At 71.2% G+C, this 55,807-nt stretch carries 53 protein-coding genes and 3 pseudogenes (2 of these 56 cut by a window edge); 31 read left to right on the top strand and 25 right to left on the bottom strand.

Going from position 1 to position 55,807, the window contains the following annotated elements; all coding sequences use genetic code 11:
• From ACZ45E_RS12835 to ACZ45E_RS12825, 3 genes are all read right to left on the bottom strand, one after another.
• On the bottom strand, positions 1–920 hold the 5' portion of the coding sequence (locus tag ACZ45E_RS12835; protein ID WP_468219874.1) for a serine hydrolase domain-containing protein. 265 nt of this gene lie to the left of the window's left edge; 920 of the gene's 1,185 nt are visible here — the first part of the coding sequence; its start codon is at positions 918–920; the stop codon falls past the left edge of the window.
• 162 nt (positions 921–1,082) lie between these two features.
• Positions 1,083–1,700, bottom strand: a complete 618-nt coding sequence (locus tag ACZ45E_RS12830) for a TOPRIM nucleotidyl transferase/hydrolase domain-containing protein (protein WP_468219872.1) — start codon at positions 1,698–1,700, stop codon at positions 1,083–1,085.
• 400 nt (positions 1,701–2,100) lie between these two features.
• A complete protein-coding gene (locus ACZ45E_RS12825) occupies positions 2,101–2,556 on the bottom strand; it encodes an Lrp/AsnC family transcriptional regulator (protein WP_468219869.1) in 456 nt (151 codons plus the stop codon).
• Positions 2,557–2,678: 122 nt separating this feature from the next.
• Between ACZ45E_RS12825 and ACZ45E_RS12820 the strand changes: the two genes are divergently transcribed.
• On the top strand, positions 2,679–3,230 hold the full coding sequence (locus ACZ45E_RS12820) for an RBBP9/YdeN family alpha/beta hydrolase (RefSeq protein WP_468219867.1): 552 nt from the start codon (positions 2,679–2,681) through the stop codon (positions 3,228–3,230).
• 117 nt (positions 3,231–3,347) lie between these two features.
• On the opposite strand, the gene ACZ45E_RS12815 is transcribed toward ACZ45E_RS12820, so the two are convergent.
• Positions 3,348–4,013, bottom strand: a complete 666-nt coding sequence (locus ACZ45E_RS12815; RefSeq protein WP_468219865.1) for a type III effector protein — start codon at positions 4,011–4,013, stop codon at positions 3,348–3,350.
• Positions 4,014–4,136: 123 nt separating this feature from the next.
• Between ACZ45E_RS12815 and ACZ45E_RS12810 the strand changes: the two genes are divergently transcribed.
• Positions 4,137–4,583: an Hsp20/alpha crystallin family protein gene (locus ACZ45E_RS12810; protein ID WP_468219862.1), complete on the top strand. Its 447-nt coding sequence runs from the start codon at positions 4,137–4,139 to the stop codon at positions 4,581–4,583.
• 126 nt (positions 4,584–4,709) lie between these two features.
• Positions 4,710–5,168 carry a DUF2267 domain-containing protein gene (locus tag ACZ45E_RS12805; protein ID WP_468219861.1) on the top strand — a complete coding sequence of 153 codons (459 nt, stop codon included), beginning with the start codon at positions 4,710–4,712 and terminating at the stop codon, positions 5,166–5,168.
• A 137-nt stretch (positions 5,169–5,305) separates the two neighbouring features.
• Here the strand turns inward: ACZ45E_RS12805 and ACZ45E_RS12800 are convergent, their stop codons facing one another.
• Positions 5,306–5,509: a cold-shock protein gene (locus ACZ45E_RS12800; RefSeq protein WP_468219858.1), complete on the bottom strand. Its 204-nt coding sequence runs from the start codon at positions 5,507–5,509 to the stop codon at positions 5,306–5,308.
• 863 nt (positions 5,510–6,372) lie between these two features.
• Here ACZ45E_RS12800 and ACZ45E_RS12795 point away from each other — a divergent pair.
• A complete protein-coding gene (locus ACZ45E_RS12795) occupies positions 6,373–7,731 on the top strand; it encodes a cellulase family glycosylhydrolase (RefSeq protein ID WP_468219856.1) in 1,359 nt (452 codons plus the stop codon).
• A gap of 170 nt (positions 7,732–7,901) precedes the next feature.
• On the opposite strand, the gene ACZ45E_RS12790 is transcribed toward ACZ45E_RS12795, so the two are convergent.
• Complete coding sequence (locus tag ACZ45E_RS12790; RefSeq protein WP_468219854.1) at positions 7,902–8,129, bottom strand: DUF5133 domain-containing protein; 228 nt, start codon at positions 8,127–8,129, stop codon at positions 7,902–7,904.
• Between the two features lie 321 nt (positions 8,130–8,450).
• On the opposite strand from ACZ45E_RS12790, the gene ACZ45E_RS12785 reads away from it, so the two are divergent.
• From ACZ45E_RS12785 to ACZ45E_RS12760, 6 genes and pseudogenes are all read left to right on the top strand, one after another.
• Positions 8,451–9,521, top strand: a complete 1,071-nt coding sequence (locus ACZ45E_RS12785; RefSeq protein ID WP_468219851.1) for a PHP domain-containing protein — start codon at positions 8,451–8,453, stop codon at positions 9,519–9,521.
• A 122-nt stretch (positions 9,522–9,643) separates the two neighbouring features.
• Positions 9,644–9,913 (top strand): annotated as a pseudogene (gene gvpJ / locus ACZ45E_RS12780) (gas vesicle protein GvpJ); the annotation flags it as partial.
• A gap of 121 nt (positions 9,914–10,034) precedes the next feature.
• Positions 10,035–10,679, top strand: a complete 645-nt coding sequence (locus ACZ45E_RS12775; RefSeq protein ID WP_468219850.1) for a dihydrofolate reductase family protein — start codon at positions 10,035–10,037, stop codon at positions 10,677–10,679.
• Positions 10,680–10,794: 115 nt separating this feature from the next.
• Positions 10,795–10,998 carry a hypothetical protein gene (locus ACZ45E_RS12770; protein ID WP_468219847.1) on the top strand — a complete coding sequence of 68 codons (204 nt, stop codon included), beginning with the start codon at positions 10,795–10,797 and terminating at the stop codon, positions 10,996–10,998.
• A gap of 442 nt (positions 10,999–11,440) precedes the next feature.
• Positions 11,441–12,493, top strand: a complete 1,053-nt coding sequence (locus ACZ45E_RS12765; protein ID WP_468219845.1) for a glycoside hydrolase family 11 protein — start codon at positions 11,441–11,443, stop codon at positions 12,491–12,493.
• 34 nt (positions 12,494–12,527) lie between these two features.
• Positions 12,528–13,523, top strand: coding sequence for a polysaccharide deacetylase family protein (locus ACZ45E_RS12760; RefSeq protein ID WP_468219843.1), 996 nt, complete (start codon positions 12,528–12,530; stop codon positions 13,521–13,523).
• A gap of 237 nt (positions 13,524–13,760) precedes the next feature.
• On the opposite strand, the gene ACZ45E_RS12755 is transcribed toward ACZ45E_RS12760, so the two are convergent.
• The 4 genes from ACZ45E_RS12755 to ACZ45E_RS12740 all read right to left on the bottom strand — a co-directional run bounded on the left by ACZ45E_RS12755 (position 13,761) and on the right by ACZ45E_RS12740 (position 16,192).
• A complete protein-coding gene (locus tag ACZ45E_RS12755) occupies positions 13,761–14,324 on the bottom strand; it encodes a nucleoside deaminase (protein WP_468219840.1) in 564 nt (187 codons plus the stop codon).
• A gap of 234 nt (positions 14,325–14,558) precedes the next feature.
• Positions 14,559–14,822 carry a hypothetical protein gene (locus ACZ45E_RS12750; protein WP_468219838.1) on the bottom strand — a complete coding sequence of 88 codons (264 nt, stop codon included), beginning with the start codon at positions 14,820–14,822 and terminating at the stop codon, positions 14,559–14,561.
• Positions 14,823–15,242: 420 nt separating this feature from the next.
• A complete protein-coding gene (locus ACZ45E_RS12745) occupies positions 15,243–15,854 on the bottom strand; it encodes an RNA polymerase sigma factor (RefSeq protein ID WP_468219836.1) in 612 nt (203 codons plus the stop codon).
• Between the two features lie 113 nt (positions 15,855–15,967).
• Positions 15,968–16,192: an anti-sigma factor gene (locus ACZ45E_RS12740; protein WP_468219833.1), complete on the bottom strand. Its 225-nt coding sequence runs from the start codon at positions 16,190–16,192 to the stop codon at positions 15,968–15,970.
• A gap of 171 nt (positions 16,193–16,363) precedes the next feature.
• Between ACZ45E_RS12740 and ACZ45E_RS12735 the strand changes: the two genes are divergently transcribed.
• A complete protein-coding gene (locus ACZ45E_RS12735; protein WP_468219831.1) occupies positions 16,364–17,416 on the top strand; it encodes a MerR family transcriptional regulator in 1,053 nt (350 codons plus the stop codon).
• 416 nt (positions 17,417–17,832) lie between these two features.
• Here ACZ45E_RS12735 and ACZ45E_RS12730 read toward each other — a convergent pair whose 3' ends face one another.
• Positions 17,833–19,158 (bottom strand): beta-propeller fold lactonase family protein, encoded by a 1,326-nt coding sequence (locus ACZ45E_RS12730; protein ID WP_468219829.1) that lies wholly within the window; start codon positions 19,156–19,158, stop codon positions 17,833–17,835.
• A 648-nt stretch (positions 19,159–19,806) separates the two neighbouring features.
• Here ACZ45E_RS12730 and ACZ45E_RS12725 point away from each other — a divergent pair.
• Positions 19,807–20,313: a DinB family protein gene (locus ACZ45E_RS12725; RefSeq protein ID WP_468219826.1), complete on the top strand. Its 507-nt coding sequence runs from the start codon at positions 19,807–19,809 to the stop codon at positions 20,311–20,313.
• A gap of 203 nt (positions 20,314–20,516) precedes the next feature.
• On the opposite strand, the gene ACZ45E_RS12720 is transcribed toward ACZ45E_RS12725, so the two are convergent.
• Positions 20,517–21,455 (bottom strand): hypothetical protein, encoded by a 939-nt coding sequence (locus ACZ45E_RS12720; RefSeq protein ID WP_468219824.1) that lies wholly within the window; start codon positions 21,453–21,455, stop codon positions 20,517–20,519.
• 484 nt (positions 21,456–21,939) lie between these two features.
• Between ACZ45E_RS12720 and ACZ45E_RS12715 the strand changes: the two genes are divergently transcribed.
• Complete coding sequence (locus tag ACZ45E_RS12715; RefSeq protein ID WP_468219821.1) at positions 21,940–22,374, top strand: subtilase-type protease inhibitor; 435 nt, start codon at positions 21,940–21,942, stop codon at positions 22,372–22,374.
• Positions 22,375–22,489: 115 nt separating this feature from the next.
• Here ACZ45E_RS12715 and ACZ45E_RS12710 read toward each other — a convergent pair whose 3' ends face one another.
• Positions 22,490–24,025 carry an APC family permease gene (locus tag ACZ45E_RS12710; protein WP_468220064.1) on the bottom strand — a complete coding sequence of 512 codons (1,536 nt, stop codon included), beginning with the start codon at positions 24,023–24,025 and terminating at the stop codon, positions 22,490–22,492.
• Positions 24,026–24,252: 227 nt separating this feature from the next.
• Here ACZ45E_RS12710 and ACZ45E_RS12705 point away from each other — a divergent pair, with 227 nt between their 5' ends.
• Positions 24,253–25,365: a hypothetical protein gene (locus ACZ45E_RS12705; protein ID WP_468219819.1), complete on the top strand. Its 1,113-nt coding sequence runs from the start codon at positions 24,253–24,255 to the stop codon at positions 25,363–25,365.
• A gap of 105 nt (positions 25,366–25,470) precedes the next feature.
• Positions 25,471–26,712, top strand: coding sequence for a glycosyltransferase (locus ACZ45E_RS12700; protein ID WP_468219816.1), 1,242 nt, complete (start codon positions 25,471–25,473; stop codon positions 26,710–26,712).
• Positions 26,713–26,802: 90 nt separating this feature from the next.
• On the opposite strand, the gene ACZ45E_RS12695 is transcribed toward ACZ45E_RS12700, so the two are convergent.
• Positions 26,803–28,872 (bottom strand): alpha-galactosidase, encoded by a 2,070-nt coding sequence (locus ACZ45E_RS12695; RefSeq protein ID WP_468219814.1) that lies wholly within the window; start codon positions 28,870–28,872, stop codon positions 26,803–26,805.
• 38 nt (positions 28,873–28,910) lie between these two features.
• Here ACZ45E_RS12695 and ACZ45E_RS12690 point away from each other — a divergent pair.
• Positions 28,911–29,150, top strand: a pseudogene (locus ACZ45E_RS12690) (glycoside hydrolase family 95-like protein); the annotation flags it as partial.
• A gap of 176 nt (positions 29,151–29,326) precedes the next feature.
• On the opposite strand, the gene ACZ45E_RS12685 reads toward ACZ45E_RS12690, so the two are convergent.
• The gene (locus ACZ45E_RS12685) at positions 29,327–30,196 is read right to left on the bottom strand and encodes a LysR family transcriptional regulator (protein WP_468219812.1); all 870 of its coding nucleotides are present in this window, start codon (positions 30,194–30,196) and stop codon (positions 29,327–29,329) included.
• A gap of 147 nt (positions 30,197–30,343) precedes the next feature.
• Between ACZ45E_RS12685 and ACZ45E_RS12680 the strand changes: the two genes are divergently transcribed.
• Positions 30,344–30,841: a hypothetical protein gene (locus ACZ45E_RS12680; protein ID WP_468219809.1), complete on the top strand. Its 498-nt coding sequence runs from the start codon at positions 30,344–30,346 to the stop codon at positions 30,839–30,841.
• On the top strand, positions 30,834–32,561 hold the full coding sequence (locus ACZ45E_RS12675) for a multicopper oxidase family protein (RefSeq protein WP_468219807.1): 1,728 nt from the start codon (positions 30,834–30,836) through the stop codon (positions 32,559–32,561). The genes ACZ45E_RS12680 and ACZ45E_RS12675 overlap by 8 nt, the downstream gene beginning before the upstream one ends.
• A 168-nt stretch (positions 32,562–32,729) precedes the next feature.
• Here the strand turns inward: ACZ45E_RS12675 and ACZ45E_RS12670 are convergent, their stop codons facing one another.
• The 3 genes from ACZ45E_RS12670 to ACZ45E_RS12660 form a co-directional block, all read right to left on the bottom strand.
• Positions 32,730–33,935: a cytochrome P450 family protein gene (locus ACZ45E_RS12670; RefSeq protein WP_468219804.1), complete on the bottom strand. Its 1,206-nt coding sequence runs from the start codon at positions 33,933–33,935 to the stop codon at positions 32,730–32,732.
• A gap of 211 nt (positions 33,936–34,146) precedes the next feature.
• Positions 34,147–34,695 (bottom strand): EF-hand domain-containing protein, encoded by a 549-nt coding sequence (locus ACZ45E_RS12665; protein WP_468219802.1) that lies wholly within the window; start codon positions 34,693–34,695, stop codon positions 34,147–34,149.
• Between the two features lie 176 nt (positions 34,696–34,871).
• The gene (locus ACZ45E_RS12660; RefSeq protein ID WP_468219799.1) at positions 34,872–35,264 is read right to left on the bottom strand and encodes a tautomerase family protein; all 393 of its coding nucleotides are present in this window, start codon (positions 35,262–35,264) and stop codon (positions 34,872–34,874) included.
• 249 nt (positions 35,265–35,513) lie between these two features.
• Between ACZ45E_RS12660 and ACZ45E_RS12655 the strand changes: the two genes are divergently transcribed.
• Positions 35,514–35,903, top strand: a complete 390-nt coding sequence (locus ACZ45E_RS12655; protein ID WP_468219797.1) for a hypothetical protein — start codon at positions 35,514–35,516, stop codon at positions 35,901–35,903.
• A 411-nt stretch (positions 35,904–36,314) separates the two neighbouring features.
• On the opposite strand, the gene ACZ45E_RS12650 is transcribed toward ACZ45E_RS12655, so the two are convergent.
• The 3 genes from ACZ45E_RS12650 to ACZ45E_RS12640 form a co-directional block, all read right to left on the bottom strand.
• Complete coding sequence (locus ACZ45E_RS12650; RefSeq protein ID WP_468219795.1) at positions 36,315–37,235, bottom strand: phosphatase PAP2 family protein; 921 nt, start codon at positions 37,233–37,235, stop codon at positions 36,315–36,317.
• A gap of 96 nt (positions 37,236–37,331) precedes the next feature.
• Complete coding sequence (locus ACZ45E_RS12645; RefSeq protein ID WP_468219792.1) at positions 37,332–38,288, bottom strand: hypothetical protein; 957 nt, start codon at positions 38,286–38,288, stop codon at positions 37,332–37,334.
• On the bottom strand, positions 38,285–38,626 hold the full coding sequence (locus ACZ45E_RS12640; RefSeq protein WP_468219790.1) for a PadR family transcriptional regulator: 342 nt from the start codon (positions 38,624–38,626) through the stop codon (positions 38,285–38,287). The genes ACZ45E_RS12645 and ACZ45E_RS12640 overlap by 4 nt, the downstream gene beginning before the upstream one ends.
• Positions 38,627–38,812: 186 nt before the next feature.
• Between ACZ45E_RS12640 and ACZ45E_RS12635 the strand changes: the two are divergent.
• Positions 38,813–38,911, top strand: a pseudogene (locus ACZ45E_RS12635) (transposase); the annotation flags it as partial.
• A 247-nt stretch (positions 38,912–39,158) separates the two neighbouring features.
• Here the strand turns inward: ACZ45E_RS12635 and ACZ45E_RS12630 are convergent.
• The 3 genes from ACZ45E_RS12630 to ACZ45E_RS12620 all read right to left on the bottom strand — a co-directional run bounded on the left by ACZ45E_RS12630 (position 39,159) and on the right by ACZ45E_RS12620 (position 43,667).
• On the bottom strand, positions 39,159–40,634 hold the full coding sequence (locus ACZ45E_RS12630; protein ID WP_468219788.1) for an FG-GAP repeat protein: 1,476 nt from the start codon (positions 40,632–40,634) through the stop codon (positions 39,159–39,161).
• Between the two features lie 238 nt (positions 40,635–40,872).
• Positions 40,873–42,090, bottom strand: coding sequence for a PP2C family protein-serine/threonine phosphatase (locus tag ACZ45E_RS12625; protein WP_468219785.1), 1,218 nt, complete (start codon positions 42,088–42,090; stop codon positions 40,873–40,875).
• The gene (locus ACZ45E_RS12620; protein WP_468219784.1) at positions 42,087–43,667 is read right to left on the bottom strand and encodes a sensor histidine kinase; all 1,581 of its coding nucleotides are present in this window, start codon (positions 43,665–43,667) and stop codon (positions 42,087–42,089) included. The genes ACZ45E_RS12625 and ACZ45E_RS12620 overlap by 4 nt, the downstream gene beginning before the upstream one ends.
• A gap of 116 nt (positions 43,668–43,783) precedes the next feature.
• Here ACZ45E_RS12620 and ACZ45E_RS12615 point away from each other — a divergent pair, with 116 nt between their 5' ends.
• From ACZ45E_RS12615 to ACZ45E_RS12570, 10 genes are all read left to right on the top strand, one after another.
• Positions 43,784–44,152 carry a hypothetical protein gene (locus ACZ45E_RS12615; protein ID WP_468219782.1) on the top strand — a complete coding sequence of 123 codons (369 nt, stop codon included), beginning with the start codon at positions 43,784–43,786 and terminating at the stop codon, positions 44,150–44,152.
• Positions 44,149–44,577, top strand: coding sequence for a response regulator (locus tag ACZ45E_RS12610; RefSeq protein ID WP_468219779.1), 429 nt, complete (start codon positions 44,149–44,151; stop codon positions 44,575–44,577). The genes ACZ45E_RS12615 and ACZ45E_RS12610 overlap by 4 nt, the downstream gene beginning before the upstream one ends.
• A 189-nt stretch (positions 44,578–44,766) precedes the next feature.
• Positions 44,767–45,423, top strand: a complete 657-nt coding sequence (locus tag ACZ45E_RS12605) for a DUF5701 family protein (protein ID WP_468219777.1) — start codon at positions 44,767–44,769, stop codon at positions 45,421–45,423.
• Positions 45,424–45,710: 287 nt separating this feature from the next.
• Positions 45,711–47,444 carry a hypothetical protein gene (locus ACZ45E_RS12600; RefSeq protein ID WP_468219775.1) on the top strand — a complete coding sequence of 578 codons (1,734 nt, stop codon included), beginning with the start codon at positions 45,711–45,713 and terminating at the stop codon, positions 47,442–47,444.
• 102 nt (positions 47,445–47,546) lie between these two features.
• Entirely contained in the window at positions 47,547–49,220 is a 1,674-nt protein-coding gene (locus ACZ45E_RS12595) for an AMP-binding protein (protein WP_468219773.1), read from the top strand.
• Entirely contained in the window at positions 49,217–49,816 is a 600-nt protein-coding gene (locus ACZ45E_RS12590; RefSeq protein ID WP_468219771.1) for a GNAT family N-acetyltransferase, read from the top strand. The genes ACZ45E_RS12595 and ACZ45E_RS12590 overlap by 4 nt, the downstream gene beginning before the upstream one ends.
• Before the next feature lie 50 nt (positions 49,817–49,866).
• On the top strand, positions 49,867–50,559 hold the full coding sequence (locus ACZ45E_RS12585) for an alpha/beta hydrolase (protein WP_468219768.1): 693 nt from the start codon (positions 49,867–49,869) through the stop codon (positions 50,557–50,559).
• 32 nt (positions 50,560–50,591) lie between these two features.
• Complete coding sequence (locus ACZ45E_RS12580) at positions 50,592–51,548, top strand: cupin-like domain-containing protein (RefSeq protein ID WP_468219766.1); 957 nt, start codon at positions 50,592–50,594, stop codon at positions 51,546–51,548.
• 14 nt (positions 51,549–51,562) lie between these two features.
• The gene (locus tag ACZ45E_RS12575) at positions 51,563–52,786 is read left to right on the top strand and encodes an ATP-grasp domain-containing protein (RefSeq protein WP_468219764.1); all 1,224 of its coding nucleotides are present in this window, start codon (positions 51,563–51,565) and stop codon (positions 52,784–52,786) included.
• A gap of 62 nt (positions 52,787–52,848) precedes the next feature.
• Positions 52,849–54,075 (top strand): ATP-grasp domain-containing protein, encoded by a 1,227-nt coding sequence (locus ACZ45E_RS12570; RefSeq protein WP_468219761.1) that lies wholly within the window; start codon positions 52,849–52,851, stop codon positions 54,073–54,075.
• 53 nt (positions 54,076–54,128) lie between these two features.
• On the opposite strand, the gene ACZ45E_RS12565 is transcribed toward ACZ45E_RS12570, so the two are convergent.
• The gene (locus ACZ45E_RS12565; protein ID WP_468219758.1) at positions 54,129–54,992 is read right to left on the bottom strand and encodes an MmyB family transcriptional regulator; all 864 of its coding nucleotides are present in this window, start codon (positions 54,990–54,992) and stop codon (positions 54,129–54,131) included.
• Between the two features lie 146 nt (positions 54,993–55,138).
• On the opposite strand from ACZ45E_RS12565, the gene ACZ45E_RS12560 reads away from it, so the two are divergent.
• Positions 55,139–55,807, top strand: partial view of an alpha/beta hydrolase gene (locus ACZ45E_RS12560; RefSeq protein ID WP_468219756.1) — the 5' portion only. Its footprint extends 219 nt past the window's final position; 669 of the gene's 888 nt are visible here — the first part of the coding sequence; its start codon is at positions 55,139–55,141; its stop codon lies off the right edge, out of view.

Below are 55,807 nucleotides of genomic sequence, written 5' to 3'. Positions count from 1 at the left end.
CGGCAGCTTCCCTGACCCTCGCGCACGCGTTCCGCGGTCTGCGCCGACAGCAGCTGTGGCCCGGGCGCACGCGCCTTGCCGAGGAACACTCCGTACAGTGCGGCGACTCCGCGGGCGGTCCCGTGGCCACCCGCGGCGGGAAGCTCGGCGGCGCGCCACTCCGGGGTGTTCGCGTCGGCCGCCCCGGTGACCGGGTTGGCCAGGGAGGCCAGCGCGACCGGCGGCAATTGGGCACGGGCGGCGGCCTGTTCACTGCCCGGGGCGGGCGCCCGGTGTACCAGCTCGGCCGCGCGCCCGGCCTCCTTCTCCGGCAGGCGGATGGCGAAGTCGATGCCGAGCGGCTCGGTGACCTCCTGCCGCAGGAACGCGGACGGCAGCTGCCCGCTGATGCGCCGTACGACCTCGCCGACCAGGAATCCGTAGGTCAGCGCGTGGTACCCGGAGCGGGTGCCGGGCTCCCACCAGGGTTCGGTGGCGGCGAGGCGCGCGGTGGTCGACTCCCAGTCGTAGAGGTCCGCCAACGTGTGCGTCTCGCGCAGCCCGGCCAGCCCCGCGCGGTGCGAGAGCAGATGGTGTACGCGGATGTCCGCCTTGCCCGCCGCGGCGAACTCGGGCCAGTAGGCGGCGACCGGCGCGTCCAGGTCGAGCAACCCCCGCTCGGCCAGCAGATGCGCGCACAGTGCCGTGGCTCCCTTGGTCGTCGACCACACGTTGACGAGGGTCTCCCGCTCCCACGGGCGGCTGCGCGCGGCGTCGGCCCAGCCGCCCCACAGGTCGACGACCGGTTCCCCGTGGAGCAGCACGGTCACGGCGGCGCCCAGTTCGCCGCGCTCGCGGAAGTTCTCCTCGAACGCGGTGCGGACCCCCTCGAAACGCGGGTCGCACACCCCGTTCACCTGCGGCGTCGCCTGCTCGGCCATGGCACCTCCGGCCTCCTCGGACCGGGCGCCCTCCATACGAGTACCCGGCTCCGCCCCCATACCGACTGGTCGGTCTCGCGCAGGAATATACCGACAGATCAATCCGGCGGGAAGGGGTGCGCGGGCCGATCCGCGCAGCCGACGCACGGGGTGGTCCACACGTCACAGAGCGGTGAGAAGGCTGTCGAGCGGGGGAGGGGTCCGGTCCGGGGCGAGCGCCTCGACGAGCAGGCGGGCGTAGTGGATCTTGCGGCCCTTCTTCGTACCGAGGAAGCGCCGCAACTGCTGATGGCACGGTCGGCCGTGCTGGGCGGGCTGGCGCTGGAAGGTCTGCCAGGCACGCACGTCGCCCTCGGCGCGGAGGATCTCCTCGACCCTTGCTGTGCCGAGCGCGCGGATGAGTTCGTCCTCCAGGTCCGCCGCGCACACGCGGATGTCCGCGAGCGACGCCTGAGCCCGCGTCAGGGCGCGCTCGTAGAAGCCTTTCTCGCCCTCGTCGCAGAGCCCTGTCAGGCGCAGACCGAGTCCCGCGGGGCCGAGGAGGTGGGCGTAGCGTCCGACGCTCATCGCCCCGCCCATCGGCACGACCCCTACTCCCTCGGCTGCCAGGTCCCGGCCGCGCCGGGCGGCCAGCGCCTCCACCGCCGCGAGGTCGCTCAGCCCTTCCAGCAGTACCGCGGTCCGCACCCCCAGACTCCCCGCGAGAGCACGCGCCGGTCGTTCGGGGCCGCCCGCCGCCCAGGTGGTGACCGCCTCCTGGAACGCCCTCATGTCCGCCATGGGGTGAGTCTGCACGTCCCCGGGGAGCAGGGCACGGAATTATCCGCCGGGGTCGAAGAGAGCGGTGCGACGGCGGCCGACGCGTGGCGTCCTGGTCGCGGCGGGGCCGCCCGGCGGCACGTCGGAAGAGACAAAGAGGCCCTGGCTGGACGGGGGGGACCAGCCAGGGCCGTACAGGTGTGGCGTGCGGAGGGCGGTCGCCTCGCGGCGAAAGGCTCCATGGGGCTTCAGCCGAACGATCGTCCCCATGGGCTATAGGTGAGGCCCGGGGACACTGTCCCCTCCGCAGCCACATAGAGAAGAACGATGGGCTGTACAAGGATGTTCCGGATCCGCGCCTGATACGAGGGTGAACTGGGACACATCTCACCGGCGATCCTCGGCGCGCTCCGTGGCGCCCTCATGTCGTGGACGCCGGGGCCGTGGGCAGCGGCTTGGGCGGGTAACCGCGCAGGACCAGAGAGGTGGTGACCGGTCCGTATCGGGCGAGGGAGTCCACGACCTGTTCGAGGCGCTCGGCGTGCGTACAGTGCACGTCGAACAGCAGGCAGTCCTCTCCGGTGACACGGAGGGTCGAGACGATCTCGGGTGTCCGGGCGCCGAGGGTGAGCGCCTGGGCCAGCTGTGCGTGCGTGGTGCGGAGCCGGACGACGGCGTGGATGTTCAGGCCCACCGCGGCGGGGGCGACGACCGCGCGGTAGCCCGTGATGACCCCGGCCTTCTCCAGGCGTTGGATGCGGGCGCTCGCGGCCGGCTGGGACAGGCCGACGCGGCGTCCGACCTCGGCTCCGGTGAGCCGGCCGTCGGCCTGGAGCAGTTCGAGGATGGCACGGTCGATCTCGTCGAGTGAATCCATCGTTGTCGCCCCCACATTCTTCGGAACCACTTGCTGAGCCCCTCCGGCGCCGCTGATCCACCGAGAATCGCTCCCTGACGAGCCCGCTCCGGCGCGGGCTACGAGTGGAACGGTGGTATCCGATGGTCGCGTACATCATCATCCCCGGGATCGGCGGCTCGGACGAGAGGCACTGGCAGAGCCGTTGGGAGAGGCGCTGGCGAGCGGCGGCGGTGCGGATAGCGCCCGCCTCCTGGGACAGGCCGGAGCTGGCGGACTGGGTCACCGCCGTCCAGGCGGCCTACGAGAGAGCTTCCCGGCGTGCGCCCCGGGTGGTCCTGGTGGCGCACAGCCTGGGCTGCTGGGCCGCCGCGCAGTGGCTGGACCGGGCGCGGCCGACCGGGGTCGCCGCGCTGCTGGTCGCGCCCCCCGATCCCCGGGGGCCCGTGTTCCCGCGGGAGGAGGCTCCGACCTTCCTGGACCTGGCCGCTCGCCCTCTGCCGTGCCCGGCCCTGGTGGTGGCCGGCGACGACGACCCGTACTGCGATCCGCGGGTGTCCGCCGCGTTCGCGCACGAGTGGCGGGCGCGCCGGCACCTCGTCGAGGGCCACGGGCACCTCAATGCCGACAGCGGGCTCGGGGACTGGGAGACGGGCCTGGGGCTGCTGCGTACGCTCGTCGAGGGTTCGAGCTGACGGCCGGACACCTGTCGGCCCGGCCGCCGGGGCTCGGCTCCGCCGCGTCGGCCGTCAGCTGTCGGCCGTCAGCTGTCTGTCGTCTGCCGTCAGCGGTCTGCCGTCAGCGGTCTGCCGTCAGCTGTCAGCCGGCTTGTCGGCGCTGTGCGGGGCGGCGGAGGTGCGTTGGGCGTCCGCGTGTTCCAACGTGTGCGTGACCTGCCGGGCGAGCGCGGGGTGCGCGGAGAGATGGGTCCGCACATCGGCGAGGGGGCTGAGGAGCTGGGCCGCGTCACTGTCGTCGAGCGCCCGGCGGACCCGGTCGAGCGGGGGCTGGGCGGTTCCGGGGAGATCGGCGAGTGCGGCGGCGACCTGCCCCGCGAGCTGGCGCAGTTCTCCGGCGTGGGACCGGGCCCAGGAGGTGACGTTGCGTTCTGCGGCGCGTTCGTCGCGGACGGCCTGTGCGCGCTGGTCGCCGGTGGTGCCGGGGGCACCGGGCCGCAGGCGCAGGTAACGGCGTTCGGCGGCCTGCCGGCTGTTGACACCCATGGGCTGGGCCAGGCTGGCCCAGCTGGCCCCCGCCTCGCGCGCCGTCTCGATCAGGGAGGCTTCCCAGCCGGCGATCCGCCCGCGGAGCTCGCGCAGCAGGAGCAGCGCGTCCAGGGCGGTGTCGACCTCGGGGGCGGGGACGCCGGGCCGGTCGTCGTGGGCGGCCTGGGCGGAGCGGGTCATGTCCTGCAACGCCGCATAGGCGGCATGGAAGGAATCGGGGGCGTGGGGGTCCGGGTGAGGGGGCTGGGGCACGGTTCTCCTCCTCGTGTCATCAGCGCGCTGACGCTATTGCTTGTCATCGTTACGATGACATGGTACAACCTTGGCAGGTGCAGCGCATGGCACACAAGGCCCTGACCCTGGAGGTGTAACACGATGCTGATGCGCACTGACCCCTTCCGCGAGATCGACCGCCTCGCCCAGCAGTTGTCCACCGGACCCACCGGGACATGGTCGAAGCCTGCACGGATCCCGATGGACGCCTACCGCGACGGCGACACCTATGTCATCGCCCTGGATCTGCCCGGGGTCGATCCCGACGCTCTCGACATCGGCGTGGAGCGCAACATGCTGACCGTGCGGGCCGAGCGGCGCCCCGCAGCGGCGGGCGAGGGCATCCGGACGCAGCTCGCCGAGCGCCCCATGGGGGTCTTCTCCCGCCGACTCCTCCTGGCCGACTCGCTCGACACCGAGCGCATCGAAGCCACCTACGAGAGCGGCGTGCTGAGCCTGCGCATCCCGATCGCCGAACACGCCGAGCCGCGGAAGATCAGCGTCCGCGGCCGCACCGCCACCGGCGAACCCCAGCAGCTCGCTACCTGACCCCACCGCACATCCCACACCCCACACACCCCCACCACGCTGACCGCAGAGGGCGGCTCGCGACGGCACGCGCGAAGAGTCGCCCGCCTCGGCAGCACCTGCGATGCGTGAAAGGCCACCGCTCCCATGCACACCCCGAGCCCGAACCGCTCCGACGCCTACGCGGCACTGCTGGACCGGATCCGCTACCACGGCGCCTACGCCACCGTGGAACAGGCCGAGCGTGTCACCGCCACCGTGCTGAACGCGCTGGGGCAACAGATCACCGGCGACGAACGTGGCGACCTCGCACACCAACTGCCGCCACAGGCCGCCCGGCACTTCGCCCACGCCCTGCCGGGGCGCCGTCCCCTGACCGCCCACGCCTTCGTCAAGGCCCTCGCCGAAACCACCGGCGCGCCCTACGCCATCACGCGCTGGCACGTCGGATCCGTCCTCGGTGCCCTCGCCCGTACGCTGGACAAGCAGCTGCTCAACCGGGTCCTGGCCCAACTGCCCAGCGGCTACGCCCTGTTGTTCGGCCAGGCCGACCTCGCGGTCTCCGCCCGGCACGTGCGGGCGGACGAGGTCGTACAGGCGGCCTGAAAAAATCGTGCGGGCCCACCGGCGTCAGGGCGTACCGGGGAGGACCGACTCCATCAGCCCCGCCGGCCGCCGGGCGCCGTGCCCGGGACGCGACGGTGCGCCGCACCAACGGCGCGGCGCACCATCACGGCATGAGGTCAGGCCGGGACGACGTTCTCGGCCTGCGGGCCCTTCGGGCCCTGCGTGACGTCGTAGGTGACCTGCTGGTTCTCCTGCAGCTCACGGAAGCCGGAGGCGTTGATGGCGGAGTAGTGGACGAACACGTCCGGACCGCCGCCGTCCTGCTGGATGAAGCCGAAGCCCTTTTCGGCGTTGAACCACTTCACTGTTCCGGTGGCCATAAGAATCCCCTTGTCCAGGGTCAGGGGGAACGTCTTGTCAGTTCCCCATGGGTGAGGTGATCGCCCTGGTCCTTGGGTACTGCTGCATGCCACGGCGCCCGCGGCGGGTACCGCGGGCGCGAAGACGTCCGAACCACGACTACTGGGAGGGAAGTTAGCCGATCGGGCCGCGCCCTGGCGAGCGGACACGGGCCGGACGGGGCATCCGGTCTGCTCGTCCCGGTCCACGGGCCCGCCGCGAGGGGCCCGACGACCGCCCTCCGGCTGCTCCTCCTCGGGCCCTCCTTTGGTCCTCTTCGGGTGGCCGGGCGCTCTGCCGCTCCGCTCCCGGGGCGGTCCCTACCGCGCGCAGGCGGCTCGGCTGTTCGCCCCTGATGGAAGTCGCTGACCGGTGGCTCCGCGGTCAGCGGATCGACCTCACTAGCCCGGTTTAGTCGCAGGGCGTATCAAGCGGCGACGAAGTCTGATGATCCCCCAGGCGCTCCACTGGTGACGGCTCAAATCCCGGCGGATTACCAGTCTCCCCGGCGGGGAGCGCGTCGATACGGAAACTTAACCGGTTCCGCTAGAACCATTGTCTTCCGGTATCCCGGCCCTTAATGTCGTGGCCGTCGCCGGGCGGAAGCGCCGGGGGCCCGGGTCGCCGGCACCGCACCATGTCGCCCGGAACACGAGCCGTACCGACCGGGCCACGGCGGGCCGGGCGGCGTGCGAGCCCGTGCCCGTACGCCCTCGTGAACGAGTCCTGACGCCGGCCCTGACGCGAAGTCCCGACGACCAGCCCCTGATGACAAGCCGAGCCGTTCCCGAGCCCACCGCCCTGCCCGGGATCCGGCGCGCCCCGACCGAGCCAGGAGCAGTTGATGAGAAGAACACGAGCCGCCGCCGCGACGGGCCTCCTTTTCGCCGTCTGTGCCTCCCTCCTGACCGCCGCCCCCTCCGCCCGGGCCGTCGAGACGCCGGGCTTTCACGTCAAGGACGGGCGTCTGCTGGACGCCACCGACCAGGACTTCGTTCTGCGTGGCGTCAATCACGCCCACGCCTGGTACCCCGACAAGACCGACCAGGCGCTCAAGGACATCAAGGCCAAGGGCGCCAACTCCGTACGCGTGGTGCTCGCCACGGGCGACCAATGGACGAAGAACGACACCGCCGACGTCGCCCACGTCGTGGACGAGTGCAAGCGCAACCGGCTCGTCTGCGTCCTGGAGGCCCACGACACCACCGGGTACGGCGAGTCGGGCGCGGCGGTCCCGCTCTCCAAGGCCGTGGACTACTGGCTGGACGTCAAGGACGCGCTCGTCGGACAGGAGAAGTACGTCCTGGTCAACATCGGCAACGAGCCGTTCGGCAACGCCGGTCACGCCGCCTGGACCGATGCCACCAAGACCGCCATCGGGCGGCTCAGGAACGCCGGTCTCGACCACACCCTGGTGGTCGACGCCCTCAATTGGGGCCAGGACTGGTCCTTCACCATGCGTGACAACGCGGCCGGTGTCTTCGCCGCGGACCCCGACCGCAACACCGTCTTCGACATCCACATGTACGGCGTCTACGACACGCCCGCGGAGGTCAAGGAGTACCTCGGCCGATTCGTGGCGGCCGGACTCCCGGTGATCGTCGGCGAGTTCGGTGACATGCACTCGGACGGCAACCCCGACGAGGACGCCATCATGTCCACCACCCGAAGCCTGGACATCGGCTACCTCGGCTGGTCCTGGAGCGGTAACGGCGGCGGTGTCGAATACCTCGACCTGGCCCGGAACTTCGACCCGAACCAGCTCTCCGACTGGGGCAGGCGCCTCTTCGACGGCGCCGACGGCATCAAGGCCACCGCCAAGGAAGCCGGGGTCTTCACCGGCGGCGGCGGGGGCACCGACCCGGGCCAGGGCGGCGGGAGCGGCGCGTGCACCGTCACCTACCGGCTCAGCGACTGGGGCAGTTCCTTCAACGCCGACATCACCCTGCGCAACGACTCCGCGCGACAGCTCGACGGCTGGAGCCTGGACTTCGCCTTCCCCGCCCAGCAGCGGATCAACTCGGTCTGGAACGCCAAGGCGGCCCAGAACGGCGCCACCGTGCACGTCACGTCCGAGCCCTGGACCCGGTCCGTCCCTGCCGGGGGTTCGGTGAGCTTCGGCCTCAACGGGTCCTCCACCGCGGGCACCAACGCCGCACCGGCCGGCTTCACCCTCGACGGGAAGACCTGCGCCACCCGCTGAAGCGCGGTCGGCTGCGAGGACGCCGCAGGGGCACAGAGGCGCTGACCGCGGCCGTTCGCGGTCGACCGGGCCACGCCGACCGTGGAGCTCCCAGCACTGTGACGGGCCACCGAGGTTCGGTGGCCCGTCACAGTGGGGGGGGGGTCGGCCGGGTGTACCGCCGTGCGGTGTCAGGCGGCCAGGAGGGAGTCGTCCTCGGGGCGGGCACCGGGGAGTTGGTGCCGGGCGGCGATCAGCGCGGCGTCGATGTCGGCCGTACCGGTCGCGATGCACAGGGTGTAGGCCACGTCGTCCATGCGCTGCTGCACCTCGGCCGGTCCCTCGGCGGCGTTGAGGGCGCGCAGTGTCTCGTACTGCTGGACCAGGTCGTTCAGGACCGCGGGGTGAGCCATCAGCATGTTGTGGACTCCTTCGTGCACACGGTGGGGCGGTACGAGACCCCGACTGCCCCGGTCCGCCTCACCCACACCTGTCACACCTGACACATGTGTAACGAACCACCGCCCCCATGCCGGGCAGTTGTCGTCGCCCCTCGGCAGCTAGGTCATCCTGCCTCCGGAGCCGTCCGCCCGATCGGTCCACCACCTCCGAGGTGGGTCGCCCCCGGGTGCCGAACGAGGTCCCCCGGCCCATCCTGTTGTGGACGGGCCGGTCGCGTTCGTCGAGCCGACCCGCGCGCGCAGCCGCCGCCGCGGGGTGACCCTGTGGGAGCACGACTGATGACGGCGTCCAGAGCGCACAGCGAGCCGGCGAGGGAGCCGGTGCGGGCCTTGGAGCGGATCGCGTTCCTGCTGGAGCGTGGTCGCGCGCCGACCTATCGGGTGCGCGCCTTTCGGACCGCCGCCGCCGTGATCACCGGGCTGACGGAGTCCGAGATGACCGAGCGGGTGACCACCGGTTCCCTGGAATCGCTCAAGGGGATCGGCCCCAAGACCGCCGCGGTGATCCGCGAGGCGTGGGCAGGTGACGTACCCGCGTACCTGGAACGCCTGGAGGCCGAGGCACGCACGACGCCGCTGGTGGCCGACGAGGCGGGCGCCGGGCTGCGGGCGCTGCTGCGTGGCGACTGCCACCTGCACTCCGACTGGTCGGACGGCGGCAGCCCGATCGAGGAGATGGGCCGGGCGGCCCAGGAGGTCGGGCACGAGTGGGCCGTCCTGACGGACCACTCCCCACGCCTGACGGTGGCCCGCGGCCTCTCCCCGCAGCGGCTGCGCGAGCAACTGGCGGCGGTGGCCGAACTGAACGCGCGCTGGGCACCCTTCCGGCTGCTCACCGGCATCGAGTGCGACATCCTCGACGACGGTTCCCTGGACCAGGAACCCGAGCTGCTCGACCAGCTCGACGTCGTGGTCGTCTCGGTCCACTCCAAACTGCGGATGGACGCCGACGCGATGACCCGGCGGATGATCGCTGCGGTCAGTGATCCGCGCGCCGATGTGCTCGGCCACTGCACCGGTCGGCTGGTCACCGGGCGCGGCAGGCCCGAGTCGCAGTTCGACGCCGACGCGGTGTTCGCGGCGTGCGCGGCCGCGGGCACGGCGGTGGAGATCAACAGCCGCCCGGAGCGCCTCGATCCGCCGCGCCGTCTGCTGCGCCGGGCCGTGGCGGCGGGGACCCTGTTCTCGGTGGACACCGACGCGCACGCGCCGGGCCAGCTGGACTGGCAGGTGATCGGCTGCGCGCGGGCAGAGGAGTGCGGGGTGCCGGCCGAGCGGGTGGTCACGACCTGGCCCGTGGACAGACTGCTGGAGTGGACCCGGGCGAAGCGGGCGGGGGAGTCGCCCTGAACGAGTGCTCCGGGCCGACTCGCTGACCCTCGCCGGGTGTGTGGGGGAAGAGGAGGGGCAGGCGCCCGTATACGGAGAACACGGGCTCGGCTCATCCAGCAGCGACAAGAAAGGAGCGGCTCATGTCTGTTCCCGCACAACGGAGCGGCGGATCGGGTGGCACGAGCGGTCTGTACGACGTCCTGGAGCTGATCCTCGACCGGGGTCTGGTCATCGACGCGTTCATCCGTGTCTCCCTGGTCGGCATCGAGATCCTGAAGATCGACATACGGATCGTCATCGCGAGTGTCGACACCTACCTGCGCTTCGCCGAGGCGTGCAACCGCCTCGACCTGGAATCAGGGCCGAACCGGAGCGTGGGGCTGCCCGATCTCGTCGGAGGCAGGACCGAACCGGCGTAACCCGTCCATGGACCGGCGGCGCCCACTGTCGATCCGGGCACGTCCCGTTCGACGTCCTGGTGTGCGGTACTTCGCCGCACGAGATCGGAACCAGGACCGGATGGGGATACACGTGAACCAGCTGCTCAGAGTCATGAACTTCAACGTCTCGAGTGACGGGATCGGGGCCGGGGAGCACCAGAGCCTGGAGAACCCGTTCGGCCTCGACGGCGCCGAGAGGCTGTTCGCCTGGTGCGGTGCCACGGCGAGCTGGCCGATGCGTACCGACGCCGGAGGCAGCCGTGGCCTCGACGACTACTTCACCCGGGACTTCAGCCGTGACATCGGTGCCGAGATCATGGGCCGCAACAAGTTCGGCCCCCAGCGCGGGCCCTGGCAGGACCACGACTGGCGCGGCTGGTGGGGTGACGAGCCCCCGTTCCACACGCCGGTGTTCGTCATGACCCACCACAAGCGTCCCTCGATCACCCTCTCCGACACCGAGTTCCACTTCGTCGACGGCAGTCCGGCCGCGGTGCTCGAACGGGCGCGGGAGGCGGCGTCGGGCCGGGACGTCCGGCTGGGCGGCGGGGTCACCACGATCCGGCAGTTCCTCGATGCCGACCTCGTCGACACCCTGCATGTGGCGGTCTCGCCCGTGAAGTTCGGGTCAGGACTGCGTCTTTGGGAGTCGCCGGACGAACTGCGCGACCGCTTCCACCTGGAGGTCGTGCCCAGCCCGAGCGGTGTGACACACCACCTGTTCTGGCGGAAATGACGCGGGAGCGCGGTGGCGACAGCGCACAGCGCACAGCGGGGGTGCGTCCCCGGCCTTCCACTGACCGGACGAGGTGACTTTTACTGTCGATCAACGTTGATGCGGTATGAAGCCCATGACCACGACCACGGCCCTGTCCAGCCTCTTCTTCGTGCTGCTCCTGGCGGCGCCCGCCACGGCGGCGGGTGCCGCAAGCAGTCCGTCCGACGCGTCGTCCGGTGTGGCGGCGTCCCCCTGCGGCGACCTCTCCACGGAGCTGCGGACGGCCCTGGCCGCCAAGAACAGCTTCGCGGGCCTCTGCGACGTGATGGGGCGGTGACCGCGAGGTGACCGGCCGTCAGCCCGCCGGGACGTAGGCGACGAGCCGGCGCTGCTGGTGCTGGCCGGCCTGCCCCCTGCCCAGGTGCTGCGTGCGGCGACCCGGCCGGTGAACGGGATCGTCCCGAGCGTCGCGGGATGCGCGTGCCACGGCGACAGGTGAACGAGATCATCGAAAGTTTCGAGAAATGACGTCGAGGTAACGGTCACGCGTCTCTGACACCTCTGCCCTCCACTTCTCCGAGTTTGCTGCCATGTGGCGGCTGACCAGCGCAAATGCTGACCCGCGCAAGATTCCAGCTTCGACGAATGTTTCGGGATCATTACCGAAACTCTTGACAGTTGGCAGGGGCAGATCAAAGCTGTCGCCGTCAGTTGCGCTCAACCCCTGTCGCACCCGGGTCGCACGACCCGTCGGCCGAGGACGAGGAGGAAGCACGCACATGAATGACGCACCCGCACCCGCACCCATATCCGCATCCGCGCCCGTACATCGCACGCCCCGCAGAGGTGACCGCTCCGGGTCGCTCAGCCGCTTCAGGCTGTTCATCAGCAGCGTCTGCGCCACCTTGCTGGTCGCCGTGGCCGCGATGGCACTGCCCGGCACCGCCCACGCCGACACGGTCGTCACCACGAACCAGACCGGCACCGACAATGGGCACTACTACTCGTTCTGGACCGACTCACCCGGGTCGGTCTCCATGAAGCTGGCCTCCGGCGGCAACTACAGCACCTCCTGGAGCAACACCGGAAACTTCGTCGCCGGCAAGGGCTGGGCCAACGGCGGGCGCAAGTCCGTCACGTACTCGGGCTCCTTCAACCCGTCCGGCAACGCCTACCTCGCCCTCTACGGCTGGACGTCGAACCCGCTCGTCGAGTACTACATCGTCGACAACTGGGGCACCTACCGGCCCACGGGCACGTTCAAGGGCACCGTCACCACCGACGGCGGCACCTACGACATCTACAAGACGACGCGGTACAACGCCCCGTCCGTCGAGGGCACCAAGACCTTCGACCAGTACTGGAGCGTCCGGCAGTCGAAGCGGACGGGCGGCACCATCACCACCGGCAACCACTTCGACGCGTGGAGCCGGGCCGGCATGCCGATGGGCAGCTTCAACTACTACATGATCATGGCGACCGAGGGCTACCAGAGCAGCGGCAGCTCCAACATCACGGTGGGTGAAGCAGGTTCGGGCGGTGGCGGTGGCGGTGGCGGTGGTGGCGGCGGCTGCTCCGCGACGCTCTCCGCGGGCCAGTCCTGGAGCGATCGCTACAACCTCAACGTGGCCGTCAGCGGTTCCAACAACTGGACCGTCACCATGAACGTGCCCGCACCCGCGAAGATCCTGTCCACCTGGAACACCAGCGCCACCTACCCCAGCGCGCAGGTGCTCACCGCCAAACCCAACGGCAGCGGCAACAACTTCGGCGTCACCGTCCAGCACAACGGCAACACCACCTGGCCGACGGTCTCCTGCAGCACCAGCTGACCTCCGTCCCCGCGATGCCGAAGGAGCACCCAGCATGAGAAGCCGCAGAACCGGTCGCTCGTTTCGCTCCCTGATCAGCAGGTTGGCCGTCGTCGCCATGGCTGCCGCGAGCACCCTCGCCGTCCACGCCGCCACCCCGGCGCAGGCCGCCGCCTGCAACGGATACGTCGGACTCACCTTCGACGACGGCCCGTCCGGCACCACCCCGGCCCTGCTCAACGCGCTCACGCAGAACGGGCTGCGGGCCACCATGTTCAACCAGGGGCAGTACGCCGCCGCCAACGCGTCCCAGGTACGGGCTCAGGTCAGCGCCGGGATGTGGGTCGCCAACCACAGTTACACCCACCCGCACCTGACGACGCTCGGTCAGGCACAGGTCGACTCGGAGATCTCCCGGACCCAGCAGGCCATCGCGAGCGCGGGCGGCGGCACGCCGAAACTGTTCCGGCCGCCCTACGGCGAGACCAACGCGACCGTGCGGGCCGTCGAGGCCAAGTACGGCCTGACCGAGGTCATCTGGGACGTGGACTCCCAGGACTGGAACAACGCCAGTACCGACGCGATCGTAGCGGCCGCGGGCCGCCTCACCAGCGGCCAGGTCATCCTGATGCACGACTGGCCCGCCAACACACTCGCCGCGATCCCGCGGATCGCCCAGGGCCTGGCCGCACGCGGCCTGTGTGCCGGCATGATCTCCCCGACGACCGGCCGCGCCGTCGCTCCGGACGGCGGGTCAGGCGGTGGCGGCGGTGGTGGCGGTGGTGGTTCGTGTTCCGCGACCTTGTCCGCGGGCCAGTCCTGGAGCGATCGCTACAACCTCAACGTGGCCGTCAGCGGTTCCAACAACTGGACCGTCACGATGAACGTGCCCGCGCCCGCGAAGATCCTGTCCACCTGGAACATCAGCGCCGCCTACCCCAGCGCGCAGGTGCTCACCGCCAAACCCAACGGCAGCGGCAACACCTTCGGCGTCACCATTCAGCACAACGGCAACACCACCTGGCCGACGGTCTCCTGCAGCACGAGCTGAGCCCGGCAGGAGTGATCCCTCGCCTGTCCGCGGGGACGCGATCACGCATCGGGTGACCAGGCGCTACGCGGAAGGCCGAGGCCGCCCGCGTAGCGCCTGGGTCTGCGTGCGGGTCTCCGCGAGGGCGGGCCGATGACCTACGCGATCCCGTCCCGGGCGAAGGGCGCGACCTCGGCGGCCGGGAGTCCCAGGACGGGATCGCCTTGGCAGGCCAGTCGGTTGTGGGGCCGAACGACGTCAGCCGCCGGAGCCGTGGGACGCGTCGGAGTCGCCGGGGTTGTCGGGGCTGTTGGGGTTGTCGGGGGCGCTGGCGGGTGCGCCGGGCACCCGGCGGTCTCCACCGTTGCGGTCCTGCCACAGCCGGAAGACGTCGACGCCGTCCTCGCGCGGCTCGTGGCGCGTCGGCAGCCGCCGTTCCTGCCAGGGCTTGGCGAACTCGTCGTAGAAGGTGCTCAGTTCGAAGTACTTGCGGTCGTCGACGTAGTGCGGTTCGTAGGCATCACGGGTCGTGACGAAGACGACCTCGTCCGGCGAGCAGTAATAGAGAGCTCCGAGGCACATCGGACACGGCTGGGCGAGGACATAGATCGTGGCGCCGGTCAGGTGTTCGGTGCCGAGCCGGGTGCAGGCGTCGCGCACGGCGAGGATCTCCGCATGGGCGGTCGGGTCGTGCGTCTGCGCCACCTGGTTGCCGCGTTCGGCGATGATCTCACCGTCCTTCACGATGACGGTGGCGAAGGGTCGGCCGCCGTCCTCGACGTTCCGACGGGCCAGGTCGATGGTGCGTTGCACGAAATCCATGGCTGCTGCTGCCTCCGGTGATCCGCAGGAACTGATCGGGCGCTCCCTCGGTGTGGATGAGTGGATGATCTGCTGCTGCCCGGGTCAGGAGGCACTCACACCGAGCGGGGTTCCCGCGGAGCAGGGGGGACGCCGAGCAGCCCGGCCCGGCGGTCTTCGTACGGTCGAGACCGACCGCCTCCCGCCGAACGCGGGGGGCCGCGGCTCCTCGTCGTCCTCCCTGCCTTCCTGGCGTCAGCCGAGGAGCGCTCCCAGGATGGGGATTCCGCCCAGGAGCTGCTGGAGAGGACTCTTGGCCGGAGGGGGAGCGGGGTCCGAGACAGGTGCACTCTGCTCGGGCGCGTCCTTGGGCGCGTCCTTGGGCGCGGGGTCCGAGACGGGTGCACTCTGCTTGGGCGCGTCGTTGGGCGCGGGGTTGTCGGCGACCGCCGTGGCGGCACCGCCGACCGTCGCGGCAGCGGCCAGGGCGAGTGCGGCGAGCGTGGTGCGTATACGCATGGGGAGCTCCTTCGAGGCTGTGGGCGGCCGTGTCGGCCTTGACACAAGACACTCGCCAGGTGGGGCGGCCGATGCATACTGGCAAGTCCGATCGGGTGACCGGGCTTGCTCCCGTCGTGTGATCGAGGCGGGGGAGGGGTGACGGACGTACGACGCGGACGGTGATCGCGGGGCCGGCGGCGCCCTCGCCGACGCGGAACGGAAAGAGGCCCCGCCCCGCACACCGGGTGTCTCGCGTCGTCTCAGAGCCTGTCTTTGAACCCCCGTCGTCCGCGCGCAGCGCGGGCGCAGCGGCGGTCGGTGCGTGCAATCGGCGTGCGGCGTCCCAGGACAGGTGGCGGAGCCACCTGTCCTGGGACGCCGTGCGCCGAGGGTGCGTGCCGGGCGTCGGGGCGCAGACGGGGGTTCAAAGACAGGCTCTCAGGTGCGGTCCGTCGCGAGCAGCCGTAGGCGCAGGCGGTTCAGGCCACGGCGAGCGTGACTCTTCACGGTGCCGAGCGGCCAACCCGTCACACCCGCGATCTGGGTGTGCGTCAGATCGTCGAGGAACGCCAGTTCCAGGACCTTCCGCTGAGGCGCGGGCAGCTGTTTCAGCTCGTGGTCGACCAGGACGTGGTCGAGGACCCGGTCGGCGATGTCCTCGCTGGTCTGTGCCGCGTCATCCAGACGGGACCCGGCAGCGGCGGTCGCCAGAGCGGTACGCCGGGTACGCGCGGTGAGAGCGTCGGCGATCTTGCGGCGCGTGATGCCGACGATCCATCCGGCCAGCGTCCCGCGCGCCGGGTCGAACCCCGCGCGGCCCCGCCAGGCGGCGAGGAAGACCTGCTGCGTCACGTCTTCGGCCTCGGGAGAATCCCCCAGCGACCGGTAGGCGAGTGTATGGACGAGTGCTCCCCAGCGGTGATACGCGGCCTCCAGACAGGACACCTGGCCCCGCACCAGTCCTCCGGCGAGCTCCTCGTCGGCCAGCGACTCCTCGACGGGAGTCCACAGGCCGGGGTCGTGCAATGCGAGGTTCCGTTGCGCATTCACGGGCCAGCGCCCCTTCTGCCACCGATTCAGTGATCGTCACTGTGTCGAGCGTGGCCGAAGGAATCCACTCGCATCGAAGCTGCATCGTTTCGCACCAGGACGTCGATCCCGGGTCAGAGCCGGCGTCGGATCTCCTCCCAGAGCGCGGCGGGCGGCGACACCTCCAACGCCGGTCCCGCGCGCCCGGCGTCCACGACACGCAGGAACGAACTGAGCGCCGCCAGACATTCGGAACAGCCCGGGACGTGCCGTTCCACCCCCTCCGGCGCCTCGCCGTCCAGGGCCATGAGCGCGAGGTCCCCGGGTGAAGGATGCTGCTCCACGGTCGGCGCTGGCATGTGGTCACCCCTGGCGGTAGTGCCTGTATGAGCGAGGCGCGTCCACGGGCCGAGCGCCCGTGTCACCGGTGATTCAGTTGCTCGGGGCCCGGTAGATGCAAGGATCCGTCCACTCCGCCCTTTCGTGCCGCGCTGGAAGGTGCATCGATTGCGCGACGTTACAGTGATGCCATGAGTCCTCGCAGCGCAGCCGTCCGGCCGGAGAAGTCGACGGGGTCCGCCGACGCGGCGGGGATCACCTCAGGCGCCCTGGCCCGGCGACTCGGGATCTCACCCACGACGCTGCGGTCGTGGGACCAGCGCTACAGCCTCGGGCCGGCCGACCGAACCCGGGGAAGCCACCGGCGCTGGCTACCGGGCGACGTAGCCATGGCCGAAGACATGTGCAGGCTGACGGCCTCCGGCATCCCGCCGGCCGAGGCCGCCCGCGCGGCCAGGGAACGGGCCCGGGCGGCGCGGGAGAACACGTCCACCACGGGCACGGGGAGCGCCGCACCACCGTCACCGGCGACGGTCGCGGCCGGTCAGCGACCGACCGGTCCCGCCCTGCGGGAGAGCACGGTCCGCGCCGCACACCGGGGCCTCGCCCGAGCCGCCGTCCGGCTCGACTCCCTCGCCATCCAGCACACCCTGAACACCTTCGTGCGGGAGCACGGCGTGATCACCGCATGGGAGCAGATCATGATGCCGACGCTCCACGCGGTCGGCCGCAAATGGGAGACCGCCGGCGATCGCTATGTGGAAGTCGAACACCTGCTGTCCTGGCACGTGTCCACCGCCTTGCGCAGCGCCCCTCTGCTCCTCCCACAGACATCGAAGCACCACGACCTCTTCCCGGTCCTCCTGGCCTGCGCACCCGGGGAACAGCACACGCTCCCCATCGAGGCCGTGCACGCGGCCCTCGCACAGGCCGGCCGCCCGGCGCGCATACTCGGCGCCGCCGTACCGGCCGACGCGCTCATCGCCGCCGTGCGGCGGACCGGACCGGCGGCCGTCGTGCTGTGGGCGCAAACACGTTCCTCGGCCAGCAGCTCGCTCGCCGCACACCTCCTGCGCACTGCGTGGGGTCCCGCAGGGGCACGTCAGCAGCCGACACTGCTGCTCGCGGGGCCAGGATGGAGAGGCACAGTCATCGACGGAGCCGTCCACCCCGGTGGCCTCCGTGAGGCCGTCGGCATGCTCCAGTCGCTTCCCGTACCCGGCAGGACCCCTGCGCTGCCGTGACGACCGACGACCGACGACCCGGCGCGGGCGTGCGCTTGTTCCGTACGGGATCCGGGTCGGCAAGCGGTTCCCGGCCTGCTCGTACAGTCGTACGGCTGGGTGGTAAGGGTCTTTCGGCCCCTTGCCCTTCTGCGTGTCGCCAGCCCAAAATGCCGGTGACGCGGATCCCATGACGTTCTGGGGTCTCGCCGGGTCGCCGCTTGGGCAGTCAGGCGTCGGCCCTTCAAACGGAGAGGAACGGGGCCGCCCGGCGCCCTGGGCACGGGTGTGCACCGAGGCCGAGCCCGGGCCGGTCGGAGCTCCACGGCGTCGTCGCGGTCGTTGTTGTCGCGTTCGCCGTCGTGCCGCTGCCCTCCGACAGCGGACCGTCGGAGGGCAGCGGCAGTCAGTGGCGCGGGTTCACCGCCCGGGCGGTGTCACGGGCACGTGACGAGGATGATGGAGATGGCGGTGCAGGTGGAGGACGCGCTGTCGTTGGCGGCGTTGGAGTCGGTGGGTGCCGACGCGGTGCGCACCCCGGTGACCTTGACCGGGCCGAGGCGCAGCAGGTGCAGCGGGACGCGGAACGTCTTGTTCACGCCGGCGTTCTGCGCGATGGCTCCGTAGGTGCACGTCACCGTGGTGCCGGCGGCGGTGCATCCGGCGGCGAGGTTGGTGGCGGAGGTGCCGGCCGGCAGCTTCGCGGTCAGAGTCGCCGAAGTGACGGCTGCGGGGCCGGTGTTGTGGGCGGTGAGGGTGTAACTCAGGTAGGGCACCAGGAGGCTCAGGTGCGGCTGCGCGGTGAGGTTGACGTCGATGTCCGCCTTCGGCTGCGGTTGCGGCGCGGAGATGAAAGCGGTGCCGTAGGGGCCGTTCAGTCCGCTGATCGTGGCGGTGACGGTGTCGGTGGAGGTGTCGATGACCGAGACGCTGTCGTCGGCCACGTTGGTGGCGTAGGCGGCCGTGCCCGACGGGTCGACCTCGACCTTGGCCGGGCTGTCGCCCACCGGGACCGTCGCGGTCACCGTGTTGGTCGCCGTGTTGATCACCTTGACGTCGTCACTGCCCCGGTCGGCGACGTAGGCCCTCGTGCCGGACGGGTCGAACGAGACGCCGTTCGGACTGGAGCCGACCGCGATGGTGGCGGTCACGGTGTCGGTCGCCGTGTCGATCACGGAGACGGAGTTGTCGCCGCTGTTGTTGGTGACGTAGACGACGTTCCCGGAGGGGCTGACCGCCACGCCGGAGGGGGCGTCCCCGACCGGGACGGTGGCGCTCACCGTGTCGGTCGCGGTGTCGATGACCGAGACCGTGTCCCCGCTGTTGTTGCTCACGTAGACGGTGGTGCCCGAGGGGCTCACCGCGACACCGTTCGGAGAGCCCCCGACCGGGACGGTGGCGCTGACCGTGCTGGTCGCCGTGTTGATGACCGAAACGGTCTCGCCGCCGCTGTTCGCGACATACGCGCGAGTCCCGGACGGGGTGAAGGCCACGCTGAGAGGATTGCTGCCGACCGGGACGGTCGCGGTGACCTCGTCGGCGCTCGTGTCGATCACCGAGACGGTTCCGTCGTCGAAGTTGGTGACGTAGGCGTGCGCGTCGGCCGGGTCGACCGCTACGCCGACGGGGCTGTTGCCGACGCTGATGCTGCCGGAGACGGTGTTCGTCTCCGTGTCGATCACCGTGACGGCGTCACCGTTGAAGTTGGCCACGTACGCCGACGGGCCGGTGACGGCGTGCGCGGGCGCGGAGAGGGCGACCACACCCGTGAGCGCGAGTGCGGCGCCGGCGGCGAGAGAGGTCAGCCGGCGTGCCCGGACAGCGAGGGACGTCCGGCCCGGGCCGGACGAGTGGGACGGGCCGGAGGATCTGGTCGGTCTGGCTGAACTGGACGGCGCAGAAATCAAAGGACTTCCCCCCTATGTGGTTCCGCACGCTGACGGCGGATCCGAAGAACCCCGAGGACCGGCAGCGGAACGGTCGTGCGAGCCCCACCGGCGGCGGTCGCCTCGACCACCGGGCGACAGGGGCCCCGTACAGCGCGTTCCGTGCCACCAGAGGTCGCGTCAGCACCCCGGGGCTCGGCACGTCCTGCGCACCGTCACAGCCCGAACCGGGCCGCAACAGCCTTACTCCTCCCGAACTTTGACAGTGGAGGCACCGCCGTCCGGTGGAGTCACCGGAATGATTCCGCTTTCTGATCGCTTCGCGGGCCAGAAGCTTCACGGTTGTCTGTATTCAGTCAAAAGCTGACCATCCGGCAGCTTGACGCCTCGCGCGGATCGGGAAGCCGGAGCGCGTCGGCGCCGGCCTCCACGGGCCCCGCCACGGCATCTCCTCGGTGCCGGAGAACCGCCCGACACCGGAAATGTGCTCGACATCGGTCGCGGTGATCGGGGACGCTTCGCGCAATGACCAGACTTGACGACACGCCACCCGCGTGGGACGAGCGCACCCAGCTCACCACGTTTCTCGACTACGCACGTGCCACCGCCCACGCCAAGTGCGCGGGCGTCTCCGCGGAGAACGCCCGCAAGGCACTCCTGCCGGGCTCACCGCTGATGACCATGAACGGAGTCATCAACCACCTCCGCTGGGTCGAGTACCACTGGTTCCGGACGGTCTTCCTCGGCGAGGAGGACCGGGGCCCCTGGACCGAGGAGGATCCCGACCGCGAGATGCGTATCGCCGTCGATCTCCCCCTCACGCAGCTGCTCGACGAGTACGCCGAACACAGCGCCCGCCACCGTGAACTGGTCGCCGCGAACGCCCTGGACGAGCAGGCCCGGCGCACCGTCCGCGACGGTGTCCATGTCGACCTGCGCTGGATTCTCCTCCACCTCACCGAAGAGACAGCCCGCCACAACGGCCACCTGGACATCCTGCGCGAGATGCTCGACGGCACGGTCGGCGAGTAGACCCGGCGCCGCTGACCGGCGAGATCACGGAGAGCGGCCGAACCCGTGCGGCCCGTCCCGGGCATCGGACCGTACGCCGCCGGCCAGGGCGCCATCGAGCAACTGCCGGGCACCGTCCCGGCCTGGACGGTTTTCTCCGCGGGGCCCCGCGCCGGAGCGGATGCGGGGCCTCGCGCCGGAGTGGACGCGGGGCCTCGCGCGCGTCAGGCGTGGTAGTGGATCGTGCCGTCGTAGCGGGCCGTGGCGCCTTCGCAGTACTGGCTGAAGCGCGCTGCCAGCGCCTGGATGGTGCCATCGGCCGCCGCGGCGAGCCGGGTGACGGTCAGGGTGCCGCCCGCGGATCCGCACCCGCGCCCGTTGCCCCTCGCCGCCAGGCCGCCGGTCTCGGGGACGACCGTATAGGTGCGGCCCGCTTCAAGCCGGTCGCCCTCGGGCACGCGGAAGGTGACGGACCAGTCCTCGCGCTTGCCCTCGACGCTGTAGTCGAAGCCGCTGGTGACGTTGCCGCTCAGCGAGAAGAGGCTGGTCGCACCGGTGAACGAGCTGGAGGCGCCCTGCCCGATCCAGTCGTCGGCGTCGCTGCTGTACGCGTACGACAGCGGGTACGCGGCGTACTTGACGGTGCCCTTGAGCGCGGGGGCCGCGGCGCTGTCGCAGTTCTGCGTGAAGGTGGCGTCGAGGACGGTGACGTCGCCAGAGGCGTCGGTCTCGATCTGGTTGACCGTGAACCGGCCCCAGATCGTGTTGCATCCGCGCGATTCGCCGCTCACCTCCAGGCCCGGCGCGCGGCCGGTCCGGAACGGCGCGCGCTCGGCGTCGCGGTAGACGCCGGGGCGCAGCTTCTCCCCCTTGGGGGCCGCGAGCTCGATGCTCCAGTCGGCGTCCGGCAACGAGACCCTCACGTTCTCGGCGGTGCCGCTGATCCGCACCGGGGTCTGCGGGGCCTTGAACGAGGCGGACTGCCCCTGCCCCACGTAGTCGCCTGCGGCGCTCGTGTACGAGTACGAACTGGTGGCGACCGGGGCGGTGGGGGAGGCCTGGGCGGGGGCGGCCACGGCGACGAGGCCGCCGGCCATCACCAGGCCGGCCAGGGCGAGCCGGAGTCCGCGCCGTCCGGCAGCGGGCAGCGACAAGGCGTTCATGCGAGATCCCCTCTGTGCAGCTTCGGAACTGTCGGGCGTCCGCCCTCCCCAGGCGGATCAACACCCGACAGCGATCACCCTAGAACCGCTGCTCAGCAACTACGCGCGAAATACCAGGAGTTCACTTACACGTCTCCCGACGCCAGGCCGAGACACCCGAGTCTCCGGCGTCCGACTGTGGCCGTCCCTCCGCGCCGAGCCCGTACAGGCGGGCGGCGGCGGGCTCCGCTCGGCTTCGTCGCAGGTGGGACCCCCGGTTTCCGGCCGATTGCCGAACCCGGGTAAATCGGCCAACCGGCGTCGAACGGACCCCGCGCGTGCCGCAGTTCCGGAGCGCGCGGATGCTGTTTACGCTACTTCGCGCCACTGGTTCAGCACTCAAAGTTACCGAAACGCGTGTGCCGCATGTGTGTTTTCGGGGCCGACTCAGCAGACTCCCGACTGCCGAATCCGGCACTTCGACCGAAGCGGAAGGATGCACAACATGCCGATCACCGCACGCCTGGCCACAGTGGTCTCCCTCACGGCTACCGCCCTGTTCGGATCACTGAGCGGTACCGCGCTCCCAGCCACCGCCCCGTCCACGACCTCCCTGTACGCCCCGTCCGCGCTCGTCCTGACAGTGGCTCACGGCGACTCCGCGGCGAACGCGGCCCCCGAACGCGCGACCACCCTGACCTGCGCCCCCAAGCCGTCGGGGACACACCCGGCCCCCGCACTCGCCTGCTCCCAACTCGCCCTCGCCGGCGGTGACTTCGATCAGCTGCAGAGTGTCGAGGGTGCCGTCTGTACACACGAGTACGACCCCGTCACCGTCACCGCCCAGGGCGTCTGGCGTGGCACCCGCGTCACGTACGAGCGCACCTTCGCCAATGAGTGCGTGAAGAGAACGGAGTCGATGGCCGTCTTCGCCTTCTGACCGATCCCGCTCCAGGACCGGCGCGGCAGACACCCACCGCCGCGCCGACCCCGCCCGGCCCCGGCGACCACCCTCGCCGGGGCCGGGCTTGTGCCCGGCCCTTGCACGGCCTCACTCAGTGCGCGGGGTTCGTGCGCAGGTGGTCGACGCCCGAGCGCACCGCCCAGCCGAAGACCGCGAAAGCGACGACGCCCACCACGACCGAGTCGTACGGTGCCGGCAGGTGTCCGGAGCCGCCGAACGTGCCGAGCCACGACAGCAGGGTCAGCGCCGCGAGATGGAACACGAGCCACGCGCCCTGACGCAGCTCCTCGGCCGGGGTGCTCCCGGTCGTCCCGCGTCGTTGCAGCAGGAACAGCGGGACGCCGACGAGGACGAGAGGCAGGGCGAGCCGCAGATCGTCCCAGCCCGACCAGTAGACGAACTCGGTCGCCACGGCGAAACTCACCGGCGCGATCCAGCGCACCCCCGGCATGTGGCCGTCCGCGAGGGGCACGCCGCGCCTGCGGTCGTGGGCCCGGAAGGAGGCCACCGCCACCGCGGAGGCGGCGTAGATGATCAGGTACATGTCCCCCATCACGGAGACGATGTCCTGCCAGCCGCCGAACGGCAGCATGAACACGATGATGACCGCCAGGTTCAGGACGAGAGCGCGGCGCGCGATGCCGGAGCGGGGATCGATGCGCATGAAGAAGCGGGGCAGCAGGCCGTTCTTCGAGAGGGCGTAGGTGTGGCGGGCGTCGATCGCGACACCCACGTACGCGGAGCCGCCTGGGGAGATCACCGCGTCGGCGTAGAGCAGCGTGGCCAGCCAGTGCAGATTGAGGACGAGGGCGAGCTGACCGAACGGCGACTCGAAGTTGACCCCCTGCCAGCCGTGTGCGAGCAGCGAGTCGGGCACCGTGTAGAGGAAGGCGAGTTGGAGCCCGAGGTAGACCAGTACCGCGAGGCCGATCCCGGCGAGGACGGCGGCGGGTACGTTGCGACGCGGATTGCGGGCTTCCCCGGAGAAGTCCAACGGCGCCTGGAACCCGTTCACGGAGTACACGATGCCGCCGCCGGCCAGCGCCGTGAGGCAGGCCGCGTAACCGTACGGGGCGAACCCGCCATGGTCCGTGAGGCGGCCCGAGTGGGTACCGGAAAGGAAGAGGGCGACGACCGTGAGCACCGGGACGACGACCTTGAACACCGACACCAGGTTGTTCACGCGCGCGAACATCCGCACCGCGAACCAGTTCAGCGCGGTGAGCAGGACGCTCAGCGCGGCGGCGACGCCGAGACCCGACGCGGTGAGGCTGTCACCGTGGTAGAGCCCGGGGACGTAGTGCGCGGCGTACTGCATGATCGCGCTGATCTCGGCCGCGGTGCCGCCCACGGAGAGCAGGACGGACCAGCCGACGACCGTGCCGACCAGCCGGCCGTTCGCGTACAGCGGCCAGCGGACCGTGCCGCCGCCTTCCGGCCTGGTGGCGCCGAGTTCGACCATCACCAGAGCCACCAGCGCGCAGAGCAGCCCGGCCGCGACCCAGGAGAGCAGTGCGGCGGGGCCCGCGGTCTGGGCGGCGTACAGAGCGGCGAACAGCCAGCCCGAGCCGAGGATGTTGGAGAAGCCGATCGCGGTCAGACCCCAGAACCCCAGATCCTTGCGCAGCCGGCTCTCCTCGGCGCGGACGTCCGGGGCACCGGCAGTCTCCGCCGGCTGTTGCTGCGCCACGTGGCAAACCTCCTCGACGATCACGGCCCCCCGGGGCCAGGGTGCCAGGCTCTTACCAGGGGGCCAACTCGCACAACGTTCGACTCACCCTCCCCGTTCGTGCCTGCTTTTCCAGAACTGCCCGCTTTGTAGACAGAGTTCGCGCCTCCCCCGAGACTGTGCGCATGTTTCCACAGGGATCGGACACGACCGCGCGTTCATGCCTGCGCGCCACTGATCTGGCGCAGGCCGCGGCGGCACTGCACCAGCGGTTTCCCGGGCTGAGCATCACGAGCACGCTCACTGCGGGGGACGACGTCTTCTGGGTGTCCCAGGTGAGGCGCGGGGCGGTACCCCTGTCGGTCGTCGATCTCCTCGGCACGCTCCTCGACTGGCTCACCGGGAAGCAGCGCGAGGGCATCGAGGTGGAGTTCCACACCGAGGGGACCGTCGCGCACGGGCAGCCGCGCGCGGGACAGAGCAAGGGCGTACGGCTGCGGGTGCAGACCAAGGCGCCGCTCTCCAAGGACGACAAGCTGCAACGGCCGTTCTCGCTCAACCAGGTCTACCGGCTGGGCGAGGCAGGGCTCGAGCTCTACCTGGAGGGCGTCGTGGCGCCGCAGTACGGACGCCAGGTCACCCAGCAGTTGTTCGCACACGCACAGGAACTCGGCGTCGCCCGGTTCGCCCTGCTCGCCTCCGCGATCGGTGGCAGCCAGGAAGGTGTCTTCGCCTGGGCCAGGTACGGGTTCGTGCCCCTGCAGGAGTCGTGGGACGACATGCGGCGCTGGGGCCTGACGCGGTTGGACGGGGACCCGGTGGAGCTGCGGCCCCACACCGCGGACCTCCGCGCCATCCTGCTCGACCCCTCACCGAAGGCGCTGCGCCGCCTCGTCCACCGCTCCTGGGAATGGCAGGGTGCCACGGTCACCTTCCTGAACACCGTGCTCGTCTCGCACGTGAACTGGCAGGGAGAGCTCCATCTCGCGGACGAGCCGGGCTGCCGGTGGCTCCGGACGTACGCGGGCCTCCCCAAGGCGTCGGATCAGCTGGGGCGTTTCACCGAACTGCTGCCGGCTCCCTCCGCACACCTCGCCGCGCCCCCGCAGGTGGAACCGGTCCTCGCGGCGGAACCCGAGGAGGACGACAACCCCTTCGGACTGGACGAGGACCAGGAGGTGGCCGCACTGGTCGCGAACATCCACTCTGGCGAGGCCACTCTCGCGGAGGTCGAGGAGGAGTACGGCGAGAAGCGGCCCGGGGTCGTGCTGAAAGTGCGCGCCGCACTGGTCACCTGACCGGGTGACAGGCTGACCGGGCACCGCGCAGCGAGGCTGCCACGGGCGGCGATTTGGACCGCCTCCCGCGCTCCCCGGAGTGAGGGTGCGTGACATGCTGTCACCGTGGTGGTGCTGATCGTGACGGCGGGAAGCTGGGGAGACGTCGCCCCCTACACCGGACTTGGCGTACGGCTGCGCGCCGCGGGCCACGAGGTGGCCGTGGCCACCCATGACCGCTTCCGGGACGACGTGACCGCGCACGGGCTGGGCTTTCGGTCGCTGCCCGTCGACCCGCGGCAGGAGCTGGCCTCCGCGGGCGGTCAGGACCTGGCGCGGGCGCTCAGCCCGCCCGTGGCGATGGCGCGGCTGACGCGCCTGGCCCGGGCGTTCATGCCCCGGCTCGCCACGGGGGTCGCCGACGCCGTGCAGCGCGGGGCCGACGTGGTGCTGAGCTCGACCGTCACCGACCCCTTCTGCGCCACGCTCGGAGAAGCCCTGCGCCTGCCGACCATGGGCGTCTACCTCCAGCCGATCCGGCCCACCGCGGCGTTTCCCCCGATGATCACCGGCGTCCGTTCGCTGGGCTCGACCGGCAACCGGCTCGCCGCCCATGCCCTGTGGGCCGGCACCGACCGGCTCTTCGCCCCGGCCGTCAGCCGGCTGCGCCGCGAACTCGGGCTCCCGCCGCGACGGTTCGGCGGACCACTGGGCCTGCCGCGCGGACGCACCGTCCTGCACGGGTTCAGCCCGCGGATCGTCCCCCGCCCCGCCGACTGGCCCGAGGGGCACCAGGTCTGCGGCTACTGGTGGCCCCGGGCCCGGCCCGGCTGGCAGCCCGATCCGCGCCTGCTGGACTTCCTCGCCGCGGGCCCCGCCCCGGTCTTCGCCGGTTTCGGCAGCTTCGTCGCCGCGGACGCCGAACGGCTGAGTGCTCTGCTGGCCGAGGCCTTCCGGCTGGCGAAGGTACGCGGCATCATCCAGTCCGGATGGAGCGGCTTGCGGAGCGAGAGCGACGACCTGATCACCGTGGAAGAAGTCCCGCACGCCTGGCTGTTCCCCAGAACGTCCGCCGTCATCCATCACGCCGGCGCCGGCACCACCGCCGCCGGACTGCTCGCGGGCACGCCCGCCGTCCCGGTCCCGGTCCAGCTCGACCAGCACTTCTGGGCCGCACGCCTGCACAGGCTCGGGGTCTCCCCGTCCCCGCTGCGCTACCAGCGCCTGACCGCCCGGCGACTGGCCGACGCCATTGTCACCGCCACCCGGAACCCCGCCCTGCGCACCCGCTCCCGCCACCTCGCCGCCGACCTCGCCCTGGAGGACGGCGCGGCGCACGTACTCACCGCATTGGAACGGCTTCCGTAGCCTCGCCGGTCTGCACGCTCCGGCCTCGGCCCGGTAGTGGCGGCGGCACTCCCCGCCACCCCGCTCCCGCCTCCGTACCCGGCCGTTGGTCTACGAGGGCTGCTTCCGCGTCAGCCGCACCACCGTGCTGGCCTGGTCCCGCGCCGGCAGCCCCAACGGCAGCCCGTGCGTGAGCAGGGTCGCCGCGTCGTGTTCGGCGCCGGTCGCGTCGTCCACGTAGACCGCGGCGGGGGAGAGCCCCGCCAGGCGCAGCCGGCGGTCCCGCCCCCAGGCGATGACGACGACCCGGTCACCGGCGAGGTAGGCGACGGCGTCGTCGAGCCGGTGCGCCTCGCCGAACTGAACCACCGGCCTGATCTCCTTGTACTGGGCCACCAGGTCACGGGCCTCGGCGAGTTCGGCGTCGGTCCAGCGGGACAGGTCACCTCCGATGCCCAGGGCGCCGGTCATGGCGATGTGGAAGCGGTAGGAGAGGGGCGCGGCGCGTCCGGTGTGCGGGTTGGGGCTGTCGGTGACCCAGGCGGACATGGTGCGCGCCGGGTAGACCTGGCCGTAGCCGTGCTGGATGGCGATCCGGTCGTCGGCGTCGGTGTTGTCCGAGATCCAGATCTGGTCGGTGTGCGCCAGCATCCCGAGGTCGGCACGGCCGCCCCCGCCCGCGCACCCCTCGACGCGCAGGCCGGGATGGGCGCGGCGGAGCCGGTCGAGCAGCGCGTACACCCCGCGGGTGTGCTCGTACCAGAGCCGCTCGCCGTCGGGGTCGCCCGGCCGGCCGGCCTCGGTGAACGGCCGGTTCATGTCCCACTTCAAGAAATCGACCGCGTACGTGGTGACGAGCCGGTCGAGCCAGGTGAACGCCCACTCGACGACGTCGGCGCGGGCGAAGTCGAGGACGAGCTGGTGGCGCAGCTCGGTGCGGCGCCGGTGCGGCATGTGCAGCACCCAGTCGGGGTGCGCCCGGTACAGCTCGCTGTCCGGGTTGGTCATCTCCGGCTCCACCCACAGGCCGAAGCGCATCCCGAGCCGCCGCACCTCCGCGACGAGCGGGCCGAGCCCGTCGGGGAACCGCTCGGGGTCCGGGTACCAGTCGCCGAGCCCGGCGCGGTCGCTGGTGCGCCGCCCGAACCATCCGTCGTCCACCACGAACAGCTCGACGCCCAGTGCGGCGGCCCGCGCCGCCAGGGCGCTCTGGCCCTCCAGGGTGACGTCCCAGCCGGTCGCCTCCCAGCTGTTGTAGACGACGGGGCGCGGCTCCTCGGGCCGCGGCAGCACCCGCGCCGCGACGTACCGGTGCCAGCCCCGGCTCGTCCCGCCGAAGCCGTCCGCCCTGAACTGGCCCGCGAACACCGGCGTCCGGTGGCTCTGTCCGGGCCGCAGCCGCCAGCTCAGACCCTCGTGTCCGGCGCCGCCCGTGACGGTGAACGGGCCGCCCGCGGGGTCGCGGCTCGCGGTGATCCGCCAACTCCCGGACCAGGCGAGCACCATGCTCCACACCTCGCCGGACCCCTCGTCGGCGGCGCCGGCGTCGACCATCACCCACGGGTTCCCGGCGTGCCCCGAGACGCCGCGCCGGCTGGTGAACACGGTCTCGGCGTACGGGGCCTCGGTCCGCCGGAGCTGTGTCTCGCCGCACCACTGACCCACCGCGTGGCTCACGCGGACCCCGGACCGGGCCGGTACGGACCAGGCCGCGGCGTCGCAGCGCAGGACCTCGATCGGCGCGTCGCTCTCGTCCGTGCCCAAGTGCCGCAGGATCAGGGCGCGTTCGATGACGTCGCTGCCCTCGTGGACCGCGTAGTGCAGGACGCAGCCGAGCGGATAGTGCCGGTCGCGCAGCCGCAGACGCAGCTGCCCGTCCTCCATCTCGTGGCCCTCGTGGACCCATTCGACCCCGCGCGTCCCGTCCGCGTACCGCACCAGCAGCGACGGTACGCCGAACCGCGGGCCCGCCTCGACCCCCACCTCCTCGCCGCCGATCGAGGCGAAGCTGCTGGTGACGCCGTCGTACGTGGGCAGCGCGGCGGCCTGTTCGAGGGTGAGCCGCGCACCCCAGTGGACGTGCCGCGGCGTGTCGTCCTCGCCGACGCGCAGGGCGTAGGAGGAGGCCGGGGTCTTGAGGAGGAAAGTACGGCTGGGCGCGTCGAAGGACACCTGAGACATGGCGAGGAGCCTAGGTCCACCTTCCTCGAATTTACGCCCCCGGACACATCGAGCTGCTCCCTGCCCTGCCCGATGCCTGGGCGGCGTCCGGCGCGCTCAGGGGAGCCGGTGCCCGCGGCGGATTCGTGGTGGACCTGTCCTGGCAGAACGGCCGGGTGCGCGCGGCGACGCTGCGCAGTGTGGGAGGGCGCAGCACCACCGTCACGGCGGGCGGACGCAGGACGACGGTGACGCTGAGGCCGGGGGAGACGGTGAGGCTGACCGAACTCGTCGGCTGAGCGGACCGAGCACGCTCACGTGCCCCGACGGACATCGAACCGGCCGGCCGTGCTCACCGGCACGGCGGCATCGGCGAGCACGTCGTCGATCGTCCTCATCACAACCGAGTCGGGCGAAGCCGGACAGCTCCCGCACGGGACCCGCACCCTCCGTGCCCGCCGCGCGTGCGCAACCCTCACCAGTTCCACTCCAGGATGGTGCTGCGCATCAGACGGGCCGCCGTCGACACATGGCTGTCGGTGGCCCAGAAGAGGGTGAGGGCGCGGCGGCAGTCGGGGCTGTCGACGGCGATCCAGCTCAGGGGGGCGTTGGTGGCGGTACGGCGGGCCATGGCGGGGACGAGGCCGATGCCGAGCCCGGCGCTGATCAGATCGGCGATGGTGACGAGTTCGTCGACTTCGCAGACGATCCTCGGCGTGCGACCGCGGGCGGCGAAGAGCCGGTCGAGGAGCCGGCGCTGCCAGTGCCCCTTGCGGGCCGCGACGAACGGCAGTTCGGCGAGTTCGTCGAGGCCCACGGAGCTCCGGCCGGCCAGCGGGTGGTCGAGCGATGTCGCCACCCCCACCGCCTCGTCGAGCAGTTGGACGGATTCCAGCCCCTCGGCGTCGATCGGCTGCGAGGCGACGCACAGGTCCACGTCCTGGGCCCGCAGACGGCGGGCCATGTCCTCGGCGGCCGTCCACTTGAGCTCGACCTCGACGGTGGGATGGGCCCGCTTGTACGCGGCCAGCGGCCCGGTGAGGGTGAGGAAGGTCTCCGAGGCCACGCGCACGGCACCCGCCCCCTCGCTGACGGCCTCGGCGACGGCGCGGCGGCCCGCGTCGAGCTCGCCGAGGGAGCGTTCGACGTAACGGCGGAAGAGTCTTCCCGTGTCGTTCAGTCGGAGCCGTCCCGAGCGGTCGAAGAGCGGCGTGCCGAGTTCGCTCTCCAGCCGGCCGATCGTGCGGCTCAACGACGGTTGGGCGACGCGCAGTTCGTCGGCCGCGCGGCTGAGGTGTTCCAGCTCTGCCACGACCAGGAACTGCCGGAGCGTGTTCAGGTCCACGGCCCCCTCCTCCGGCTCGTGTCATGCCTCAGGCAACATAACTGTATGGCGATATTGGTCTTGGACAAGATAACTCGCCAGTCATAGCTTCGTGATCGACCCCGAACCGAGCAGACGACAACCTGCGCAGACAGTGAGGAGGACGCCGTGGCCACCGCGACCGACACGCCCCGCCCGGCCCCACCGAGCCCCTCCGGAGCCGCCCACCCGAGGAGAGCCGCCGGCTGGGTGCTGCGGGCGCTCGTCAGCGTGCACCTGGTGGCGATCTTCGGCCAACCCGTGTTCGCCGGTGTGTTCTTGAGCGGGGACTACGACGGCCTGCGCCGGCACGCGATCGGCGCCGACGTCACCACGTCCGTCGGATACGCGCAGCTGATCGCGGCGATCGTGGTCCGGGTCCGGCTGGGTCAGGTCTGGCCCCTCGCGGCCACGTCGACCCTGGTGATCGCCGAGACGGTGCAGTACTTCGCCGGGATGGAGGGGGCTCTGTGGCTGCACCTGCCGCTGGGCGTGCTCACCATCGCCGCGCTCGCCGTGGTGTTCATCGCCGTATGGCGCCGCCCCCTCGACGCGCGGCCCCGCCCCACGCGCAGGCAGCAGCGCAGAGTGCTGGAGCCGGAGAGCAAGGAATCTGACGATGAGTGAGCATGACGAGGGCCGCCCCGGTCGTCCGCGGAGTGTGACCCGACGGCAGGCGTTGGGCATCGGCGGTGCACTCGGAGTGACGGCGGCCACCTGGCTGTCGACCGCCGCCGCACTGGGCCGGCGCCCGGCGGTCACCGGCGAGGAGTTGCGCAGCGCCGTGCCGCTCCCGCCCGCGTTCCAGGTCCCGTTGCCGCTCCCCACGGTCCGGGCGCCGGTCAGCAGGGCGGGTGGCGTCGACCGCTACGAGATCACCCAGCGCGAGGCGACCGTGGAGATACTGCCCGGTGTCCGTACGCCGATGTGGACGTACGGGGGGACCTTCCCCGGGCCGACCATCGAGTCGCGCCGCGGCCGCCCGGTCGCCGTGACCCACCGCAACGAGCTGCCGGTGCCGACGGTGGTGCATCTGCACGGCGGACGAACCCCGGCCGCTGCCGACGGCTACCCGACCGACCTCGTCCTGCCCGGACACTGGCCGGGAACGACACAGACCGGCCGCGGCGCCCACACCATGCACGGCCACGGCGCGGACGGCCCCGACATGGCAGGCCCCGACATGCGTGGCCACGGTGCGGGTGGCCACGACATGACCGGCCACGGCATGGGCGGGCGCGCCATGCAGGGCATGCACGACCCGCGGGCGGTGGTGACCAGGCTGACGCGGGAGTACGCCTTTCCGCTGGACCAGCGGGCGACGTTGCTCTGGTACCACGACCACCGGATGGACTTCACCGCTCCCGCGATATGGCGGGGCCTCGCGGGCCTGCACGTCGTGCGCGACGACGCCGAGGACGCGCTCGGCCTGCCCGCAGGCCCTCGCGAACTGCCTCTCATGATCGCCGACCGCGCGTTCGCCGCCGACGGCACCCTGGACTATCCCGCCCTCGATCCGACCCTGCGCGAACGGCCGGGCGTGCGCGAACCCTACGCCGCCGGAGTCCTCGGTGACGTGATCCTCGTCAACGGAGCCCCATGGCCGGTGCACGAGGTCGACGCGGCCCGCTACCGGCTGCGCGTCCTGAACGCCTCGAACGCCCGGCACTACGCACTGGAGGCGGTCGGCGACGACGGACGACGGCTCGACCTCGTCCAGATCGGCGCCGACCAGGGGCTGCTCGCGGCGCCGGTCACCCACCAGCGGCTGCCGATGGCACCGGCCGAACGGTACGACGTCGTCATCGACTTCGCCGACATCCCGGTGGGCGGCCGCGTCAGAGTCGTGAACCGGCTCGGCTCCGGCCGCACCCGCCAGGTGATGGCCTTCCAGGTGACACGCAAGGTCACCGACCGGAGCCGGGTTCCGCGCGTCCTCTCCGGCGACCTGCCGACCTGGCGCCGCTCGGACGCCACCAGGGTGCGCGAGATCGCGTTCCGCGCCGGGCGGACGGGTGGCGGCCACGGCTGGCTGATCGACGGGAAGCCGTTCGACCCCGCCCGTACCGATGTGACCGTCCGCCACGGCGAGGTCGAGGTGTGGCGCCTGATCGCCGACGTCCACCACCCCGTACACCTGCATCTGGTCGGCTTCCGCGTCCTCACGCGCGGCGGCGGTCCACCCCTGCCCCACGACGCGGGGCTCAAGGACACCATCTCGCTGCGACCGGGCGAAGCGGCGGAGATCATCACCCGCTTCGACGGCTACCGCGGCCGCTATCTCTTCCACTGTCACAACGCCGAACACGAGGACATGGGCATGATGGCCAACCTGGAGATCAGCTGACCGCCCGACCGTGACGGGGAGCGGGCGCTCTGCCGAGGGCAACTGTGCGGGCGGCGCGCGAAGTGGCCCGGACCCCGGGTGTTCCGGGGTGCCGCACCACAGGTGCCGGGCGCCCGCCCGTTCCTCGCTCGTCCGCCCCGGCTCGTCCGTGTGACCGGAGATACGTGTCTACCAGCGCACCGGCAACGCGCGCAGGCTCCGCATGAGGCTGGGGCGCCACCGCGGTGCGCCGTCACCGTCGAAGGCGAGGTGCGGGAAGCGGTCCAGCAGGATACGCAGGGCCACGGTTGCCTCCAGACGGGCCAGTGGGGCGCCCAGACAGTGGTGCAGCCCGTGCCCGAAGGCGAGATGGGCCCGTGTCGCGGCCGGATCGCGGCGGATGTCGAACCGTTCGGGGGCGGGGAAGCGCGCGGGATCGCGGTTGGCGGCGGCGATGGAGAGCACGACGCGTGCGCCGGCCGGAACGCGGACGCCGCCGATTTCGATCGGCTCGGCGGCATAGCGGTACGTACCCGCGGGCGCCGGTGACTCGAAGCGGAGCGTCTCCTCCACGGCGCCCTGGAGCAACCCGGGGTCGGTGCGCAGGGCGGCGAGCTGGCCGGGGTGGGCGAGCAGGAGGTGGACGGCGTTGGCGATGAGGTTGACGGTGGTCTCGTGCCCGGCGACGAGCAGCAGGAAGGCCATGCCGAGCAGTTCCTCCGGGGTGAGCCGGTCGGCGCCCTCCCCGGCGTGGGTACGGACCAGGGCGTGCAGCAGATCGCTCTCCGCCGCGTCCGGCAGCCGCCGCTTCTCCTCCGCCAGTCCCGCGAGGTACCCGGCCATCTCCTGCGAGGCGCGGGCCGACTCCGCCGCGTCGTCGAGGGCGACGACCTTCGTGGACCATGCCCGGAAGGCGGCCCGGTCGGCGTCCGGCACGCCGAGCAGCTCGCAGATGATGGTGAGCGGCAGCGGATAGGCGTACGCGGTGACGAGGTCGGCGCGGCCGTCGGCGGCCACGGTGTCCAGGAGCGCGTCGGCCGCCTCCTGGACACGGGGCCGCAGCGCCTGCACGCGCCGGGCGGTGAACTCGCGGGCCACCAGCGTCCGTAGCCGGGTGTGGTCGGGCGGATCGGCCTGGAGCATGTTGCGGCCCACGGCGTACAGCCCGTCGTCCTCGAAGTCGGCGGAGTGCCGTACGTCGTTGCGCAGCCTGGGGTCGGCGAACGCGGCGCGCACTTCCTCGTGCCCGACCACCATCCACGACTCGTCCCCGGTGGGGAAGCGCACGTGGTGGACGGAGCCGCGGGAGCGCAGCGCGCTGAAGACGGAGTAGGGGTCCGCGACGAAGTCGTCTGTGAGGTCGGCGAGTTGCACGGTGTGGTGCTGGGTGCGCATGGGCGACTCCGAGAGAAGTGGGGATAGCTCCCCGCTTGAGCGTCGGAGTCGACCGTAGCATGATGCGGGGAGTGGTCCCCATTTCCCTGTCGTGGGCACCGCTCAAGCGGGACGGACGGTCGAGGCGGGTCTCAACTCCCCGCCCCGGGGCGGTTGTCCGGCATCTCGCGCACAGGTGGGAGGGGTGATCCGTAACCCCGCGCGCAAGTGGCTAGGCGAGCCGGCCGAAGATGTGGTTGGCCGGAGAGGCGGGGTCGTTCCCGTAGAAGAACTCCGAGACGGCCTTGTGGTACTCGGACCGCGACAGGGCCCCGGAGGAGTCGAGGTCGAGCGCGTCGAACACCTCGGCGCACTCTTCGTCGGCGGCCCGCCCCGTGCTTCCGAAGATGTGGACGAACTCGGTGCGGCTGATCGCGCCGTCACCGTCGCCGTCGGCCAGGTCGAAGAAGCGGTCGGCGACCGGCGCGAGCTCCTCGGGGTAGCGGGCGCGGTCGGTGAAGGTGACGTCGAACGCCCGCGTGAGCTCCGCCGAGGTCACCCTGTCGTCCTTGTCGGCGTCGGCGGGGGCGATCACGGACTCCCAGAATCCGTGCATGGTCTCGTGCATCCGCCGCGCCTGAGGGGAGTCGGGAGCGATGCCCCTGGTCTGAACGTAGCGTTCGCTCATCAGGACGACGTCCTGCCGCGTGATGGCGCTGTCACCGTCGACGTCTGCGGCGCGGAACCACCGCTCGTACTTGCGTGTGCGCAGCTCATTCATAGGCGCACCGTAAATCCGGGTCAGTGGCCCGGCTAGGCCTGTTCCAGGCCAGGGGCTCTCGCGCACCGCACGGGGACCTTGCCGCCCGAACCGCGTCCGACGCACACGTGTGTCGCCGCGTATGAGGCTCGTGGGACGGCCGCTCCCTTCGCCTCTCGCGATGGACCCGGCGGGCCTCAGGGCTGTAGTCGGAGGTACTGGGCCTCACCGTTGCCGAGCGACCAGTCCGCGTTGTGGTTCTCCGTCAGCACGATGAACACGTTGCGCTGTTCGGTACCGGCGTACTCCTCGGCGAGTTCGGCGACGCGCCGGTACAGCGCCTGCTTCTGCGTGTCCGGCCGCCCGGCCCGCAGGGAGATCGCCACGTAGACGATGCCCTCGTCGCGCCGCACGCCGAGGTAGGAGCCGTGGTGCAGCCACCCCTGTTCTCCGTCATGGTTCGTGAGGATCTGGAAGTGGTCCTCGTCGGGGAAGCCCATGGTCTCGCCGAGCGCCTCATGGACGGCCCGCCCCAGCGCTTTCAGTCGGCGGGCGTCGCAGTGCATGGCGTCGATGCGGACGAGTGGCACGGTGCCTCCTGGATCGCTCTGCTGCATGAGGGACGCCATCACTGTACATACCAATAGGTACAGTCGTGGAATGTCACCCCGCTCGAGCCGCGGGCCGGGCGGTGGTTACCTGCGTACGGCTCGACCGGAGGGGCGCTCCTCCTCCCCATGTGACGGCTGCGAGGCAACATGGCGCGGTTCGGGGGTAGTTGACTCGCAGACTGAGCGTGCAAGGGCGCTAGGTGTGCAAGTGAGCGAGGGGGGTGCCGGGTGGAACTGACGATCTCGTCCGCTGTGTTGGCGCGCGGGGACAGCCTGGACGAGCCGTCCGACTGGGCCTTGTTCATCGGGGTTCTCGTGCTGTACCTGGCGATCGGTTACGGTCTTGAGTACCGCGCGAAGCGGCGCGGGGGCGCGGCCCGGCCGGCGAAGGCCGCGGTGAGAGGGCTGTTCTCCGAGCGGGACGGCGTCGATCCTGGGCAGCGCTTCACCAGCCGGATGGTGATGCTGGCGGGTGCGCTGGCGGCGGGCGGGACCGGTTATCTCACCCGCGACGCGCCGACCGCCGTGCGGGCGGTGGCGGTGGGCCTGGTCCTGGTTGGCGGCATCTTCGGGTGGGCCTACTTCGACCACCGCACGGAGCCGCGCGACGAGTCGTGACTCCGCCGGGCGGCCATGCACGCCGGTACCGCAACGCCGCCCGCGACGCACCGGCCCTGCCCTCGTACGGCTACCGCCGGATGGCGTGTAGCGCTGGATAATTGCCACACCTTCGTTTCCCTGCCCTGGTCGTCTTGTTGAGCTGAACGAGTGGGGGCGAGGGGTGGGGTGGACGACAAGGCGTGAGACCTGGGCTCCGGTCCTGGCCGAGCCCAGGTTCAGCCACGTGATCATTCTGGCCGTCCGGTTGCCGCGCCGGGCGACACCGGCCTGTTGACCGGAGTACGGGAGGACACGCCGGGCGGGAGCGCATCCCCGCTCAGGCGTCGACGGCTTCTACGACTGGGCGGTGGCGTCGGACCGCCGCTCTGCCAGGATGCAACCGGTTCCCGCCCGGAGCCGGCCGGGTGGTCAGCCCAGTGCGGGACGTGTGCGGCGTGCGGTGTGTGCGGGCCGCCCGACTGCGGCGTACCAGACCAGGGCCGCACATATGAAGGCCGTCGCCGCGGAGACCAGTGACCTTGTGAGGGTGTCGGGCCGTGCGCCGGAAACGAGGGCGACGATCAGTGCCAGCGCCAGGGCGATGACATGCAGCGCACGAGGGCTCCGCGTGGCGCCTGGCGCGGCGGCCGGCGGCAGCAGCCAGGTTGCGAGGCCGTGACAGGCACAGGCGAGCAAGGTGGCTCCCAGCACTTCGCTGGGCCGGTGGCCGCCCATGGTCGCGGTGGCGGCGGCGATGCAGGCGAGCCACAGCACACCGGCCGTGGTGACGTAGGGGCGGGTGCGGGGGGAAACCACGAGGGCGGCGGCGAGGGTCAGCGCGGCGGGGATGACCGTGTGCCCGCTGGGAAAACCCTGATCAAGGAGGTTCTCGGGCGCGCCCACCAGATCGGGGCGGGGCACGGTCGATTTGAACACCTCCTTGGCTCCGATCGCGAGAATGGCGACCCCCAGCGCCGCGAACCCCTGCCGCCAGCACCGTCGCACCAGGGTGAGGAGCACGATGACGGCCAGGCCCGCCATCACGGTGGGCGTGGCGCTCAGTTCCAGCGGCGGCAGGGGCGTCGAGCCGTAGACCGATCCTGACAGGGGGTAGATCCATGCTGCTTCGCCACCCTGTATGCCGAGGTAGAACCACGGGTTCTCAGCTCGTTGCCCCCACGGGGTGCAGATGGCGAGCAGGTAGACCGTCAGGAACCCCAGGGTGTACAGCAGGGCCGGCATCCACGGCCGCGTCGTACACGACGGGCTGGTGTCGTCGGGGGCCTCGGGGGCCTGCCCTGAGGCCCCCGGACGGTACGCGGGCAGGGACGGAGAATCGTGCTGAGTCATCGCTCTGTTTCTTCCGTTGGGGGGGGAGTTCGGTCACGCACGTGTTGCGGCACGACGTGGGCCTCCGGGCTCGGTCGGCCCACCGGGGGTCCGCTCCTATTCGGCGAGTGCCTGCCCCTGTCGGCGCTGGGCGGCGATCGCCAGGGCGGGGAGGGGTGCGATCAGCAGGATGAGGACGACCAGGTCCGGAAAGGACTGCATGAACGCGTCCGGACGGACGACGATCGCCTGCGTGCGGACGATCGCGACCGCCGCGACGGCGATCAGCCACCGGCGGTCGCCGGTGGCGGCCGTCGCCGCCCACGCGGCGATCAGCGCGGCGACTTCGAGGGCGAACAGACCGCGCTGGAAGGTCGGACTGACGGAGATGATGTGCAGGCCCCCGGCCACGAACATGGCGAGCAGGACAGGGACCAGCCAGCGGTACGAGCGGCGTCGCAGACGGCTGGGACGGCAGAGCGCCAGCACGGCACATGCGACGCCCAGCGTCCCCGAGAGCACCAGGTCACGGGCCGTTATCGGGGCGCCAAGACCGTAGTAGCCCAGGCCCGCCTTGCCCTCGTCGCCGAAGAGGATGCGGCCGTGGGACGTGGCGCCGGCCCAGATCATGGCTGCCGCGGCCGGCAGCGCGATCCACGCTCTGCCACGCAGCAGGGCGATCAGGCAGCCAAGCGGGAGCAGCCCGTAAGGCAGCAGCCGTATCCGCGTGGGACCTTCGGCCCACGGGTACCAGCCGGAGAAGCGGAAGGCGATGGCGTGCTGTCCGGGGTCGATACGCAGTGCCCAGTGCCACACATCCTGCAAGTACGGAACCAGTGCCAGCGCGGCGAGGGCCAGGGCGGCCAGATGGATGCCGTCCAGCCACCACGGACGGGCCGTGTCGTCGACGACGGCACAGGCGCGGGCCTGCACCCCGGCGCGCACCAGGGCGGCAACTTCCCGCGGAGGGGGCCAGGAGCGGCCGGGATACGCCTCGGACAGGCAGGCCAGCACCTCCTCTCCCTGCCGGGAACGGTAGGGCTCGGGATAGGCCGCAAGCAGCAGACGGTTCATGCCGGGGCCGCTCCGGCATCCCGCGAGCGTCCGAGGACGACGGCCGCCGCCTGCTGCATCCGCAGCGCCTCCCGGCCGAGCGCCTCGGTGCCGTCCTCGGTGAGCCGGTAGTAGCGCCGCGCCCGCCCGTCCACGATCTCCTCATGGCCGGCGGCCACCAGCCCGGCCCGCTCCATCCGCTCCAGCGCGCCGTAGAGAGTGCCGACAGCGATCCGGAGCCGCCCGTCGGTGGTCTGCTCGGCAGCCTTGATGATGCCGTAACCGTGCAACGGACCATCCATGAGTGCGGCAAGGATGAAGTACTGCGGTTCCGTCAAGGGAGGATTCTGTTTGGGCATGCATCGAGCATATATCGAGCTACGAAATATATCTGCCAGCCCTGGGTGATCAACGGCGGCACCTCCACGCCCGCGGCGAGCGTCACCCTGTCCCGGCCGGCGGGCGCTCTACACCCGCCCGTACGGGGCCGGCACCTGTTCGCTGCCTATGACCTGGCCAAGGGCAAGCTTCGTGCTCGACAACTTGAGCAGGGCAGCATGATCCGTCGCTACAGCACCTGGGGAAACAAGCACGCCGCCGACGAACGTCTCCGCGAGGTCGTGAACAGGGCGAACGTTGCCTGATGCGGCGGTAGTTACTCAGCGCTACACGCCACCTGGCGGTAGTTGTACGAGAACAGGGCCGCACCGACGGCCTCGACCGGGCCGTCGGTCTCGTCCCGCGTGTCCGGGCGGGCCCGCCGCGATGACCTGGCGGTCACTGCGGCAGGCCCCCCGGGTCCGGCCCCGGCAGGAGCGGTAGCGGTTCACCGGCGGGAGCAGGTGGCGGAGCCGGCAGGCGAGGCGCCGGACAACTCCGCGTCCACACGGCTCAGTTGGCGGCGTTGCCGCCGAGCGAGGGCTGGCCCGTCGTGGAGACGCCGACGTCGGAGGCCATGAAGTAGTGGCTGCCGGTCGTCGTCAGCTTCGTACCCGAGGAGGGCAGGTAGGTGAGCTGGCCGTCGAAGGCGTTCTCGCCCATGGAGCCGATCGTCAGGTCGGCCCGGCCGTCACCGGTGACGTCGGTGAGCTTGACCTCGCTGCCGAAGTGGTCGCTGTCCTCGTCCGCGCCGGGGACACCGGCGCTGTTCTGCGAGAAGTACTGGATGCCCGACGTGGTGTCGATGCCCTGCGCCGTGCCGTAGAGGACGGTCACCGCACCCGCGTCGGCGACCCCGTCGATGTCCTCGGAGTCGGTGCCCACGACCAGGTCCTGGTACGTGTCGCCGTTGATGTCGCCGAGCGACAGTTCGCCGCCGAATCCATCACCCTTCTCCGAGGCGCCGGGTACGGAGCCCGAGTTCTGGGAGATCGTGGTCGAGCCGGCCGGGCCGCTCGCCGAGCCGTAGGTGAGGGAGACCTTGCCCCCGTCGGTCGCGCCGGGCACCCCGTCGGCCTTGTCCCAGGAGATGCCGCTCACGATGTCGCCGAAGCCGTCGTTGTTCACGTCGCCGATGTCCGTGATGACGCCGGGCGTGAGACCGACGGCGTTCGCGCCGTCGAGGCCGGAGGGCGTGCCGGGGAGGTAGAAGTTCTTGTTCCAGGCTTCGGCGGTCTCGGTGTCGTAGCCGTCGACCACCAGGTCGGACCTGCCGTCGCCGTTGACGTCGCCCGCGACGAGCGTGAGGGGTCCGTTGTAGTGCGGGTCGCTGCTCGCGTTCTGGATCGGAGGCTTGAAGGCGTAACGGCCGCCCAGGGTGCCCGACTTGCTGGTACCGCCCTTGAAGACGTACACCGAGGCGCCGGTGGAGCCCACGGCGAGGTCGTCCTTGCCGTCGCCGTCGAAGTCACCCGCCGCCAGCGACCTGCCCCACAGGTCGTGCGCGCCGGGGGCGGGGTCGGTGACCGTGGTGCCGCCGGAGAGGCCGGAGGCGGAGCCCCACAGGATCTGGACGAGACCGCCGTCCTTGTCGCCGTCCACGTCCTCGTACTCCGCGCCGACGGCCAGGTCGTCGAACCCGTCGTGGTTGAAGTCGCCGTAGGCGCTGCCCCAGCCGAAGGCGTCGCCCGCCTCCGCGCCACCGGGCACACCGGGGGAGTTCTGGCTGAACGTCGTCCGGTTCGCCTTGTTCAGGCCGCCTTTCGAGCCGTACAGGACGACGATCTGCCCCGCGTTCGCGTGACCGGCGACCGAGGCGTAACCGGCGGAGAAGGCGACATCGCCGAACCCGTCGTGGTTGAAGTCCGCCTCGTGGTGGTGGACGGAGTCGGCGGCGGCGGACGGGCCGGCCGTGACGCCGAGGAGGCCGCCGGTCGCGGCGAACGCGACCGCCGTCGCGAGGACGAGGCGTATGTGTCTGGAGTGCATGCAGAGTTCTCCTGCGGCATGCGAGAACGCCGGCCCTGCCGACGCCCGCAGTCGATTGGGAATGCTTTCGCCCGCATCCACCGGGGATCTACCTCGGGGTTCTTGGGCGTACGCGATCAGGAGACCCGCCATGGGGCCGGAGGGTTGTACTGGACACGATCAAAGTTGAGGACGTACGAGGGATCGACGCCTCGGCCCGACGCTGGGGCCGGGGCGGCCGGTTCCTCGGGTGTCCGGCTCATCTGGCGCCGACGACGGGCGAGTGCTGGCGGGGAAGGGCGGGGAAGCCGATCCAGTCGAGGCGCAGGACCGCCAGGTCGTCGGTGTGACGGTCCGCGTTGCGCCGACGTACCTCGGCGATGATCCGGTCGAGGTGCGCCGCCGTGTCGGTGTCCGCCCCCGAGTCGACGATGCCGAGCAGGCCCTCGACGCCGAGCCGTTGGGACGTCTCACCGTCGTGTCCCTCCACCAGCCCGTCCGTGTACAGGGTGAGGCTGCCGCGCGCGGGCAGCGGGACGACCGTGGGCGACCACGAGCACACACCCGGAGAGAGCCCGAGGGCGATGCCGTGCACCGCGTCGAGCTCCACGGTCCGTCCGCCGACGGTCAGTAACGGGGCATGGTGGCCCGCCAGATGGACGGTGGCCGTCGCGGCGACATGGTCGAGGGTGATCAGGCTGCACGTGGTGAACAGGTCCGACGTACTGCGCTCGGCGACGTGCATGCGCTCCAGAAGGTGCAGCAGGGCCGTGCCCCGGTGCCCGCCCAGGGTCAGCGAGCGCCAGGCGATGCGCAGGCAGACGCCCAGCGCGGCGGCGTCGGGACCATGACCGCTGACGTCGCCGATGATGGCGTGGACGCGTCCGTCGGGCGTCTGCACCACGTCGAGGAAGTCGCCGCCCAGCAGCGCCTGCTGCCGGCCGGGGAAGTACCGGCTGACGGCCCTGACCTGCTCGGAGTCGAGCATCGGCTGCGGCAGCAGGCCGCGCTCCAGACGGGCGTTCTCCTCGGCCCGCAGCCGGCCCGCCTGGAGGTTGGCGTTGGCCCGCTCCGCCTGCTTGCGGTGCACGGCGTAGCGCACGGCACGCTGCAGCAGTTCGGGGTCCACCTTGCCTTTCACGAGGTAGTCCTGAGCGCCGGCGGCGAGCGCTTCGACCCCGGCCTGTGACTCGGCGAGGCCGGTCAGGACGATGACCGCCGCGTCGGACGCGGTACCGAGGACCGCCTCGACGGCGGCGAGCCCGGAGGCGTCCGGCAGGTGGAGGTCGAGCAGCACGCAGTCGACGGGCTGTTCGGCCAGCCTCCGCCGCGCCTCGGCCAGCGTGCGACAGTGCACGAGCGTGTGGTCGAGGACCGTGTCGATGAGGAGTTCCTCGACGAGGAGCGCGTCACCGTCGTCGTCCTCGACGAGAAGGATCCGATACGGCGATGTGGCCCCGGTGATCGCTGTCGTCACGGTTGCGGCGCTCCGGAATCGTCCGCTGACGCGGGAGGCTGAAGGGGAAGGGTGAACCACAGGGCTGTGCCGTCGCCCTCGACGGGGTCGATACCGATCGTCCCGCCGTGGAACTCGACCGTCTTCTTGCACATGGCCAGCCCGATGCCGGTGCCCGGGTAGGCATCACGGGTGTGCAGCCGCTGGAAGATGACGAACACCTTCTCGCGGAACTCGGGGGCGATACCGATGCCGTTGTCGCGCACGGTGAAGCGCCAGTCGCCGCCCTCCTGGCGCACCTCGATCCTGATGTGCGGCGGGCGGTCGGGGGAGCGGAACTTCAGCGCGTTGGAGAGGAGGTTCTGCCACAACAGTCCGAGCTGCGTCGTGTCGCCGACGACCACCGGCAGCGGATCGTGCTCGACGCTCGCGCCGGTCTCCTCGACGACGACGCTCAGGGAGTCCAACGCCTGCGCGAGGCTTCCTTCCAGGTCGACCTTCGACTTCTCGTTGTGCACGCGGCCGACGCGGGAGAAGGCGAGCAGGTCGTTGATGAGGATCTGCATGCGGTTGGCGCCGTCCACGGCGAAGGCGATGTACTGGTCCGCCCGCTCGTCCAGTTTGTCGCCGTAGCGCCGCTGCAACAGCTGCGTGAAGCTGGAGATCTTCCGCAAGGGCTCTTGCAGGTCGTGGGAGGCGACGTAGGCGAACTGCTCCAGTTCGGCGTTGGACCGGCGGAGCTCCTCCGTCTGCTGGTCGAGCTGGGCCCGCGCCTGCTCGCTCTGTTCCAGTTCGTGGACGAGCCGGCGGCGCATGGTCTCGATGTCGGTCGCCAGCTGCTGGAGATCGGCGGGGCCGGTCGCCGGCACGGCGCGGGTGAACCGGCCCCGGCCGACCTCGCGTACCGCCGCGCCGATCCGGTCCAGGGGAGCGGTCACCCCGCGGCGCAGGGCCTCGAAGGCGATGGCGAGCGTGAGGGCCAGCAGCAGCGCGATGGCGGTGAAGACCCCGTTGCGCACCTGCTGTGCCCATCGCAGGTCCTCTCCGGCCTGTACGCGCGCCGCGCGCAGATGGTCCTGCTGCACGGTGAGCGCCGCTCGCACGTCGTCGAAGAGCCGCTTGCCCTCGTCCGTGCGCCGTTCGGCGATCGTGACGGCGTCGCCCGAGGGCGCCGTTGCCACAGGGCGTGCCACGTCGCGTTGCCAGGCGGCGATCTTCTCCTGCACCGTGGCGAGGTCGGCACGGGCGACCTTGTCGTTCCGCACCGCGTCCAGCAGGGAACGCGTCGCGGTCCGCTCGTCCTTGACGCCCTGCGTGTACGGCTCCAGGAAGTCGTGGCGGCCGGCGAGGCCGTACCCGCGGATTCCCGTCTCCTGGTTGACGAGGGCCGCTTCCAGCCGGACCGCGTTGATCAGGGCGGGGGAGCGGTACTGCACCACCTGCTCGGTGATCTGTGACGTCCGGGCCAGCGCCCACACGCCCAGCGAGCCAAGCAGGACGAGGGCCACCGCCATGACGCCGATCCCCACACGGAGCCAGCGCCGGGTGGTCCAGCGCGAGATCGCGGACGTCTCGTCCGCGACAGCAGCAACACTCATGCTTCCTGAGCTCCTTCGCGTGCCCTGGGCCGCTCCGAAGCCGTCGCGGCGACGACACTTTACGCCACCGGACAACAGTTGTTGTCCAGCAGGACATGCCCCTATACGGTGGCTTCATGCCTGAAGCCGACGTCACTCCTTCGCCCTGTGAGGAACGCCTCGCGTTGCTCGCCGTGCAGGCGGTCGACGAGCTCGTGGGCGGCCTGGAATCGCATGTCGCCTACCCTCCGGAACCGCACTGGCACCGCGACGACGAGAGCAGACCGGCGCTGCGCAGACTGCGCGTCCTGGTCCATCTCCAGAACGCGGTCAAGGAGTTGGAGAGCGTCGCCGCCCGTGAGGCAGCCGCGGCCGGCGCCGGATATCCACAGATCGGCGAGGCATCGCACCTGAGCCGCCAAGGCGCACGGCGCCGCTGGCCGGGGCTGATGAATGGCAGCACCCACTCATACCCCTCCTTCCTCCCCCGGAGCACAGAGTCATGATCACCACCGCCCGCCCGTACGACGTCCTGCTCGTCGAGGACGACTTGGCGGACGCCATGCTCATCCAGGACGCCCTGGCCGAACGCGGTGCTCGTAACCTCACCCAGGTCGAGGACGGCATCGCGGCGCTCGACTACCTCCGCGACCCCGCACACGCGCACCCGGACCTCATCGTCCTGGACCTGAACATGCCGCGGATGAACGGCCGTGAGCTCCTGGCCATCCTCAAGGACGACCAGGAGCTGCAGGCGATCCCCGTCGTGGTCCTCACGACGTCCTCGGCCCCCGACGATGTCACCGACGCCTACCGCCGCCACGCGAACGCCTACGTCACCAAGCCGGTCAACCTGGAGGACTTCGAGGAGGCAGTGCGCAGCATCGACGCCTTCTACTTCGACACGGCCGCCAAACTCCGCAGGGACTGACGCCGCTCCGCACGGGACTGATCCGGTGGCCCGCCGCTACGGGCCACCGGATCAGTGCGTCTCCGGTGCGGCGGCAGTACGCGGTCTCGGCGGGCTCGTTCGTAGCGGGTGCTCCGCACCGGGAATTCTCCGGTGCGCCGCCTCGTTGCACTCACGCCCGCTGCCCCGAACCGTGACCCGAGGAGCGCCTTGCCCGATCTCTCGCCCGCCGCCACCGTGCCTCCCCTCCCCCCGCTCGCCGCCCAGGCGGAGCGGTTGATCGAGCTCGGAGTGCACGAGCTCGCGCGGATACCCGCCGAAGACCTGCGCACCCTCGCCGGGAATTCCGGCCGCGCGGACGGCGACACCTTGCTCGCCGTCCACCCGGACCGGGCCCCCGCCTCCGCCCTCGCGCCCCTGCTCCGCCGCGACGGGAAGCCCGGGTTCGTCGTCACGGACATGCCTGACGTGGACCGGTTCGCCCCCGACATCGCCGGGACACCTCACGCTCCGCTCTACCTCGTCACCGGCCTCGACCGAGGCGACCGCATGGCCAACTGGAGCCCCGACGAGGCGCTGCCCGCCCTCACCGAGGAGGGCCGCACCCCGCTGCTGCTCACCGAAGGCATCCACTGGGTGCTTCAGCAGCCGGCGGCCCTGGAGCGCAACCACTGCTTCATGACCATCGGTTCCCGGCTGCGCAAGGACAACGGCACCCCGGACGCCCGTACCCCGGCCCTCTGGATCAGCAACGGCACAGGACGGGACGGCCGCGAGCGACGCGACGCCCCGAAGGTCGGCTGGTGCTGGTGGGGCAACCGCCACACCTGGCTGGGCATCGCCTCCGCCACGGGCCGTGCGGGGTAGCAGGCTCCCCACCGGCCCACCCACCCGTCGGCAGGATCGTCCGAACCCGGAGAAGATCAGTCCGGCGAGGTCGGCAGCAGCGCGATCAGCCGCACCGAGGGCATCCCACATTCCGGGGCCGAGCGCGATTGGCGGGTTCTGTCCCTCTGTTCATGAATGTCCCTCACTATGTTGCGCTCAAGGGCGCTCCCCAGGGGAGGCCGAGCGGCGTCATCCATGAACAGCTATGAACAGAGCGGTTCCCGGACCGGATCTTCATGCTTGCGTCAGGATAGGAGGACGCCGTCTTGCGTATGCAAGAAGCGTCGAGCTGGCTGCTCAGTGAGCTCACGAGCCATGGCCGTATCTCCTTCCGGCTCGCCTGCCGGAGACTGACGGTCTGGGAATCGCTGCTGGTCCAGCATGTGCTCGGCCGGGCCGACGTCGAGGTCGCCACCGGCCCGGCCGTCGAGCCGGGCCTCATACCGATCACCCGCTCCGCGCTCTCCGGCGTCTCCTTCTGGAGACCCGGTGAGCTGCCACAAGCCCCGGGGGAGACGCTGGCCTGGATGCGCGTGCCGCCCGAGGTCCTCGACATGATCGATGAGGAGACACGGTCCGCGCAGGCACACGAAGCCGCCGAATTCCACGAGGTCGACGCCATTCTCAGCGGCTGGGAGGAGAGCGGGGAGCTCGACCGCCGGCTGGTCCAGCTCGCCGACTGGGTGGAACGGGTCGAGACGGTCTACGTGTTCGTGGGACGCGAGGTCTTCTCGAAGTCCGACGCCGGCAGCAACACCTTGACACGCGACGGCCGGCTGTCGGATCTGCGGCAACGCCCCCCGATGACCTGGCCGGTGGCCGACCGATTATTCGTGGTCCTCGCGCACTGCTTGTTCAGCAGTGGCAGATCCGTGCGGTTCGAGGAATTCAACGGCAAGCAATTGTCGGTCACCGGGCTGCGCCGGTTCCTGCTGGAGAGGCATGCCAACTACCGCGCCGCGATCGGCCGCCCACCGCACAGCCCCCACGGGATGCCGCTGGCCGAACTGGCGGCGGAGGTCCGCGTCCTCCAGAAGCAGGTCGACCGGCATTCACCCTTCATGCGCTACCGCCGCATCAACGGCCTCACCTTCGTCAAGAACGAGTACCTCGCCGACCTGCCGCACCCCCGCGACCCGCACACCCTGCCCGAGCTGATCGCCCGGCACGGCCGCGCGCACCTGAACGTCGGGCCCACCGGGCGGGTACGGGCGGACCTGCGCGCCCTGGCCGCCGAGGCCGCCCATCTCGACGCCCGGGGAGCGGCGGGCAACGGGCACCGGCCCGAGCACGGCGCCGTCGGCGAACTCCTCGCCGCCATCGTGCTCTCCGCCGTCCACGCCACCGACTCCGACTACGGCATGAGCAGTTCGGTCCGCGATCTCACCCGGCTGCGCGGCGCCCGGCCGGGCGGACCCGAGGGCGTACTCACGCTCAAGAAGGGCGACTTCTTCTGCTGCTGCCTGCCCCACACCACCCGCATGGCCGAGGCGGGCGACGACATGGGCCCCATCCTGTGGCGCGCCGCCCAGCGCATGATGTACAACCGCTGGCACTTCGCCCCCGGCGAGTTCGAGCGCCAGGCCATCCCCGAGAAGCGGCACTACTTCTTCCCGCCGCAGGTGCCCGACATCGCCGAGCACGCCGACCACCGGCACGGCGGCCACACCGCCTCACGGGTGCGGTTCTCCCTCCGCGCCCCCGGGGCCCAGGTGTGGCATCCGCCCTTCACCGTCTTCGGCCACGGCTTCCGCGGCTGCTACGACGTCCGGCTGGTGCGGATGGAAGGCCCGGCCTACACCCTGCGGGAGCTCCACGAGGCCGTACGCCACTGCTCCCTCGTGGACGAGCTCTGGCGCACGCTCGCGGACGGGGTCCAGAACGCCACCCTCCCCGTACGGCCTGTCGGCGGCTTCGACCGCGTCTGGTACGCGTCGCGCGGCTGGGAACGGCTGGGCGCCCACGCCCTGGCCACCGAGGGTCTGCCCGCTCCCGGCTGACCGGCACAGCGGCGGCGGCACGGCGGCCGGCGCCGACGCGGAACCCACGGCGAGCGCGGCCGCGCCCACCCTCCGATCCCGACCGAGGAGGAGACACCCCGTATGACCGAGCAGCCCGCGCGCCCGCACCACGGCCCTCCCGTACCGGTCACCCACGTCATCGAGACCGTCGCCCGGACCGTGTGCCGGGACACCCGGCACCGCATCCACTATCGCGACGACGGTGACATCCGGTCGCTGACCCTGGCCGAACTCGACGCGGGCGCGGTGCGCGTGGCCGCCCGGCTCGTCGCGCTCGGCGTCGGCGCCCGGGACCGGCTCGGCATCATGGCGCCCAACCGCCTGGAATGGGTCCTGCTCGACCTCGCCGCGCTGAAGCTCGGCGCCGTGACCGCCGCGATCGAGCCGGACCGCCACCGACCGGCCGCCATGGCCGCGGAACTCGGGCTGCGCCTGCTGTTCACCAGCGACCCGGGCTCCGCGCGCGAGGCCGCCCCCGGGTCCGGCCCGGTGCAGGGCCTCGAACAGGTCCGCGCCTGGGCGTTCGACACCGCGGGCCCGTCCGGACTGCCGCCCCACCCCGGCTACGACCCGGCCGACATCTGTGCGATCAAGCAGACGTCCGGGAGCACCGGGCCGCCCAAGAGCATCGAGGTCACGGTCGCCAGCGTCGAGCAGTCCATGGCCGCCGTCCAGGAGATGTTCGACCACCGGGACGGGGACAACCTGCTGGTCTTCCTGCCGCTCTACTTCCTGCAACAACGCTTCTGGATCTACTCGGCGCTGGTCCACGGCCACGACGTCACCCTCGCCGACCGGGGGAGCGCGGCGCAGAGCGCGTACACGGTCTCCCCGACCGTGATCATGGGAGTGCCGGGCTTCTACGAGCAGATCCGGACGCGGCTGGAGGCCGACGGGGTCCCCGGCGACCCGGTGGGCCGGGGCGCGGCGATCCAGCGGATGCTCGGCGGCCGCGTCCGCTATCTGTGGACCGGGTCCGCTCCGGCGGGACGCCAGATGCTGCACTTCTTCAACGACGCCGGTGTTCCCCTCTACGAGGGCTACGGTCTCACCGAGACGTGCATCGTCTCCAAGAACCATCCCGGCGCCTTCCGCATCGGCAGCGCAGGCCGGGTCCTGCCCCACAAATGGGTCCGCTTCGACAAGGACGGCATCCTCGTCGTCGGCGGCAGCCACCCGCTCAACACCCGGTACACCTCGGGCCCGCCCGGCGCGAGCGAGCGGACGTTCCTGCCCAGCGCCGAGGTCAGAACCTACGACGTCGGCCATATCGACGAGGACGGCTTCCTCTACATCGACGGCCGGGTCGACGACATCGTCTCCCTGAGCACAGCGCTCAACATCCTGGTGCCCGCCGTCGAGGAACGCGTCCGTGAACTGCCCGGCGTGCACGACTGCGCGGTCTTCGGCGACGGCCGCCCCTACCTCACCGCGGTCGTCTCACCCAGCACCACCGACCTCGGCAAGGAGGAGCTCGCCCGCGACCTGACCGATCTGAACGCGGACCTGCGCCACGACCAACGCGTCTACGCCGCCGTCATCGCGGAAGAACCGTTCTCCCTCCAGAACGGTCTGCTCAACGCCCAGTACAAACTGATGCGCTCCCGGATCGGCGCGCGCTACTCCACGGACCTGGAAGGCGTCTACGAGAAACACCGGCTCTGCAACGACGGCACCCTCGGCGAGGGGCCGGTGCTGGTGACGGCCGCGGCCACCAAGCCGCACGACGGACAAGCGGAGGAAACAGAGAAGTGAGCTGGGACGAACTGGCCGCGATCGAACCGGCCAACGGCCGGGTGACCCTGCGGCGCGTGCGCGTCACCGACACCGAAGCCTTCGCGCGGATCGTGTACGAGCCGGAGATCTGGCGCTACTTCGTCCAGCGCATCGAGGCACCGGACGACCTCCACGACTTCCTGGAGACCGCGATCCGGGACACCCTGACCGGCACCCGCATCGTCTTCGCCGTCCTCGACAACGCCACCGGACACATCGTCGGCAGCACGGCCTACGGCAACCTCGCTCCGGCCGACCGCCGACTGGAGATCGGCTGGTCCTGGCTCTCCGCGGGAGCCCGCCGTACCGGCATCAACCGGGCGACCAAGCTGGCCCTCCTCGACCACGCCTTCGACGAACTCGGCTGCGAGCGCGTCGAGTTCAAGACAGACGTGTTCAACGAGCCCGCGCGCACGGGACTGGCCGGCATCGGAGCCGTCGAGGAGGGGGTCTTGCGCAGCTTCAACGTCATGCCCGGCGGCCGCCGCCGCGACGTCGTCTACTACAGCATCCTGCGCGACGCATGGCCGGCCGTACGCAAGGACCGGCTCCAGGCGGCCGGCGCCCCCGCCTGAACCTCCAGCACCACGCCACCACCCCACCACGGTCACCGGGAGGAACAGGAGTGCACCGCGATTTCGTCATCGAAGCCGCCGGAGAGCGTCTGGCGGCGACGACGATCACGCGCGCCGACGGAGTCGACCCGGGGATCCTGGCCCTGCACGGCCTGGGCCCGACCACGACCCGGCACCGCACGCGCTACCTGCTCGACGCGCTGGCCGAGCACGGACACACGTCGCTCACCTTCGACTTCTCCGGCAACGGTGACAGCACGGGCGAACTCACCACCTCCACCCTGCGCCGGCGCCGCGCGGAGACCCTCGCCGCGGCCCGCCGGCTCGACCGCACCAGGCCGCCTGTGATCATCGGCACGAGCATGGGCGCGCACCTCGCCGCCTGGACCGTACCGGAGCTGCGCCCGCGCGGCCTGGTGCTGTTCTGCCCGGCCACCTATCCCGCGCACGCCACCGACCTGCCCTTCGACGGCAGCCTGGTGCGCCCTGCCTACCACCCCGACTCGCCCGCATACGCCGCGCTGCGCCGCTTCGACGGCGATCTCCTCGTCTTCGGCGCCCGCCAGGACGAGGTGTGCCCGCCCGAGGTCATCGACGGATACCGCGACCACGCCCGCCGTGCCCGGTCCGTCGAGGTCGTCTGGCTGGAGGGCTGCGACCACTTCGTGCACGACTGGCTGCCCGGAAAGGAGCCCCTGCGCCAGGAGGCCGTGCAGAGCCTGCTGCGCCTGCTCACCGCCTGACGCGCGACCCGCACCCCAGGAGAGGCATCGCCATGCAGAACGAGCCGAACCTACTGAAACGACAGGACATCGACGCCCTCGGCACGGTCGAGGCGGCCTTCCACTCCGGCCCGCTCGCCGACGCCCTCGCATCGGCCCCCGCACTGGAGCGCCGCAGCGGCCTGACCCGGGAGGAGTTCGACCGGGACCACCGGTTCCCGGGACGTCCGGTCGTACTGGAGGGGTACGCCGCCGACTGGCCCGCCGTACGCGCATGGACCTTCGAGAACCTGGCGGTCCGCTGCGCCGACGTCCCGGTCATGGTCGACAGCTACAACAGCAGGGCCGCCCGGGAAACGACCTTCGGTGACTTCGTGGACCTCCTGGGCAAGAACGCCCACAGCGGCGCCGCCCCGCTCTACCTCCAGGAGTGGTACTACCGGACCACCGCACCGGGGCTCGCGGCGGACCTGCCCGAACTGGACATCGCCCAGTACGACTTCCGGCGGGACCTGTACGGCGAGGCCGCCTCGATCAACCACCAGATGTGGATCGGCCAACGCGGCGGCGTGACCCGCCTGCACCAGGACTCGTACTCCGTCGACGTGATGCACGTGCAGATCGTCGGCGAGAAGCTCTGGTACGTCATGGGCCCGGGCGCCGAACTCCTGCCCGGACCCGACGGCGAGGCGGAACTGGAGAAGCTGTGCGCCGCACCGGAGACCCGGCTGACGCGCTTCGTCCTGCGCCCCGGAGACGTGCTCTACCTCCCCGCGCTGTGGTTCCATCGCATCGAACTCCTCAGCGACTCCATCGGGCTCGGCCGCAAATGCCTGGACCAGGCCAACCTGCGGACCCACGTCCGCCAGCGGGTCGGGGAACTGCTCGCCCTGGCCCTCAACCCCGACGAACTGCGCGCCACCCACTCCGAGCTGTTCGACGTCGTCACCACCAGGGCCCGCGCCCTCGCCGACCGGATGGACATCGACCTCTCCCGCCTGCGCCAGTGAGGCAGGAGAAGCCCATGAGGCAGCGGCACATCCTGCTGATCGGAGGCGTCGGCGGCCAGGGCCACGAACTGGCCAAGGCGACGGCGCTGGGACTGCGCCACTCGATGGTCCAGACCCCCGAGCACGCGAGCGAGGAACAGGCGGCGCGCACCACCCGGTACGCCGTCCTCGACTATCGCGACCCGGACGAGCTGCTCCCCGTCGTCCGGGACTGGCACGCGGCCCAGCCCTTCGACGCCGTGCTCTCCTTCACCGAGTACGGCCTGGAACCCGCGTCCCGGGCAGCCCTCGACCTGGGCGTCCCCGGCGAGAACCTGACCGCCGTCCTCGCCACCCGCGACAAGACACGAACCCGCGCGCTGCTCGACCGGCACGGCCTGAGTCCCGTCCGGCACCGGGTGTGCACGTCCGAGACGGACGCGGCCGCCTTCCTGGCCGAACTCCGGACCCCGATCGTCCTGAAGCCCCCGGCGGGCGGCCTCAGCGAGGGCGTCTACGTCGTCGAGTCCCTCGCGCAGCTCGCCGAACGGTGGGCCTGGACCACGGCGGTGGCCGGACGCGGACCGGTGCTGGCGGAGGAGTTCCTGACCGGGCCCGAGTACAGCGTCGAGTCGATGACCCGGCACGGCGCGCACGAGGTCGTCATGGTCACGGAGAAGCTGACCACCGGCTTCCCGGGCTTCGTGGAGCTGGGCCACCAGAGCCCCGCCCGCCTCGGCACGGGGGAGCGGGAGGCCGTCGAGGAGCTGATCCTGGACTTCCTCGACCTCATCGGCCAGCGGACCGGTCCGGTCCACAGCGAGGTACGCCTCACCCCGGGCGGCCCGCGCATCATCGAGGCCCAGACCCGCGTCGGCGGCGACCAGATCTGGGAGATGTGCCAGCTGGTCGGCGGGGCGGACCAGATCACCGAGACGATGTGCGCACTGCTGGACCTGCCGGACCCGCCGCGCGTACCCCGGGCCCGCGCGGCCGCCATCCGTTTCTTCTCCTACGAGAACGTCCGCGTCCGGCACGTCACCGGTCTCCCCGACGCCGAGCGGGCCCCCGGCGTCGTCCGGGTGGAGTGCACTCTGCGGCCCGGCCGGGAACTGGGCCCCCTCCTGTCCTCCGTCCACCGCCAGGGTTACGCCCTCTGCACCGGCGACAGCACGAAGGACGCCGTCGCCAAGGCCGAGGCGGCGCGGGATCTGGTCCGCGTGGACCACGAACCGCTCACCGTCACGCCGGCCCGGTAGAGCGGCGGCGAAGGACCCGCGCGACGGCCCACGCGGCCCCCGTACCGAGCCAAGGAGGAACCATGCGAATTCTGGTCTCCGGCACCAACAGGATGTGCCACGACCGGCTCCGCGACCAAGGGCACGAGCTGGTGCTTTTCGTGCCACGGGGGAGGGCCCGGCCGGAGGACGCGGTCGGCCGGTACACCCATGTGGTCGTCCTCGACGACAGCGCCGGCCCCGACCTGTGGGCCGACATCGCGGAGTCCCTGCACCGCCGCGCGCCCTTCGCCGCCGTCGCCGCGTACAACGAGCACACCTACCCCGTCGTGCGGGCCGTCAGCGAGCGGCTGGACATCCCCACCACCGTCGACCTCGACCTGTACGAGCGGGTGCTCGACAAGGCGAGGATGCGGGCGGTCCTCGACAAGCACGCCATCCCGAGCTGCCGGTACGGCTTCGCCCGCGGACGGCAGGCCGTGCTGGAGGCCGTCGCGGAGATCGGACCGCCGTGCGTCGTCAAGCCGGTGGACACCGAGGGCAGCGTGGGCGTGTCGCACATCGACACGGCCGAGGACATCGAGACGGCCCTGCGCCGGGTCGGCTCGCACCACATCGAACGCGGTGTACTGGTCGAGGAGTTCCTGGACGGCGAGGAGTACAGCGTCGAGGCGATCTCCGTCGGCGGCGCCCACCGCGTCGTCGCCGTCACCCGGAAGTTCACCGACCCCGCGACCTTCGTCTCGCGGGGCCACGTGGTGCCCGCCCCGCTCACCCCCGGGGAGCACGACGACGTGGTCGCCTACGTCACCCGGGTCCTCGACGCCTTCGGCTTCCACGACTGCCCCTCGCACACCGAGGTCATGCGCACCTCGCGCGGGCCCCGGATCATCGAGATGCACAACCGGGTCGCCGGGGACGCCATCATGGACCTCGTCCGGCTCTCCACCGGCGTGGACCTCTACGACCTGATCGCCCGCCAGAGCATCGGTGAGGACGTCGGTGCCCTGCTGCCCGCGGAGATCGTCCACGCGCGCAGCGCCGCGGTCTGGTACGCGGCTCCCTCCGGGCCGCCGACGAACTCCCTGCTGGACGTGGAGGGGGTCGAGCGGGTCCGCGACCTGCCGTACGTCGACACCGTCACGCTGCTGCGGCAGCCGGGAAGCCCCCAACCGGCGGTCGGACACAACTTCGACCGCTCCGGGTGTGTCATCGCCGTCGGCGACACACCCGAACAGGCACTGGACCGTGCCCGCGAGGCGACCGGCATGCTCCGTTTCATCTACACCTGGAGCGCCCCGGAGGTGTGAGGGGACCGCACGGACCGGCCAGGGTCGGCCGCGGCGTGGTCACGGTCCTGGCGTCACGGCCCTGGCACCGTGCCGCGGGCCAGGCCGGTCAGCCGTTCGGCGTCCGGCGTGCCGGGTTCGGCGGACCAGAGCACGAGTTGCTGCTCCGGCGCGCCGGCGTAGTGGAAGGTGTCCCAGTCGAGGGTGAGGTCGCCGACGACGGGGTGGGTGATGCGCTTGCTGCCGAAGTCCTGATGCGCGACGCGGTGTTCGGCCCACCAGACCCGGAACTGCCGGTCGGCCACGGACAGCTCACCCACCAGAGCCGTCAGCGCCGGATCCGCGGGACTCGTACCGGCCTCCATCCGCAGCACCTCCACGCACGTGCGGGCGACGTCCTCCCACTCGGAGTAGATCTCCCGCATCACGGGGTCGGTGAAGACCATGCGGACGTAGTTGCGCTCGGCTTCCGGCACCCGTGCGAAATCACACAGCAGCCTCGCCGCCAGCGGGTTCCACGCCAGGATGTCGAGGCGCGGCCCGAAGACGATGGCGGGCGTAGCGGTGAGCTGCCCCAGCAGCCGCGTGAGGTGCGGGTGCACCCGGGGCCTGACCGGCCGACGCGGCGCGTTGCGGTGCCCCGCCCGGGCGGCCTGGTCGAGCAGCCCCTCGACGTACGTCCTCTGATCGCCGTCGAGCCGCAGCTCCCGCACGAGCGCGTCGAGCACCGGCTGCGACGGCGCCAGCCGGCCCTGCTCGATGCGCACGTAGTAGTCGGTGCTGATCGCGGCGAGCTGGGCCACCTCTTCACGGCGCAGACCCCGGACGCGACGCCGGGTGTGCCCGGGCTCGGGCAGCCCGACCTGTGCGGGCGTCAGCTCGCCACGGCGATGCTTGAGGAACTCACCGAGCTCACGAAGGTGCGCGGAACCAGCCATCAGTCCAGCTTGGCACCAGGACGGGTCCGCTGCCTGGGAAAGATCCTTCCTAGGAAACAGTCCGACCTTCTCCCGGCCCGCCGTCGGCCGGACAGTGGACAGGGGCCCGCAGATCGCCGGCCGTCCACGACCGCAAGGAGCAGAGAATGAGGACTGACGTCCGCTTCCCGACCAACGGCCTTCAGCTCGCAGGCCACCTTCACCTCCCCGAGGGCGCCGACGGTCCGCTCGCCGCGATCGTCGTCGGCCACCAGACGACCGGCGTCAAGGAGCAGTCGCCGACGGTGTACGCCACGCGTCTGGTAGCGGCGGGCTTCGCCGCCCTCACCTTCGACGCCGCCTTCCAGGGCGAGTCCGAGGGCATGCCCCGCGGCCTGGAGGACCCGTTCCAGCGCGCCGAGGACTTCCGCGCGGCCGTCTCCTACCTCACCACGCGGCCCGAGATCGACCCCGACCGCATCGGTGTGATGGGCGTGTGCGGATCGGGCGCCTACGTGCCCTACGCCGCCCAGACGGACCACCGGATGAGGGCGGTGGCGGGCGTCTGCGGCACCGACGTCCCGAGCTTCTTCCGCGGCGCCGACCCCGACGGCTGGAAGGAGATGGTGGCGGCCTCGGGCAAGCTCCGCAGCGCCGAAGCCGCGGGCGAACCGGCCGCCACCTTCCCCGCCCTGCCCGACAAGGCCGACGCCGACACCCCCGCCCCGACCGCCGAGTTCATCGACTACTACAAGACGCCCCGGGGCCGGCACCCCCGCTCCACCGGGGACGTGGTCGTCCGCAGCGCCGACCTCCTCGACCAGTTCGACTCCTTC

Source organism: Streptomyces sp. NPDC030991 (assembly GCF_055571235.1).
The sequence above is the reverse complement of the archived record's forward strand: the minus strand, read 5'-3'. Positions and strand labels throughout refer to the sequence as shown.

Bases quoted from the DNA above. Each gene is read 5' to 3' on its own strand.
- ACZ45E_RS12830 (WP_468219872.1), bottom strand. From the start codon at position 1,700: ATGGCGGACATGAGGGCGTTCCAGGAGGCGGTCACCACCTGGGCGGCG.
- ACZ45E_RS12825 (WP_468219869.1), bottom strand. From the start codon at position 2,556: ATGGATTCACTCGACGAGATCGACCGTGCCATCCTCGAACTGCTCCAG.
- ACZ45E_RS12820 (WP_468219867.1), top strand. From the start codon at position 2,679: ATGGTCGCGTACATCATCATCCCCGGGATCGGCGGCTCGGACGAGAGG.
- ACZ45E_RS12810 (WP_468219862.1), top strand. From the start codon at position 4,137: ATGCTGATGCGCACTGACCCCTTCCGCGAGATCGACCGCCTCGCCCAG.
- ACZ45E_RS12805 (WP_468219861.1), top strand. From the start codon at position 4,710: ATGCACACCCCGAGCCCGAACCGCTCCGACGCCTACGCGGCACTGCTG.
- ACZ45E_RS12800 (WP_468219858.1), bottom strand. From the start codon at position 5,509: ATGGCCACCGGAACAGTGAAGTGGTTCAACGCCGAAAAGGGCTTCGGC.
- ACZ45E_RS12795 (WP_468219856.1), top strand. From the start codon at position 6,373: ATGAGAAGAACACGAGCCGCCGCCGCGACGGGCCTCCTTTTCGCCGTC.
- ACZ45E_RS12790 (WP_468219854.1), bottom strand. From the start codon at position 8,129: ATGCTGATGGCTCACCCCGCGGTCCTGAACGACCTGGTCCAGCAGTAC.
- ACZ45E_RS12785 (WP_468219851.1), top strand. From the start codon at position 8,451: ATGACGGCGTCCAGAGCGCACAGCGAGCCGGCGAGGGAGCCGGTGCGG.
- ACZ45E_RS12770 (WP_468219847.1), top strand. From the start codon at position 10,795: ATGACCACGACCACGGCCCTGTCCAGCCTCTTCTTCGTGCTGCTCCTG.
- ACZ45E_RS12765 (WP_468219845.1), top strand. From the start codon at position 11,441: ATGAATGACGCACCCGCACCCGCACCCATATCCGCATCCGCGCCCGTA.
- ACZ45E_RS12760 (WP_468219843.1), top strand. From the start codon at position 12,528: ATGAGAAGCCGCAGAACCGGTCGCTCGTTTCGCTCCCTGATCAGCAGG.
- ACZ45E_RS12755 (WP_468219840.1), bottom strand. From the start codon at position 14,324: ATGGATTTCGTGCAACGCACCATCGACCTGGCCCGTCGGAACGTCGAG.
- ACZ45E_RS12750 (WP_468219838.1), bottom strand. From the start codon at position 14,822: ATGCGTATACGCACCACGCTCGCCGCACTCGCCCTGGCCGCTGCCGCG.
- ACZ45E_RS12740 (WP_468219833.1), bottom strand. From the start codon at position 16,192: ATGCCAGCGCCGACCGTGGAGCAGCATCCTTCACCCGGGGACCTCGCG.
- ACZ45E_RS12735 (WP_468219831.1), top strand. From the start codon at position 16,364: ATGAGTCCTCGCAGCGCAGCCGTCCGGCCGGAGAAGTCGACGGGGTCC.
- ACZ45E_RS12725 (WP_468219826.1), top strand. From the start codon at position 19,807: ATGACCAGACTTGACGACACGCCACCCGCGTGGGACGAGCGCACCCAG.
- ACZ45E_RS12720 (WP_468219824.1), bottom strand. From the start codon at position 21,455: ATGAACGCCTTGTCGCTGCCCGCTGCCGGACGGCGCGGACTCCGGCTC.
- ACZ45E_RS12715 (WP_468219821.1), top strand. From the start codon at position 21,940: ATGCCGATCACCGCACGCCTGGCCACAGTGGTCTCCCTCACGGCTACC.
- ACZ45E_RS12705 (WP_468219819.1), top strand. From the start codon at position 24,253: ATGTTTCCACAGGGATCGGACACGACCGCGCGTTCATGCCTGCGCGCC.
- ACZ45E_RS12695 (WP_468219814.1), bottom strand. From the start codon at position 28,872: ATGTCTCAGGTGTCCTTCGACGCGCCCAGCCGTACTTTCCTCCTCAAG.
- ACZ45E_RS12675 (WP_468219807.1), top strand. From the start codon at position 30,834: ATGAGTGAGCATGACGAGGGCCGCCCCGGTCGTCCGCGGAGTGTGACC.
- ACZ45E_RS12670 (WP_468219804.1), bottom strand. From the start codon at position 33,935: ATGCGCACCCAGCACCACACCGTGCAACTCGCCGACCTCACAGACGAC.
- ACZ45E_RS12665 (WP_468219802.1), bottom strand. From the start codon at position 34,695: ATGAATGAGCTGCGCACACGCAAGTACGAGCGGTGGTTCCGCGCCGCA.
- ACZ45E_RS12650 (WP_468219795.1), bottom strand. From the start codon at position 37,235: ATGACTCAGCACGATTCTCCGTCCCTGCCCGCGTACCGTCCGGGGGCC.
- ACZ45E_RS12645 (WP_468219792.1), bottom strand. From the start codon at position 38,288: ATGAACCGTCTGCTGCTTGCGGCCTATCCCGAGCCCTACCGTTCCCGG.
- ACZ45E_RS12640 (WP_468219790.1), bottom strand. From the start codon at position 38,626: ATGCCCAAACAGAATCCTCCCTTGACGGAACCGCAGTACTTCATCCTT.
- ACZ45E_RS12630 (WP_468219788.1), bottom strand. From the start codon at position 40,634: ATGCACTCCAGACACATACGCCTCGTCCTCGCGACGGCGGTCGCGTTC.
- ACZ45E_RS12620 (WP_468219784.1), bottom strand. From the start codon at position 43,667: ATGAGTGTTGCTGCTGTCGCGGACGAGACGTCCGCGATCTCGCGCTGG.
- ACZ45E_RS12615 (WP_468219782.1), top strand. From the start codon at position 43,784: ATGCCTGAAGCCGACGTCACTCCTTCGCCCTGTGAGGAACGCCTCGCG.
- ACZ45E_RS12610 (WP_468219779.1), top strand. From the start codon at position 44,149: ATGATCACCACCGCCCGCCCGTACGACGTCCTGCTCGTCGAGGACGAC.
- ACZ45E_RS12595 (WP_468219773.1), top strand. From the start codon at position 47,547: ATGACCGAGCAGCCCGCGCGCCCGCACCACGGCCCTCCCGTACCGGTC.
- ACZ45E_RS12580 (WP_468219766.1), top strand. From the start codon at position 50,592: ATGCAGAACGAGCCGAACCTACTGAAACGACAGGACATCGACGCCCTC.
- ACZ45E_RS12575 (WP_468219764.1), top strand. From the start codon at position 51,563: ATGAGGCAGCGGCACATCCTGCTGATCGGAGGCGTCGGCGGCCAGGGC.
- ACZ45E_RS12570 (WP_468219761.1), top strand. From the start codon at position 52,849: ATGCGAATTCTGGTCTCCGGCACCAACAGGATGTGCCACGACCGGCTC.
- ACZ45E_RS12565 (WP_468219758.1), bottom strand. From the start codon at position 54,992: ATGGCTGGTTCCGCGCACCTTCGTGAGCTCGGTGAGTTCCTCAAGCAT.